We start from the raw sequence: 57,495 nt of genomic DNA, 5'->3' as shown, positions 1-57,495 counted from the left end.
AGAATGCTTTGTTGATTATAAATTGAGCCAAAACCGCGGGATACCGCAAGTAAAGCTGGGCGAGGCGAGATGCAGGAACCTCTGCCGGGAGCTGGTGCTGTCCTCCTGTGACGGAAGCGAGCGGTTTTGACGGCATTTTTGTAAAAGCATTAAGCTTTGACAGCATTTTAAAGGAAAAAGCTGATTCCCATTAAGACGGTTGATAACAGCATGGAAATAATCATCAGCATGACGATGAATTTTCTTCCTTTTTGAGGCACATGATCACCCTCCTTATTTCACTACTACATATTTTAACGGGAAATGCCGATATGGACAAGAACCTTTAAGGAAAAAGGTGATAAGTGAAAAAAATACGAAAATTTCGTATAATGGCAGAAGGGAGAATTTGCCCATAGCGTTTGTTAATATTTGGGAGGGGATTCAGATGGAAAGTAGCAAGCCCGAACATCCAAAACTCGAAGAATGGCAACAGAAGACCGAAAAAGCAATGGAACGTTTTCCGGAACGGAAAGAGAGGTTTGCCACCTCCTCGGATATTGAAATCGACCGTCTCTATTTGCCCGAACAGTTAGACGAATCATACATGGGGAAGCTTGGCTTTCCTGGTGAGTATCCATTTACGCGCGGCATCCAGCCAACCATGTACAGGGCCCGCTACTGGACAATGCGTCAATATGCGGGCTTCGGATCGGCGGAGGAAACAAATAAGCGTTTCCGTTATTTACTTGAACAGGGCCAGACGGGATTATCAGTTGCATTCGATCTTCCGACACAGATCGGATACGATTCCAATGATCCGATGGCAAGAGGGGAAGTAGGAAAAGTCGGCGTCGCCATTGACTCACTTGAAGACATGGAAGCCCTCTTGGACGGTATTCCACTTGATAAAGTCAGTACCTCGATGACGATCAATGCCCCTGCTGCCGTTTTGCTGGCAATGTATATTGCCGTCGCTGAAAAACAGGGTGTAACGGCAGACAAGCTGTCAGGCACCATTCAAAATGATATTTTAAAAGAGTATATCGCGCGAGGTACATATATTTTTCCGCCTAAGCCTTCCATGCGTCTGATCACCGATATATTCTCGTACTGTGCAGAATATGTTCCGCGCTGGAACACGATCAGCATATCAGGCTATCATATAAGGGAAGCCGGCGCCACAGCCTCCCAGGAGCTGGCATTCACCATCGCAAACGGCATGGCTTATGTTGAAGCTGCACTCGATGCGGGGCTTGAAGTGGATAAGTTCGCACCGAGGCTCGCCTTCTTCTTCAATGCGCACAACCAGTTTTTTGAAGAGATTGCAAAATTCCGGGCAGCGAGAAGAATCTGGGCAAAAATCATGAAGGAAAAATACGGTGCGAAGAACCCGAAGAGCTGGCAATTGCGCTTCCATACCCAGACAGGCGGTTCGACTTTGACAGCCCAGCAGCCTGACAACAACATTGTCAGGGTTGCGATGCAGGCGCTTTCAGCTGTGCTTGGCGGAACACAGAGCCTTCATACCAATTCGCGTGATGAAGCGCTTGCGCTGCCAACCGAAGAATCTGCCAGGATTGCACTTCGCACACAGCAGATCATCGCAAATGAAAGCGGTGCCGCGGATACGGTCGATCCGCTGGGCGGTTCTTATTACGTAGAGGCACTGACGGATGAGATGGAGGAAGAAGTGCAAAAGTATCTGGACAGGATAGAAGATCTCGGTGGTGCAGTGGCAGCGGTCGAACAGGGATACATGCAGCGTGAGATCCACCACGCCGCTTACGAGGCCCAGCGTGCCATCGAAAAAAATGAAGAAATCGTCGTCGGAGTGAATAAGTACAAACTGGACGATGAACCGCGGCCTGAACTGCTCCGGGTTGACCCGGCGCTTGGAGACCGGCAAATCAAAAAGCTCGAAAGGCTGAAAGAAAAACGGAATGCCGGCACAGCGGAGGAGCGCCTGGCCGCATTGCGCGAGGGGGCCCGCTCAGACAGCAACTTGATGGAACTGATTGTAGACTGTGTCCGCGATTACTGCACGATTGGTGAAATTTGCGGCGTCCTGCGGGAAGAATTCGGAGAATACAGCGGGATCTAATGATACAGAACATAAGAGGGAGGTCGTAACATGGAGAAAAAAATACGGGTATTGGTGGCGAAACCGGGACTTGACGGTCATGACCGCGGAGCCCTGGTAATCTCTCAGGCACTTCGGGACCAGGGGATGGAAGTTGTGTATACAGGCTTGCGGCAGACACCTGAACAAATCGTAGCTGCAGCAATACAGGAAGATGTCAATGCAATCGGCCTGTCCTGCCTCTCGGGTGCACATAATGAGCTCTTCCCGGAAGTTGTCAGGCTCCTCAAGGAGAAAGGAAGCGATGATATCGAAGTCATTGCAGGCGGTGTCATTCCGTGGGAGGACATTCCCTATCTGGAGGAACAGGGAATCAAAAAGGTATTTACACCGGGCAGCACAACTGCGGATATCGGCACTTATATCAGAGAGCTTCTCGGCGCAGAAAAAGGGAAGTTCGATCCTCCAAAAAAAATAGACCATATCGGAATCGCCGTCCAATCCATTGAAGAAGCGCTGCCTTTTTACGCCGGTTCACTCAGCCTGAAACTTGAAAAAATAGAGGAAGTGGAATCTGAAAAAGTGAAGGTCGCTTTTCTGACCATCGGCGAAACGAGACTTGAGCTGCTTGAGCCTACCGCTGGTGACAGCCCGATCGCAGGATTCCTGGAAAAAAAGGGGCCTGGTATCCACCATATCGCACTTGCAGTGGACAACATAGATGAGCGTATCGAAGAAATGAAAACCAAGGGAATTAAAATGATAAATGAGACTGCCAAACAGGGCGCGGATGATGCAAGGATTGCCTTCATACACCCTAAATCCAGCGCGGGAGTACTGTATGAATTGACTGAAAAGGCAGTGAAAGAGGGGGGCGACTGATGGACATCTTTGATAAAATAAACGAACTCTACGACAAAAGGCGCACGGTCGAACTCGGCGGCGGGGACGATCGGATTGACAAACAGCATGAAAAAGGGAAACTGACTGCCCGGGAACGAATTGAGGTGCTGCTTGATGACGGGACGTTCGTCGAACTGAATCCGTTCATGGAACACCGAAACAGCGACTTTGGGCTCGCCGGCAAAGAAGCTCCCGGTGAAGGGGTTGTCACCGGTTACGGTAAAATCAATGGGCGTGCTGTCTATTTGTTTGCCCAGGACTTCACAGTTTTTGGCGGTGCCCTTGGCGAGATGCATGCCAAAAAGATTGCAAACGTCATGGACCTTGCCGCAAAAAATGGGGCGCCGTTTATCGGACTGAATGATTCCGGCGGAGCGAGGATCCAGGAAGGGGTCCTGTCCCTTGATGGCTATGGCCATGTGTTTTACCGGAACTCCATCTATTCGGGTGTGATTCCGCAGCTGTCCGTCATTATGGGGCCATGTGCCGGCGGTGCCGTTTATTCACCGGCAATCACCGACTTCGTCTTTATGGTTGAAAAAACCTCGCAGATGTTCATAACCGGCCCGAAAGTTATCGAGACGGTTACCGGTGAGCAAATTTCATCCGAAAACCTTGGGGGTGCGAGGGTACATAATACGAAAAGCGGGAATGCCCACTTTGGAGCGGCTTCGGAAACGGAGGCGCTTCAGCAAGTGCGGCAGCTGCTGAGCTACCTCCCGCAAAACAGCGATGAAAAGCCGCCGCTCACTGAATATGACAAGAATGACGACTACCGTCCGGACATCACGGAGGTTGTCTCATTTGATGCAATCAGGCCTTACGATGTCCGCAAAGTGATTGAGCAGATTTCCGATGAGGGGTCATTTATGGAAGTCCATAAAGACTTTGCCAAAAATATCGTGGTTGGCTTTGCCCGCATCCGCGGAGAAGCAATCGGCATTGTCGCCAACCAGCCGAAATTCATGGCCGGCGGGCTGGATATCGATTCATCCGATAAGGCGTCACGATTCATCAGGTTCTGTGACTCATTCAATATCCCGCTCGTCACATTCGAAGATGTCACCGGCTTTTTCCCGGGAATCAAGCAGGAGCACGGCGGCATCATCCGCCACGGAGCGAAAATCCTTTATGCCTATTCGGAAGCGACTGTGCCGAAAATCACAGTTATTCTCCGCAAGGCGTTCGGCGGGGCATATGTTGCGTTGAACAGTAAATCGATCGGTGCCGATCTTGTCTTTGCTTGGCCGAATGCAGAGGTAGCGGTCATGGGTCCAGAAGGAGCAGCCAATATTATCTTCGCAAAGGAAATTCAGAACAGCGAAAATCCGGAAGAAACGCGGGCAAAAAAAATAGAGGAATACAGAGAAAAGTTTGCCAATCCTTATGTCGCCGCTTCGATGGGTATGATCGATGATGTCATTGACCCTCGTGAAACGAGAATCAAGCTTATCCAATCGTTGGATATGCTGCGCAATAAAAAAGAAGAGCGGCCGAAGAAAAAACACGGCAATATTCCGCTTTGAGTTAAAGCCATTTCCCGTTTGAGCGGAAATGGCTTTACCGTTTGCCCCTGAAGAACGGGATTCAACTCCTTGCAGGGAAGGGTATAATGAGAGAAGATAGATACAGAATCTATAAATGGGAGGTACATCATACATATGATAAAAGAAGAACGGCTCGTCAATGAATTCCTGGAATTGATACAAGTGGATTCAGAAACAAAAAATGAAGCGGAAATCGCCAAACTTCTAAAAAAGAAATTCACTGAACTTGGCGTTGAAGTATTCGAGGATGATACGACAGGCGAAACAGGCCACGGCGCCGGCAATCTGATTTGTACCCTGCAAGGGACAAAAGGCGGTGTCGACACGATTTATTTTACTTCGCACATGGACACCGTTGTACCGGGGAACGGCATAAATCCTTCCCGGGAGGACGGATATATTGTCACCGACGGAACCACCATCCTCGGTGCTGATGATAAAGCAGGTCTTGCTGCCATGCTTGAAGCGATTAAAGTACTGCAGGAAGAGAATATCAAGCACGGCGACATCCAGTTCATCATTACGGTAGGGGAAGAGTCCGGCCTTGTCGGTGCAAAGGCGCTGGACCCGGCGCGCCTGAAAGCGAAATACGGCTACGCCCTTGACAGTGACGGAAAGGTCGGAAATATTATTGTGGCTGCACCCACACAGGCTAAAATCCAGGCGGTTGTCCATGGGAAAACGGCTCATGCCGGAGTTGCGCCTGAAAAGGGTGTTTCCGCCATCACCCTTGCCGCAAAAGCGATTTCCAGGATGCCGCTTGGCCGGATAGATGACGAAACGACCGCCAATATCGGGCGTTTTGAAGGCGGCAAGCAGACAAACATTGTCACCGACAGGGTGGATATCCTCGCAGAAGCCCGCTCCCTGGTACAGGAAAAAATGGAGCATCAGGTCGAGAAAATGAGAGAAGCGTTTGAGACAGCAGCAGATGATATGGGAGGTTCCGTCGATTTCCATTTCGAAGTGATGTACCCGGGCTTCAAACATGCAGACGGAGACCATGTGGTTGAAATCGCCAAAAATGCAGTCCGGAATATCGGCAGGGAACCGCAGCTGTTGACGAGCGGCGGCGGCAGTGACGCCAACATCATTGCCGGACACGGCATTCCGACCGTCAACCTTGGTGTAGGCTATGAAGAAATCCATACGACAAATGAAAGAATGCCTATTGAAGAACTTACAAAAACCGCAGAATTGGTCGTCTCCATCATCCAGGAGACTGCAAAATAAAAGGGAACCTCTCTGAATATCCATTCGGTTGGAAGGGCGAAAGTCAAGAAGCAGACCGTTTCACATTGTAAACGGTGTGCTTCTTTGTGTCTGCACTTCTTTTGGCAGGAAGACGTCCGTGATAAAATGAAAGCAGAATGTTTTACAGGAAGTGTCATTATGAACGAAATGTATCCGAAAAAAGGCCGTGTTATCCTGCATGTCGATATGAACAGTTTTTATGCTTCTGTCGAAATGGCCCACGATCCGTCATTGAAGGGAAAGCCGCTCGCCATCGCGGGTAATGCCGAAGAGAGGAAAGGCATTATTGTGACAAGCAGTTATGAAGCGAGGGCAAAGGGAGTGAAGACGACGATGCCGCTCTGGGAGGCGAAAAAGTTATGCCCGCAGTTGATTGTGAAGCGGCCAAACTTCAACCGTTATCGGGAAGCTTCCCTCCGCATGTTCGAGATCCTGGCAAAGTATGCCGCACTTGTTCAGCCTGTTTCCATCGATGAAGGCTATCTTGATATATCAGGCAGCAGCCATCTCGGCTCTCCGCTTGAGATTGCCAATCACATCCAGGCGGAAATAAAAGAGACACTGGATCTTCCCTGCAGTATCGGCATAGCTCCCAATAAGTTCCTCGCGAAAATGGCCTCCGATATGAAAAAACCGATGGGGATTACCGTGCTCAGGAAACGGGATGTCCCGGAAGTTCTCTGGCCGCTGAAAGTGGAAGAAATGTATGGAATCGGGAGCCGGACTGCGGTAAAACTGAACGGCATCGGCATCCGCCTTATTGGTGACCTGGCTAAAGCTGACGAATACCAACTGAAGCAATTGCTCGGCATTAACGGCGAAAGGTTAAAGTCCCGGGCCAACGGCATTGACCATTCTGCTGTTGATCCCGATGCGGTCGCGGAGTTCAAGAGCATCGGAAATTCAACTACGCTGCCGGAGGACACAACAAATCCCACCGTAATTTATAAAACGATCCGTGAACTGAGCACCTCCGTCGCAAGACGGATGGCTAGAAAGCAGGTTGTCTCATCAAATATCCAGGTCATGATCCGCTACCATGACCGGAAAACTGTGACGAGAAGCCGAAAACTTGATACGACGGTCATGAAGGAAGAAGAAATAGCTGAACAGGCGATTCGGCTGTTTGATGAACATTGGAACGAAAAACCGATCAGGCTCCTCGGCGTAACCGCGCAGGATCTTTCCGAAAAGGCAGAAGCATATAAACAGCTTGATTTATTTTCTTACGAAAAAGAAGCGAAAGATGAGCCGCTCTACAGCGCGATGAGCAAACTTCAAGATAAATACGGGAAACCCGTTGTCCGGCGGGGTCTCGACCCGTCAGCTGCCCGAAAACCGGCCGAGGAAGAAAATCCGCATAAGGGGACAAGCTTCAATAAGGATTTTCTGCGGGATCAAAGGTTCGGAAGTAAAAGAGAAGAGTAAACCGCCAGCCCGGTGCCTAACGGATTCGGTTTTCAAGTACAAAATGAATCTATGCACCAAACAAATTCGTCCCCCTTTTGGCAAAATGACAGAAGTTAGCCATGCTGAGAATTCATATGTTTAAACGGGTTTTGCGCCCGTGGTAAAAGCCAATACCTGCAGCTGGTCAATAACGGTCATGGGAAAATAGGCTGAATGAAGGGAAAAGCAATTCCGAAAGCCGGCTATCCCGCCGATGATAAGAGGATAATTGGAATGGCATAATGGATTATGTATAATGAATGGCAGAATGGACAGACAGAGAGGAATATGAAAAATGGAATTGGTGTTTTTAGGCACTGGTGCCGGAGTCCCGTCGAAACAGCGGAATGTGTCGGCAGCCGCTCTGCATTTATTGGCCGAGCGGGGGACGACATGGCTCTTTGACTGCGGGGAAGCGACTCAGCACCGGATATTATATACGAATGTAAAACCCGGTAAAGTGGATAAAATATTTATTACTCATATGCACGGAGACCATATATTCGGCCTGCCCGGTTTTCTCGGCAGCCGCTCCTTCCAGGGCGGTACAGAACCGCTGACAATTTACGGTCCTCCCGGAATAAGGGAATATGTGCTGGCATCACTGCGTCTCAGCAAGACCCATTTACGGTATAAACTTGAAATTGCTGAAATTGAAGAAGGCATCATCTTTGAAGATGAGCAATTCACCGTTGAGGCCCGCAAACTTGAACACGGTATCCCAAGCTACGGTTACCGTATTACTGAAAAAGAAAAGCCGGGAAAACTTGATGTTGAGAAGTTAAAAGCAGAAGGTGTAAAGCCGGGGCCGGTTTATCAGAAGATAAAGGCAGGCGAACAGGTTAAGCTTGAAAATGGGAAGATCCTGTACGGAAAAGATTTCATCGGAGAGCCAAAAACGGGCCGGAAAGTCGCTGTTCTCGGGGATACGAGAGCGACACCGGCTGTACTTGACCTTGCCCGTGACGCTGACTTGCTCGTCCATGAAGCCACTTTTTCGAAAGACGAAGCAGGCCTTGCCTTCCAGTACTTCCATTCAACCGCCGAGCAGGCTGCTGAAAGCGCCAGGCAGGCCGGGGTGAGGACACTTGTCCTGTCACATATCAGTTCACGCTACCAAAATGAATCAGCCACCCGGCTCCGTGATGAAGCCGCCCGGATATTTCCGGATGTATATGTCGCAGAAGACTTATGGTCAATCGAAATACCTGCACATTAGAAAAGAAAACCGGCTCCACAGGGGAAGCCGCTCAATAAAAGATGTTTCCGGTACATATATGTAAATTCCCATTTCACCAAAAAACAGGCACCCGCGCAGTAAGAAGCTCGGTTGCAGAGTGGAGGAATTTCATTAGCAATGTGGTTAACCGGTAAAACATCACATGTTTCATTGGTTAATTGCACTAGAGACGCAGGGGGATGAACCTCCTGTGTTTATTTATGCTGAACCATTAAAGCCTCCCCGGCAAGGTTAAGAGCTCTCCCCGGGCCTTTAGGCTATACTTGTTGGAAAACTAACATTGAGGTTGGGACATAACTAAATAAGTCATGCTTAGAGACGAACAATATCTATTCAACGTAATACTGTTTACTAATAATCAGTTAAGCTGAAAAAACAAGTTCGTTCCATTGCGCTGCAGACACTCGCTTTCCACGGGGAGGAAGCTGAGCCTCCTCGGCTTCGCCTGCGGGGTCTCAGCCTTTCCTCTATTTCCCGTTGGAGTCGAGTGTCTTCCGCTCCATTCCACTGGTTTTTAAAAATAGTATGCAACATTAAAAGATTTATTGAAGAGAGTAATTAAAGACCCGAACGGTTAGGTGAAAGATTCATTGAAATCTTTCTTAATCGTTCGGGTTTATCATTAGCTGAAATACTTATGTCCCAGCCTCATTCGGGCGGATGATCAAAATGCTGCAAAGGAAACTTGCCTTCCGTACCTATCCACAGGCAACCGTTTTTTGGTATGTGTAAAGTTGAGCGGTTGTTATTTCCAACCGCGTTCATATTGCACAGGTGGTGTGAATTCAGTTTGGAGTTCGCGCGCGGCCCTGAGCGGCCAGTATGGGTCGTCCAGCAGCGCTCTGCCGATAAAAATCAGATCAGCCCGCTCATTCTGGAGAATTTCTTCAGCCTGCAGTCCGGAGGTGATCATCCCGACTGCTCCGGAGGCGATTCCCGCTTCCTTTTTGATTGTTTCCGCAAATTTCACCTGATATCCGGGATAGACATTAATCTGAGCCGGCACGACAGCTCCTGAACTGCAGTCGATCAAGCCGGCTCCTTCATCCTTCATCCAAGCGGCCATTACTGCATAATCGCTGATATCATTTCCTTCTTCATGATAATCGCTCGCTGAAATCCGCACCATGAGCGGACCATTCCATACTTCTTTTACGGCCCGCATGATGTCGCGTAAAAATCGGAAACGGTTTTCCATGCTGCCTCCGTATTCGTCTTCCCGCCTGTTTGAAAGGGGTGAAAGAAATTCATTGATCAGGTAGCCGTGGGCGGCATGGAGCTCTATGATGTCAAAGCCTGCTTCTTTCGTTCTTCGTGCACCTTCCTTGAAGGCGCGGATCGTCTCAGAAATATCTTCCTTCGTCATTTCTTCCGGTGTTTTCATCTTTTCGTTGTAAGGAATTGCGGAAGGGGCGATGATTGGTCCATCCACGGTCGCCTTTCTGCCGGCATGAGCCAGCTGGATGGTGGCGTGTGCCCCCTGTTCGTGGATCTGGCTTACAAGGTCCGACAGACCTGAAATATGGTCATCACTCCAGATTCCGAGATCACGGGAGGATATGCGGCCCTGCGCCGTTACAGCGGTCGCTTCAAGCATGATCAGTCCGGTTCCTCCAACTGCCCGTGACACATAGTGGGTCCTGTGCCAGTTTTCCACCATCCCATCTTCATTATGACTTGAGTACATGCACATCGGAGACATGACGATCCGGTTTTTCAATTCGATGTTTCCTATTTTGTACGGGGAAAATAATGCGGTCATTACAGGGTCATCTCCTATCTAGTAAGTTGCATTTTTCTTACATTATATCATTTTGTCCGCTGATTACTTTGATTTGAGCACAACGGCTTTGTGGGGCATATCCGTAATGATCGCCGGCACATTCAATCTGAAGCATTTCCGCATGGCAAAGACGGAATTGACGGTGTATGTTCTGAGCGTGACCCCGGATTTACCACAATGTTTGATGAGCCTGCGATTGATCAGCCGGTAATTCAGGTGGATGCTGTCAGCCCCGATGCTTTCTGCAAATTCGCACGGCTTAGCGAGCCGTTTGGAAGAAAGCGGGGCAAAACTCATATCCGGGTGGATTTCCCGGACGGCTTTCAGGCTTTCGTAATGAAAGGCAGAGATGACAGATCGTTCTGTCAATCCGTATTTTTTGAGAATGTCGAGAACTTTTTGTTCTATGCCCTCATATCTGACTTTGTTCGTTTTCAATTCGACATTTATGTTCAATGATGTTTCCGCCGCCCAACCGGCAAATTCCTCAAGTGTCGGAATCGTTGTGTGCCAGTAGGCGGGGGAAAACCATTTTCCTGCATCAAGCTTTTTCAGCTCTGCAACAGTATGGTCCTTCACCATTCCTGAACCGGTGGTAGTCCGCTCCAGCGTCTCATCATGGATGACGACAGGAACGCCGTCTTTTGAGAGCTGAACATCGAGTTCGATGCCGTCAGCCTTATATTCGAGCGCCTTTTTAAAAGCTGGCATCGTATTTTCAGGCGCAAGCGAGCTAACGCCTCGGTGTGCAAAAATTTGTGTCTTCATTTTAGGCCACCTGCTTTCTGAAATGAATGAAAATTGGATTTTTTTCGATGCTTTCTATAATATTATAGTATTGAGTCAGATATAAAGACTTTCAAATAGACAACAGCAGCTGGGAGGAATGGCGATGAGGTGGCAAACGAAAGATTCACTTAAGGAACTGCTCGTCAACCTTGTGGAATACCAGAGCATCACCGGGTCCGAAGATGAAGTGGCCGTTGCCGAATATATTCATAGAAATTTATCCTTCTTGCCGTATTTTAAACATAACACGGATATGGTGAAACTTCATCCGCTTACAGACGGGAGGTCATTTGTGACTGCCCTCGTCAAAAAGCCGGGTGTAAAAAGAACCGTCATTTTGCTCAGCCACTTTGATGTCGTGCCGGTAGAGGATTATGGGCCATGGAAGCAGCTTGCTTTTCGTGCGGATGCCCTTACTGCTGAATTTTATAAATACCGCAGCCGTCTTCCTGACGATGTGCAGCGGGACCTAGATGAAGGCGAATGGTTATTCGGCCGCGGGGCGATGGATATGAAAGCCGGGGCCGCCCTCCATATGTCGATGATAGAGAAAGCTGCCGCCGGTGAATTTGAAGGGAATGTGCTGATGCTTTCTGTCCCTGACGAAGAAGTCAATTCCGCCGGCATGATTGAAGCTGTCCCTGTCCTTATTGAAATGGCTAAACAGTACGGCCTTGAATATGCGGTATGCCTGAATTCGGAACCGATGTTTTCCAGATATCCGGGCGATCATGCGAAATATGTGTATACCGGATCAGTCGGCAAGCTGCTGCCCGGCTTTTTCTGTTACGGGAAAGAGACACACGTCGGTGAGCCGTTTTCCGGGTTGAATTCAAATTATATGGCATCGGAAATCAGCAGGATCCTTGAACTGAACGCTGCGTTTTGCGAACGGGTCGGGGATGAAGCGACCCCGCCGCCTGTGAACTTGATGCAAAAAGATTTAAAAGAAGAGTATTCTGTGCAAATCCCGCATGCATCAGTGGCCTTATTCAATGTCATGAATATGAAAAGATCGGGGGAGGATATTACGAGTCTGCTCATGCAAGTGGCCCGCGCGGCTGCCCGTAATATCGAAGACAATTTTCTCCGCCGCGCCCGCCAGTTTGCCGGCTTTCAATCTTATTCACCCAAACCGGTCAAAGTACAGGTCTTTACGTATGAAACGCTGAAACAAAAAGCGATCGCCCTTTATGGGGAAGAGGAAATCCACAGGCGCCAAAATTACCTCATCGCCAACAGGCACGATGCTGGTGACCGTGATTTTACAACAATCCTGGTCCATGACCTGGCTGCACTTTGCAATAAGGAAGCCCCGATGATCATACTGTTTTACAGTCCGCCGTTTTATCCGGCGGTATCTTCCGCCGATAATCCGTGGATCATGGATACAGTGAATGATTTAATCGCATACAGCAAGAAAACGTATAACGTTGACTTTAAGCACCAGTACTATTTTGCCGGCCTTTCTGATTTGAGTTTTGTCCAGCTGAAAGAAACGGAAGAGGGGCTCAGTCCGCTGACGGAGAACATGCCTTTGTTCCAGAATGGGTATAATCTACCCATTGAAGCTCTGAAAGCGCTGAACGTCCCGGTCTTGAATCTCGGTCCGCTCGGACGCGATGCCCACCAGTGGACGGAGCGGCTTGAGTTGTCATTCTCTTTCGGCACTTTGCATGAATTGCTTTCCAGGACAGTTGGCCGCCTTCTTGAAAATACACCGTAACCGTAATGCTGGAGCCCTCGCTGTCAAATTGCGGCCGGGCTCCTCATTTTGTAGACATTCCATTTTTTCGCTATAATGTTTTGTGTGGATTGTAAGATATGGAGGTAATGAATGGACATGTTGAAAACCGAAAAAATTCACCGGCTTGTGCTTCCGACTCCTTTTCCCGTCGGTGATGTGAATATTTATCTCGTCGAGGGCGAGGCCCTTACACTCGTGGATACAGGGGCGAAAACGGAGGAAGCCTGGGAAGCCTTTAAACTGCAGCTGAAAGAACTGGGGCGTGTGCCCGATGATATAGAACAGGTCATTTTGACGCACCATCATCCCGATCATGCCGGCCTGCTTGATTATTTGCCAGAATCCATTCCTGTTATCGGCCACTGGAAAAATGATCCGTGGATAAGCCGAGACGAAACATTTTTCCGGAATTATGAGGAGTTCTTACTCGATCTTTTCCAAAAGAGCGGCATCGATTCATACTTTTTGAAATTCGTCAGCAAAATGAACAGGTCGATGAAATATTCTTGCAGCCGAAAGCTTACCGGCACAATTGCAGAAGGAGACGAGGCCCCCGGGTTGCCTGGCTGGTCGGTGTACGAAGTCCCGGGTCATGCCGGCAGCCACATCATGCTTCACAACAGGGAGACAGGGATTGCGATCGGCGGCGATGTGCTGCTGCAGCACATTTCCTCAAATCCGTTGATTGAGCCTCCTTATCCGGGAGAAGAAGAACGGGCCCGGCCGCAGCTGCTTTACAATGAGTCGCTGAAAAAGGTGGCGGCGCTTCATCCGGAAATTGTGCTGCCGGGTCATGGCCGCAGTGTTGAAAAGGCGGCTGCCCTCGTGGAAAACAGGCTGAAGAAGCAGCACGAGCGTGCCCTCACAATTCATGGCTGGCTTAATGAGCAGCCGATGACCGCTTTTCAAATTTGCAAAAAATTGTTTCCGACCATATTTCAGAAAGAGCTTGGCCTGACAATGTCAGAAACGATCGGCCAGCTTGATTATCTCGAGGATGAAGGCCTTATCTATGTTGATCGGACATGTGCCGCCTGGTGTTATTATGCGGCAGACTGACCAAAACAGAGGTGTCATATGAGAAATCAATATTTGAAAGGAAAAGTAATCGCCATTACGGGAGCTTCCAGCGGAATCGGCGAGCAGACCGCATACAAAGCTGCTGAAATGGGGGCATTGACCGTGCTCCTTGCCCGGTCGGAAGACAGGCTGGCTGCAGCTGCCAGCCGGATTGAAAAGACAACCGGTTTGCGGCCTTTATATTTTGCGCTTGATGTCAGCGATCCCGGGCAGGTCGAACAGGTATTCAAAACCATCTACGAACAGGCCGGCAGGATTGACATACTCGTCAATAACGCCGGCTTCGGGATTTTTGAAGAATTTGAAAAAGCCCCGCTGGATGAAGTGAAGAGGATGTTCGACGTCAACGTTTTCGGAGTGATTGCCTGTACCGGGATGGTGCTTCCTCATATGAAGGAACAAAAAAGCGGGCATATCATCAATGTCGCTTCTCAGGCAGGAAAACTCGCCACCCCGAAATCGAGCGCCTACTCTGCGACGAAACATGCCGTGCTCGGCCTGACCAACAGTTTGCGCATGGAGACGGTTCAATACGGAATCCATGTGACGGCAGTGAACCCCGGCCCGATCAAAACGAACTTTTTTGAAACAGCCGACAAATCGGGGAGCTATGTCAAAAATGTGGAAAAATTCATGCTGCCCGCTGCAGAGGTGGCAGAAAAAATCACCGGGGCCATGGTCAAGCCGCGGCGGGAAATTAACCTGCCGCGCTGGATGAACGCAGGGAGCGTATTATACCAGCTGTTCCCGGGGATTGTGGAAAAAGTCGCCGGAAATGCTTTTCGGAAGAAGTGAAAAGTGGGGGAAGAACGTGAAAATTTCCAGACCCGGGAACTCAGGCTGCGCTGGCGTGCCGTCGTATTGAGGTGCGGATCAGCTGCGGCGTGAAAAATGGAGTTTTGGCGTGAAAGCCGGGCTGAACGGCGCGAAACAGCTGCTTTGGCGTGAAAGTTGGACGCTTCGGCATGAAATGTGGGAAATTGCGCGTGAAACAGTTGCAGTTTGGCGTGAAAGAAACGGGACGCCGCGCGAAAGTGCATCCACCTGATTGCGGTTGTTCGTGTACGGCGTGAAAAACCGGGGATATGGCATGAATGAACAGTCATCCGGCGTGAAATACAAAGAAAATGAATTGTTTTTTTAAAAAATGAGACAAATCCGCCAGGTCACCAGCCAAAAATCGGCCGAGTGATACCGCATTTGAGTAAACAGCCTGTTTCGGCCGCAGGCTTGTGTGAATCGAGGGGAAAGAACGTGGTAATTTCCATGCCCAGGGGAACTCAGGCTGTGCTGGCGTGCCGTCGTATTGAGGTGCGGATCAGCTGCGGCGTGAAAAAATGGAGTTACGGCGTGAAAGCCGGGCTGAACGGCGCGAAACAGCTCCTTTGGCGTGAAAGTTGGACGCTTCGGCATGAAATGTGGGAGATTGCGCGTGAAACAGCTGCAGTTTGGCGTGAAAGAAACGGGATGCCGCGCGAAAGTGCATCCCCCTGATTGCGGTTGTTCGTGTACGGCGTGAAAAACCGGGGATATGGCATGAATGAACAGTCATCCGGCGTGAAATACAAAGAAAATGAATTGTTTTTTTAAAAAATGAGACAAATCCGCCAGGTCACCAGCCAAAAATCGGCCGAGTGATACCGCATTTGAGTAAACAGCCCGTTTCGGCCGCAGGCTTGTGTGAATCGAGGGGAAAGAACGTGGTAATTTCCATGCCGCGTGATCTCACCCGTCCCACTGCTCCCGCTGGATATTGAACAAGTCTTCACGGACAGACGAAAATATGCGGTGCATTTCCGAGGAGGCGAGCCTGTCCGCACCAATCAATTGGTGTGGATAGGCTCCGCTTATGCGTAACCGCTAAGCGGGCGCCTTAGACTTTTCTTATTCTCATCCTGTCACATACTCATACGCAACATCTTCAACGATATCCCCAACATCTGCTTCACTGCCTGGTTCTGCCAGTATGTTCAGTGCTTTATCCACGAGTTTTTCCATTTCATCAGCAGGCAGGCGGGTGTTTTCCTGCCCATATTGTGCCAGCCGGCGCCGAATCATCCCTGCAAGTAAATTTCTGTCCATATGCCGATCTCCTTTTTTCGAAGTTCCTGTATTTCTATTATAAACGTGCGGGCATCAAACGAAATAGTCTCGCCTGCTTTTTAGGCAATAGAAAGGTTTCACTGCCCTAATATTTTTTCCAGTCGCATCACATGACTGGTTCAGATCTTCAAAGCCTCAAAGCCTCAAACCCTCAAATCACAGTACAATTTGGACCCCGGCACTTCAAATATGCCGCTGGCCGGGAACTTTTCGTTTTCGTTTCACAAAAACTTCCATTGAAAACAAAACATATATTCTTTTATAATAAAAACAGAATGAATAGGAACGTGCGTTCGGTGGTAAGGATATATAGAGAAAGATACAGGAGGGAGACCTTATGGTTGAATATACAGAACTGCCGGACCAGAAAATCCTTTGTATTGATATGAAAAGTTTTTATGCGAGCTGCTCTGCGGTAATGCGGGGGCTTGACCCGCTCGATTGCCACCTGGCCGTTGTCGGGAATACCGAGCGGCAGGGGAGTGTCGTGCTTGCTGCTTCGCCCCGCCTTAAAAAGGATTTCGGCATCAGGACAGGCAGCCGGCTGTTTGAAATTCCCGCCGATTCCCGCATCATTACAGTTAATGCGGAAATGTCCCTGTATTTGCGGGTGTCGATGGAGATCACCCGGCTGTTCAACCGTTTTGTGCCGAAAGAAGCCATCCACACATACAGCGTGGATGAAAGTTTTTTGAAGGTGGATGGCAGTGAAGGGACATGGGGCGGGGCATGGAGTGTCGCGGAAAAAATAAAGGATGAAATCGATAAGGAATTCCAGCTTCCGTGTGCAATCGGCATCGGGCCCAATATGCTGCTGGCCAAACTGGCGCTCGATCTGGAAGCGAAACATAAGGGGATTGCCGAATGGCGCTATGAAGATGTACCGGAAAAGCTGTGGCCGCTGGCGCCGCTCAGTAAAATGTGGGGCATCGGCACCAGGGTGGAACGGACACTGAACCGCATGGGGATATTTAACGTCGGCCAATTGGCAGCTTTTCCGCTTGAGCGGCTTGAGAAAAAATTCGGGATCATGGGAAATCAGCTTTATTATCACGCCAATGGCATCGATCTTTCTGAACTCGGCGCCCCGATCATGCAGGGACAGATCAGCTTCGGCAAAAGCCAAATCCTGCTCAGGGACTATAAGGACCCGGAGGATGTGAAACATGTCATTCTTGAAATGTGCGAGGAAGTGGCGCGCCGGGCCAGGACACACAAAAAGGCGGGCCGGACGGTGAGCCTCGGCATTGGATACAGCAAGGATGAGGGCGGAGGAGGCTTTCACCGCTCCCGCACAGTCAGCCAGCCGACAAACGTGACCATGGATCTTTATGAGGTATGTCTTGAGCTTTTTCATGAGCACTATAATGGCGGAACCGTTCGTAAAATATCAATCGCGCTTTCGAGCATTACCGGTGATGAAAATGTCCAGCTCAGTCTATTTGACCCCCGCAAGCCTCACCGGCGCCGGCTCGGTTATACGATGGACGCCATCCGCCGTGAACACGGGAGCGGAAAGCTGCTGCGGGCGGTCTCGTTTACAGAAGCAGGAACGGAAAGGCACCGGAGCGGGCTGATTGGCGGTCATAAAAAATAGATGGAGGGAGAAAGATGTTAAAAGACAGAGGCAATATCAAGTGGACATCCCTCATGCTTCCGGAGCATGTAGGCAAGCTGCGCCGCTGGGAAAAAGAAGATCAGCGCCCGCAAAAGCCGGAATTGGATGAGCAGGAGCTTGAGCTTCTCGATGAAATGATCACAGAGGCGCTAAGCCTGCAAAAGCCGCTTACCTTCACCGTTTTTGAAAAGAGCGGCCTTTACCAGGCAACCGGACGGATTACACGGATTGATCAGATAGGCGGGCTCCTTCATCTTACCGGAGCCGAAGGAAGCAAACGGCAGACGATACAGCTTGGGGACATCCTAAAGGCAGAGTGGCCGGTATTGTAAAATCTCCCAGAAGCCGGCGGCCTAAAAAAACCAAGTGCAGGGGACTCTGACCGGGTAAAAATGTTATCCGGTTAACAGCGGGCTGTACGCGGTATATAAGAAATAGAAAACGAATAGGCAGATAAGAAAAAGGAGCTGCTCAGATGAAGCGCAAGATTTATTTACTGCTGGGGGCTGCGGGCGTCCTGGCAGTGCTGGCTATAATAAACCGGTATGCTTTCGCGGCGGACCCGGAGGTATTGAGAAAGTGGATACTCTCGTTCGGCATATTTTCTTCCGCCGTATATATCGTGATTCTGGCAGTTCGGCCGCTGACCCTTTTCCCTGCCTCGGTTGTGACAGTTATGGGCGGCCTGGCATTCGGTCCGGTCAAAGGTTTTTTTTATACGCTCGCAGGGGCGTTGCTGGGCGCCGCCATGTCGTATCTGGTTGTGGAAAAATTCAACTGGAAATTGAATGTCACTTCATCTTCATCCAGGCTGGCAAGCCTTAAAGAACGGGTGGAGAAGCGCGGCTTTTATTATCTATTGATGCTGAGGATATTGCCGGTATTGAATTTTGACCTTGTCAGCTACGGTTCGGCAGCAGCCCACATCCCGTTCCGGCGGTATATGGCTGCAACGTTCCTCGGCATCATCCCGGGAACGGTTGCATATACATTTCTCGGCAGCAGCATCATCACAGGGGATGTTGAGCTGCTCGTGATAGCTGCATTGATTCTTGCCTTACTCAGCCTTTTCGCCCGTTTCCTCGCCAAAAAAAGAAAAGGCATTCCGGAATGACACGAGCGGAGTTACGGACAGGCAGTCCGGGAATACTTACTGAAAAAACTTTGTAAAACGTAATTGCTGATTTGAAACGATGTCGATTCAACAGCCCTGCCTGTTTAACAGAGCTATTTAAAAAGGATCCTGTAACGGATCCCGCTTTAAAATCAACCGGTTTAAAAAGGCTCCTGATGATGAGGAGCCTTTTTCTTTGTTGAGGAAATTATAAAATGTAAGCGTTGCGGATAAAAAGCCAGAAGGGAATCGTCCAGCTCCAGGCGCCAGCGGCTATCGTCATAAGCGGTGATCCCCTCCGGGAGGAAAGAGCACCTCCCTGCGGGTACCCCCGCTTATGCGTACGCCGCTAAGCGGGCGCCTTGCACATTTGTTTATAAGTCCTACTCCTGTTCGGCCCGGACCTTTGAATCGAATTGGCCGCGGTGTGCGCCGTCGCAAAACGGCTTGTTCCCGGATAAACCGCAGCGGCAAAGCGAGACCGAGTTTTTGGTTTCAAATGCATTCCCTTCCACATCGACAACTTCAAAATCACCATTGACAAGAAGAGGACCGTTATCCATTACTTTAAGTTTAACATCACTCATTAGCATCGCCTCCTTTGTATTATCATCTATATCGTAAACAGAAAATTAAGAATATACAACAGGAAGCACTTGCCGCCTGCTAAAAGAAGCGGAACAAATTCTTCATCCGGCTCTTAAATTACGGCACGGTTCACTGTATAATAAGGTAAAAAGAAACAAGGCCGATAAATTGATGCCGTTATGCTTTGGAGTGCCCAGGCCTGCTGACAAAACGTCCGGCGGCAGGGTATGAACTCACCCGGAGTTTTAAATAGATAAATCGATTTTGACGGCTCAATATACTCAGGATGAAACATGTCAAAAAGTATAAAGGTCTTCTCAAGGTGTCGATGTTCCAGCTCATTTCCAGGGAGGAGGCAGCAGTTTGATACATACAAGCCGCAGCGGTCATCCCACAGATCTTGAAGAAACGGAAAGGCAGGAAGAATTCCATTATCCGGCCGGGCGGAAAGTGCCAGGTGAAGAAATAGGGGAACGTGTGACGGCTGAATACGGCCGCTGCAATATGAAAAATTGGATTGGATGGTGTGATGGGGACTACTCAGAACATGACAGAACAGGATGGAGATGATGCAGCCTCATGAAGATTACAGTGTCGGAATGTGCAGCTGAGAGGCTCGCTGGCGTTGCCGGCAGTTCCGGAGACAGCTATTTCAAGCTTATCTATGATACGGAAGGCTGCGGGTGCGGTGTCGATGGAACGGCCGCCCTCACCCTTACCAGGGAAAAAGAGGGACTCGATGAAGTGTTCCCGGCAGGCCCTTTTACATTTTTGGTCGCCAGGCATGACATGATTTATTTTGATGAGCGATTGACGATCGACTGCCGGGCAGGCGGCCATAGCCTTCTATTGAAAAGCCCTGAGCGTATCATCACCCCCAACTTGAACTTGCGGCTCCAGGAAAAGGACGAATGAGTGGAAAGGAGGCGTTATGGTGCAGAAGCGAAAAAACAGCCGAACGAGAGAGAAGGAACAGGAAAAAGGGTTATTAAAAGATCATCTGCAAGGTGATATCCTGACGAAATTGCAGGAAAAGAAAAAAGAGTTGAAGGCAAAGGAAGAAGATGAGCGCCGGCAGCAGCTGGAACAACGCCGCCGCGAGCGGGAAGAACGGGAAAAGAACAAGTCGTTTGAGGAACTGCTGGACGAAAGCGGTCTTGACTGGAAAGAATTCAAATAAAAGGATAAAAAGCATGCCAGCCGGTTTTGATGTGCAAGGAAGTACATCGGAGCAGCGGGCAATTTGAATATGGATAAGGGCAGCTGCACCTCTGTCTTCGTCTAATAAAAGGTAAGTGGGTCAAACCTAAGTAGTTCCGTTTTTCTGGAGAAACATGCGGAATAGCATACTAATTAGCAGACCGAATCGCATATGATTTGGTCTCTTCTTTTTCCTTGTTGTAGCAACGATAATAAGTTGATAGAGTATAAACTACCACGTGAATTCTGATAGGACTTTACTTGGAGAGGTGGGTATGATAGGGCTCGTTTGCCTGATGAAACAACTGGTTCAGCCTTTCAAGACAAATCGTAACCACAGAGGACCAAGTCAAGTCCTTAAACGTTTATTCTATGGATACATATAAACAGTGATAAAAGGTGCATCACTTCAACGTTTTTTTGCTGATGCTGTATATAGAGAAGAGATAGTTCAATAAGTAAAAAGTGTTTAAACGTACTGTTAGGGATTAGAAATTTAAGGAGAGAAAGCTGTTGGAGATGCACCTCATAAATTTGTTGGCGGCATTAGGTGATTATGCATTTGTATTAAGTGTTATATTGAATATTATTATTAGTGTTCTCGGTGTTGTACCAAGCTTTTTCATTACTGCCGCCAATATACAGTTCTTTGGTTTTGAAAATGGATTGATATTATCCATTTTAGGGGAAGCACTTGGAGCAATCGTTAGTTTTTATCTATATCGCAAAGGCATAAAAAAACTATTGGATACAAAAAGAATAAAAAACAAATACATGACTGAATTAACGAAATCAAATGGTATAAAAGCATTTTTTTTGATTGTTGCCCTTAGAATATTTCCATTTATTCCATCGGGTATCGTGACGTTAGCGGGTGCAATAAGTAAAATTGGTATTATCAATTTTTCCTTTGCCAGCACAATAGGAAAAATACCTTCACTTGTGATAGAAGCATATTCTATTCATCAGGTCTTGATATGGAATTGGGAAGGAAAAGTAATCTTAGGTTTGTTTTCATTAGTAACAATATGGTTTATATATAGGAAAAGCAGAATAAAGCAAATCAGCAATTAACATTAGTAACCTCTTTTGAAAGAAAAATAGCTTCTTAAACATAAGGGGACACACATGAACAAAACAGAACGCTTCCAGGCGTTTTTGTTTGCTATGTGTTACTGCTATTCATGATGCTGAGTTTTAGATGTTATTCCAACTGTTTTTTTACATTTTCCCTCATATACCGGAACTATTTACGTCAAAACCTCTGGCCTTTTATTTGTAAAACCCGCAGCCGCTAACAAGAAAAACCTCCGCAAACCGGCATCCCCAAAAATCATATCCTCAAAAACCGGCCGCCCCGAATGTGCTCTCCAAAAATCCCGGATGCTGAAAACTTCATCCCGAACCATGACCTTCTCTGCCTGCATGCTCCGCTATTCTTTCCACATGAACCGTCTTTTGGTAAAATAAAAAGACAGAAAAATCAGACAGAAAAAAGAGAGGAGGGGGCAGAGATGGCAGACCGTGAAAAAATCTCGGCATTATTCATCAATTTCATATCAGCTGCGGGATGGATAGTCATCATTAATGCAGCAGCCGGTTTTTCCCGGCCGGAAAACATATTGATCTACTTGATCCTGTTACTGTTCATAGGCATAACCGAGAGCTATCCGATCAGCCTTATAAAAGGGCAGAGCTCGCTCGGCTTTCCAATTATCTACACGTTCAGCTTCCTGTTCGACCAGCCGGCTGTCATCGCCGGTTTCGCCGCTGTCATTACGCTGGTGAATATAAAGGCAAAGCGGCCATGGCGGGTTGTGTTTTTTAATCCCGCTTTGCTGTCAATCAGCCTGCTGGCTGCTTACAGCATTGCGCCGGCTGCTGTGGAGGCCGCAGAAGCCGCAGGAATGGAGCAGTTTTTTGTTCTGATTGTCCATCTTGGGGCATTTACGCTTTCCTACTATGGGATTAACAACCTGCTGGTAGACCTTGTCCTGTTCATGCGTCCACAGCAGTATACGCGGCGGCAATGGGTACAGAAAACATTATCCGAAACAATCATCATGGCATTATCTTTTCTGTATGGTGTTTTGATGTTCAATCTTGGGAGTGAAGATCGCGGGCCTTTTGATGTTTTTGCATTCTTTTTCTTCTTTTCGCCGCTTGTCGGCTTTTCGCTTTTGAGCGCAACTGCGGCAAGGCTGCGTATACAGAGAAACAAACTGAAACAGCTGTATGATGTCAGCATGGTTCTTAACAAAGGAATTGCGTCTGGAAAATGGATGGAAGATTTCCGGGGACCGCTTGAGGGCCTGCTGGAAGCGGATGCTGTTCTTTTCATCACGAAAGACGGGGACCGCTGGAAAAAGATGATTGCCGCTGGCAGGGTTGAAGATAAGAAGCTTGAGGGCCGTGCTACCGAACATATTCAGCATGTATCTTCCACTGTCATTTACCCGAACCGCAAAAAGGATGGCGGGCCGCTGTCCGACTTCTTTTCGCCGGCGGTTAAGTCGCTCCTGTATGCGCCGGTTACATTGGACGACAAGACAATAGGAATCCTGCTGGCCGGGCGCAGCAGGACCCACAGCTTTTCGACTGATGATATCCGTTCCATCACTTCCCTGGCAAACCAACTCGCAGTCATATGGCGGTCAAAGGCGCTCATTGCCGAGCAGGAGAAGCATAAAATCTTGGAGGAACGAAATCGGATTGCAAGGGAAATTCATGATGGCCTTGCGCAGTCGCTGGCAGGGGCGGTCATGAATCTTGATACGGCGGTGAAACAGCAGGATGCCTCGCCGGAACACGCGAAAAAACTGATTGAGGAAGCGGCATCAAGGCTTCGGTCCAGTATGCAGGAACTGAGGAACTCAATTCATGCTCTCCGTCCTTATCCGACTGAAAGAGTCGGATTGAAGCAGGCGATAGAGGCGAAGGCGGCCGCCGCCGACAGCCAGACGCCGATAAAGGTGAATTTCCAGCAAAGGGGAACGGAATATGAGCTTGATTCGGACATTGAAAAAATCATGTTTGATATTTTTCAGGAAAGCATGGCGAATGCCATTAAACACAGCAGAGCTCAAACGATCGATGTATTGCTCAGCTATCAAAAGAACCAGACACTGCTTCAGATATCAGATGACGGGAAAGGGTTTTCTTTGCTCGATGCGATGCTGAAAGCAAAAAACGGCAGCCATTTCGGGATTCTAAATATGAATGAACAGGCGGAAAACCTGGATGCTGCCTTGCAAATTGACAGTAAAAAAGGGGAAGGGACGGTAATCCAGTTTATCGTTCCGAAAGAAAAGGAGCGTGTGGAACTTGATCAGCGTCGTATTGGTAGATGACCATGCAGTACTGCGAGACGGTCTTAAAAATATTTTTGCCCTTGAAGAGGATATCAACGTAGTCGGGGAAGCTGTGAAAGGGGAAGACGCCCTCCGTACGATCAGGGCTGCCGCTCCGGATGTCGTCATCATGGACATCAACCTGCCGGGAATGAACGGCCTGGAAGTGACACGGATTGTAAAAAAAGAGTTTCCTGAAATCCGAATCCTTGTCCTGACAATGTACAGTGATGATGAATATTTAATGGCTGCTCTCCGTGAGGGAAGCGACGGCTATTTGCTGAAGGATTCACCATCCGAACAGGTAGTGGAGGCCGTCCGCACGGTCGCACTCGGTGAATCGATCATCCATCCGAGTATGACAAAGAAATTGATCGACTATCATAACCGTAAAAAGGAAGACAAAGAAACCCGCCTGACCGAGCGGGAACGGGAAGTGCTGATTTGCCTTGTGGAAGGGCTAAGCAACAAGGAAATCGCAGAAAAGCTTTTCATCAGTGACAAGACGGTTAAAATCCACGTCAGCAAAATTTATAAAAAGCTTGATGTGAAAAGCCGGTCGCAGGCCGTGATTCATGCTGTACAGCATCATCTTGTGCCTCTTCCGTAAGTGTATATTTAACAGAATGGCATCACTGCAGGAAAACCCGGAGAACGCTCCGGGTTTTTTCCGTATCGGAAAGTATAACTTGTCAGCAGGAAGTATTTCGGCACAGCAGCCAATTAATGAATATAGACAAAGGGCAGCTGCGTCTTTGTTTTCACCTGAAAGCTCGCCAATCGGCGAGTTTTTTTGCGTTTCGGGCCGTATGCCGAAAAAGCATACTACTAAGGGGTTATCCAGCGTTAGGACTTTCCCAGCGATTTTACTACTAATGCGTAATAGTAACCAAAAAGTAAACAAGAGATAATGAAATTGACATAATTTTTAAAAAACCAAAGGGGTGATCGTGTGGGAATGAAGCAAAAGTGGGTGCGCGGCAGTTTAGCGTATTTGCTGATCGGATTAATGATGGTTTCTTTGTTCATTTCTCCGCTTCAGGGTAAGAAAGCACAGGCGGAGGAAGCGGCTGGAAAGATAAGCAGCGAACTGGCGGAAAAACTGGATACGTTAAGCGGAAGCCTGGGGGTAATTGTGACATTCAACAAGACAGAAGGTCCCGGAGCAGAAGAAAAGAAGGTGCTTGAAAACATCGGAATAACAAACGGGATCATGATGGAATCACTGCCGATGGCAGGTGTAACAGCCGACGTCAGCCAGATTAAAGCTCTTGCGTCGTCCCCGGCGGTAAGGTCCATCCATGAAAACAAAAAACTGAAGTATTTAAACGCCGATGCGACAGAACTGACCGGAGTCGATAAAGTCCGTACCGACAAATCGATGCAGAAAGCAAATGGCGGCATGCCGTTTACTGGTAAAGGAGTCGGTGTGGTGGTCAATGACAGCGGGGTCGATGGTACGCATAAAGATCATGAATTGGGTGAAAACCTCGTCCAAAATGTTATGGGGTCCACGAATCTTAACGCAATCAGCGGCATCTTGCCGATCAGCTACACTGAAAATGTGCCGAATACGGATACAAATTCGGGACACGGCACTCATGTCGCAGGGACAGTCGGCGGCACCGGGGCAATGTCCGGCGGTAAATATGAAGGGGCTGCACCAGGTGCGGATATGATTGGTTACGGTTCGGGCGCTGCGCTTTTTGTCCTTGACGGCATTGGCGGATTTGACTATGCCCTGACCCACCAGGCAAAGTATAACATCCGCATCATTACAAATTCATGGGGTTCATCGGGAGGGTTTGACCCTAACGATCCAATCAACATTGCGAGTAAGATGGCATATGACCGCGGGATCACGGTGTTATTTGCAGCAGGAAACGAAGGTCCCGGCGAAAACACTCACAATCCTTACGCCAAAGCACCATGGGTGATCTCGGTCGCTGCAGGTGAAAAAGACGGGACGCTCGCCGATTTCTCTTCCCGCGGTACAAAGGGTGCCGGCGGAACATTCACCATTGACGGGGAAGAATGGACATGGGAGGACCGTCCGACGGTAACGGCACCGGGTGTTGACATTATTTCGACAAGGGTCATTGCTCCGGTTTCTTCACTGGCAGCGACCGATGATATCGAAGGCATTGACCCGGCTCATCTGCCTTATTATACGACGATGAGCGGAACCTCAATGGCAACGCCTCATGCAGCAGGGGTGGCGGCGTTGATGCTTGAAGCGAATCCGTCCCTTTCGCCCGGTGAGATCAAAGAAATATTCCAGGAAACGGCTACAAATATGCCAGGCTATGAAACATGGGAAGCGGGGGCCGGTTACTTGAATGCATACGCTGCCGTAGACACCGCGCTGAACGGGACGGAGTATGGTGCAACAGTCAATTCCTATACTGAGTTCAATAGTACTGTTGAAACACAAGCGGAACATGGGGAGTTTACGGTTGACTATAATCCGCTGACATATGTTTCGGATAATGCATATGAATTTGAAGTTCCAGAAGGTATAGCAGGCCTGTCTGCCAAAGTATTTGCCCGCGGTTTGCTTGAAGAAACAGGAAACCCTCTGAACCTTGTGCTCATTTCACCAGACGGAACGGAATACAGCTCGGGCATAAGCCTCCTGTTTTCCCTTTACCCTGACAGGACGGTTTCGGTCAGTTCTCCAGTACCGGGTCCGTGGAAGGCTGAAATCCGCGGGCTGCGCGGAACGGAAGAAGACCCGCTGGCAATGGGACTGCCTGAAACCGTGAAAGGCACGCTGACCATGACGGCGGTAGATGGATTTGCAGGGCTTGAAGACATCGAAGGCCATCCGGCCGAGTCCGCCATCAAACTTGGCATCGGCGAACGATTATTTGATGGGAAGGAAAGCGGAGTATTTGAACCTGACAGCAGTCTTACCAGGATGGAACTGGCAAAATATCTTACCGCAGGTGCAGGAATTCGCCAGACCGTCTCCCCTCAAAGCTTTACCGATGTAGATGGCGGGGAAGCCGCATTTTCCGGTGCAGTGACTGCACAAGGTGCGGCCCTGAAACCTTCATCATACGTACAGAACGGTGTTATGCTGGCTGAAAATGGGCAGTTCAATCCTGATGGAGAGGTTTCAAGGGCTGAACTTGCCTATTCCCTCATTCAGAGTCTCGGCTTGGAAAATGAAGCAGAAGCAAAAGCCGGAGATACGCTTACTGTCCAATATGGTGAAGAGCGGCTGGAGATCGAGGATTCCCCCCAGGTGCCGGATGAGTACAGGGGCTATGTCCAGCTGGCCCTTGACCTTAATGTCCTGAATGCTTATTTTCAAACGGAGCAGGGCCCATATGACCTGGAACCCGTCATAAAAGCATCATTCAAACCGGAAAGCACTGTAAATCGCGGAGATTTTGCAGTTGCGATGACGCGGTTTTACCATGCGTTTTTAAAATGATGTCAAAAACACCCGAAGCTTTATACTGACCGGGTTCTGTTTTCGACTATAAGCAGAAAAAATACACTAAACAGCAGTCCAATCAGCAATAAAATTGGGCTGCTTATTTTTATGGATATAAATGGATCCATAAATAACCCAATTAAGATAGAAATTCACACTTGCTTTTAGAAAGGTGACACAACTTATTGGCACCTGTTGAATTTGTAAATTTAAACGCGTATTAATTGCATTCATAATTTTTTTGAGCAGGTTTGGTTTTATGGATATGAACATTTAAGAAGAACGTTATTCAACTAGGGAAGGGTTATGGAGGAAGGAAGGGCTTGGTTCTAACACTTTAGAACGGGAAGTTGATTGCCGCTGCAGGGGCTCGTTTTTTGCGGGCGTCCCGGGAACATCTTCGGCTCAGTGCCTATAAACAGCTGCATAATCAAACTATAGGCATGGAAACCCGCTTTCCGTGCCTATAGTTAAGAAAAGGCCAACAATACAGGAACTGGACCACAATCCAGTGCCATGCATCCCGCCTGCCGCCACTTTCCTTCGCTCCCCCAGGATTTTTCTGGCTTCCTCTTTAATCTGCTTTTTTATTTCTGGCTATTTTGACACCCAAAGGTTTTACTGGTGTTTATCATACGTGATCGCCCGGGTGAGGGACTGCAGCTTTCGGAATGTTTCATCATCAATCGATCCCCGGGAAACAGCCTGCACATTTTCTTGCAGCTGCAGGGAGGAACTGGCCCCCGGTATGACAGCAGCGACCGCAGGGTGATGGAGGGGGTAACGGAGTGCTAGAGATTCTTCCATAAAACGGCTGTCCGCTGTTTCGCCAAGGCGTCTGCCGATAGCATAGAGATCTTCATACGTATAGCCAAGATGGCCGCCATCCTTGAATTTTTCGGCCTTTTCGGCAAACCGGCCTGTCAGCAGACCTTTGGCAAGCGGTCCCCTCGCTATAGCGCTGATCTCTTTTTCCTCAAGCAGTCCGAGCACTTCTTCTTCGGGCCTTCTGTCAAGAATACTGTATTGGGTCATGACGCTCACAATATTGGACCGGCGTGCATACTCTCTTATCACATTGGGGCGGATCGAGGAGATGCCGTATTCCCTGATGATCCCTTCTCTTTTAAGTTCTTCGAATGCTTCGATCGTTTCGTCTATCGGGTCATCAATTGTGCCGCCATGAAGCTGGTAAAGATCGATATAATCAGTCTGCAGCCGCAGCAGGCTGTTCTTTACCGCTTCTTTTATGTAGGCTTTGGACGGGTCCCAGTACCAGCCGTCCCTATCGTTTTCCCAGTGATTTCCACCTTTGGTGGCGATGATGATATCGTCTCGTCTTCCTTTCACCGCTTTCCCGACAAATTCCTCATTCAGGCCAAAATCGTATAGGTCGGCAGTATCGAGATAATTGATGCCGAGTTCAAGTGCTTCGCTGATGATGGAGACCGCTTTGTGTTCATCGGTCCCGAGTGACATGCAGCCGAGTCCGATTTCAGAAACGTACAAATCGGACAGGCCCAGCCTGTTTTTTTGCATTTCAACGCCTCCAATCGAGTCAGTTTCCTTCATTGTAACGCACGAAGGTAGACGGGAAAAGAAAGAGAGCCGAAGAGGAGATGGTGCAGGAACAGCAAATTCCCAAAAAAGATGTGTTAATTTCCATTATTGAATGAACTAAAAACGCGCTGCAGAGAAAAAATCCAGTATAGACCACTAAGGCTGCGCAGGTCTCTCAAATCGTACAGATATTCATAAAAAGATAAAGCCGTTAGGAAATTTCAGGCAGCAAAAAAAGGCCTGCGCTCTGGCGGCCTTTACTGTCTGGCTATGGAGGTCCATTGCTTGATGGTGTCAAACTGTTTGCTGTATTCTTTCAAAGCCCGGCGGATCTCCCAGCTTTTGCCGACGAGTGTGATTCCATTTTCAGTGACGTAAATTTTCACCAGGGTTCCTCCTTCATGGTACAAGCGTTTTTCATGTATGATAGACTTTATGTAGAAATGCCATTTGCTAGAACAGGGAGATGAAATGGTTGAAACATTTAATTGAAAAAACAATGGCTGAACAAGTGATATATGAAGGCAAGATCATTGATTTGAAGTTGCAGGAAGTCCGATTGCCGAACGGGAAAACGAGCAAACGGGAAATTGTGAAACATCCCGGAGCGGTTGCGGTCATTGCCTGTACAGATGAAGGCAGGCTGATTCTTGTCAGACAATACCGAAAACCGATGGACCGGGTAATGGTTGAAATCCCGGCCGGTAAACTGGAACCGGGTGAAGAACCTCTTGTGACTGCAAAGCGGGAGCTTGAGGAAGAAACCGGTTATATCGCTGATAGTTTGGAAAAAATCATATCATTTTATACGTCGCCCGGCTTTGCGGATGAACTTGTCCACCTTTACGAAGCGAAAGGCCTGAAAAAAGGGGATGGGACAGCTGTCCTTGATGCCGATGAGTTTGTCGACGTGATGGAAGTCACTCTCCAGGAGGCAGGGCAGCTGATTGAAAATCATGAAATATACGATGCAAAAACCGCATATGCCGTCCAATATTTACAGTTGAAAGAAGCGGCTGAACGAAAATGAACAGTTACTTCGCCGACTTCCATATCCATATCGGCAGGACAAAAAGCGGGCGGCCGGTGAAAATCACTGCGTCTCCAAAAATGGATCTTGTAAACGTGCTCGAAACGGCGGCTGTAGTCAAAGGGCTTGACATGATAGGCATAATTGATGCCCACGTACCTGAAATCCAACATGAGCTCACCGGCCTTTTACGTGCCGGGACTCTCTCTGAGCAGGAAAATACCCTTTATTATAAAAAAACAGCCGTAATACCCGGCGTGGAGGTTGAACTGCTGTCTCCGGCAACAAACGCGCCGGTGCATGTCCTTTGCTATATGCCTGGTCTGACCGAAATGAAGGAGTTTTCAACATGGCTGAACACCAGTATGAAAAACCCGTCACTAAGCACACAGAGGGTTGTGCTCGACCCTGTGCTCCTTCAGGAAAAAGTTAAGGAGCATTCCGGCATATTCATTCCTGCCCATGTGTTCACTCCATTTAAGAGTACCTATGGGAAGGGGGTCCGCCGTTCGCTGTCGGAAATATTCCGGCCGGATTTGATTGATGCCGTTGAACTTGGACTGAGTCAGGATACCGTGACTGCGGATACAGTCGCTGAATTGCGGAACTATCCATTCCTCTCAAACTCTGATGCGCACTCCGCTGAGAAAATAGCGCGTGAATATCAAAAGATGGCGATGGAACGGCCTTCATTCCAGGAGTGGAAGCTGGCGTTGAGGGAGCAGGATGGAAGGGGGATTACCGCAAACTTCGGCCTGAATCCGAAACTTGGAAAATATTATCGGACAGTCTGCAGGGAATGCGGCAGAAGGGAAGACCCGGTCCGGATTAGATGTGTTGACTGCGGGGGGAATATAGTGAAAGGCGTATATGAACGGACGTTGGAACTGGCTCACATATCACGCTCCAAAGAGCAAAGGAGCCGCCCTCCTTACATTTATCAAGTGCCGCTTGATATGATACCGGGTATCGGGCCTGCATCACTCCGCAAGCTCAGAGAGCGGATCGGTCCGGATATGGAAGTGCTTCACCATGCTTCGTACGAACAGCTTCAGGAAGCTGTGAATTCAGCAGCAGCGAAAAAAATTGTGGCTGTCAGAAATGGGATAGCTGAAATAATGGAAGGTGGAGGCGGAACTTACGGCAAGCTCCGGTAGACAGGCAATTGCTATATTGTTGCTGATAGGTTTAATAGAAATCGGCATGCGCCTGTCATAGATTCTCCTGTTCCCAAATAGAATGAACTAAGGAACAGGGGGGACCGGCATGAGAAAGAACTGGAAATATGCATTGCAATCACATCTGCGTGATTCATTTTCGCTTTATTTATTTATTTTTGTCCTTTTTTTGATGGGCATCATTTTCGGCGCAGTCACAGTGAACAGTTTAAGCGATATCCAAAAGAACGACTTATTCCAGTATTTGAGCCTGTTTTTCGGACAAGTACAGAATGGATCGATTGCTGAGCAGGGGGTCATGTTCAAGCAAAGCTTTCTCCATCATGCCAGATTCGTTGGCCTTATGTGGATTCTGGGCCTGTCCATCATCGGCTTGCCTATTATCCTTGTATTGATTTTTTTGAAAGGGGTAGTCGTCGGGTTCACGGTCGGTTTCCTGGTGAATCAGCTCGGCTGGCATGGCTTTTTACTCTCATTTGTCTCGGTAATCCCGCAAAATCTGCTTCTTATTCCCGCTTTTATCATCTTCGGGACCGCGGCACTGTCATTTTCTTTGAAGCTCATGCGTCAGCTGTTCATAAAAAAGACAACTGCGGATGCTTTATTTCCTGCGTTTATGAGGTATACTATGTTAATGATAATCATTATTATTGCGGTCGGGGCAGCATCCTCTTTTGAGGCATTTCTTTCTCCTGTCTTAATGAAGGCTGTGATTAAGGTTATCTATTAATGAAATTGCAGGATTTTAAAATGATTCTTTTTTTCTTATTAAAATCATTTTAATTTGACACTATTTTTCTCAGTTATTATAATAGTAATGTGAAGTTGCGGAGCCGCGGGAGGGATTGCAAAATGGAAAGCAGAATTGACCGCATTAAAAAACAGCTACATTCGAAAAGTTACAAGTTGACACCGCAGCGGGAAGCGACTGTAAGAGTTCTGCTGGAAAATGAGGAAGATCATTTGAGCGCTGAAGATGTCTACCTTCTCGTGAAAGATAAAGCTCCTGAAATTGGACTTGCAACTGTATACCGTACACTTGAATTGTTAACCGAGTTGAAAATCGTTGATAAAATTAACTTTGGTGATGGCGTATCCCGATATGACCTTCGTAAAGAAGGAGCAGCCCATTTCCATCATCATCTCGTCTGCATAGAGTGCGGTACGGTGGATGAAATTCAGGATGATTTGCTTGGAGATGTTGAGCGGATCGTAGAACGTGACTTTGATTTTAAAATTAAAGATCATCGCTTGACGTTTCACGGCATTTGCCGAACTTGTCAGGCGAAAGAAAAAGAAGAGAAATGACCTTTTCCGTTTGGGGAAAAGGTTTTTTGCTGTTCTTGGAAAGCTCTTTTATAGAGATAGTTTTTTTACCGTTTAGGAAAGCGGGAATTTTCAACAAGGAAGTGTTTCGACGCAGAGACAGATGTTATGAATAGAGATAAGGGGAAACTGCTCCTCTGTCTCCAGCTTAAGGTCTGTCAGTAGGTGAGTTTTCTTTACATATAGGAAAGCATAAATTATCAGCAAGGGAGTATTTCGCACACCGGTCAATTTTAAGATGGAGATAAGGGCAACTATGCCTCTGTCTTCGCCTAAAGGCTCGGAATCGGTCAGGTTGCTTCATAATCATATGGAGGCAAGAACTCCGGTTTTGCAGGTTGATTGGAGCCATAGGTGCGAGGCCCGCGGGGCAGCGGAACAGGTGGGCTCCCGCAGTAGCAGCTGACAATTGAGTCTCACTGCCTGCTCCAAGCAAAGAAGACAATGTGAATGGGATCGAATGCAAAGTGAGAACGGATTAGCACTTGTCCCCCTGGTGAAACGTTCGTCGTCAGCGGAAAGCAATAGCAGTGTTTAAAAAGGAATCTGAACAAATTTCTGCCCGAAACAGCAGACGGTTGTCAGCATTTCGACAATTTCCCGAAAAAAGGTCAGACCTATTTACAAACAGAGGGAAATCCGGTAACGTTACAAATGAAAAGGCTTTATTCATCCGGGAAATGCCCTGGAATTGCCCCATTGATGCAGAAAAAAAGATCTTCAAATAATCTATTGGTACAAAATAGGCGGCAAAGTTTGCCGTCTATGTATATTCAGGTCCCGAACAGGCATAACTTTTATGTATAAGTGTGCATGGACGGGAGGATGAATGATGGGGTCTTTTGTGAAGCTGATATGGGACATGCTGAAGATTTTTTTGTTTTTCACCGGCTGTACGCTGCTTTTTTACTATGGGCTTCTGCTGGTGAATAAAGAATACGAGAGCTACCACCGATATGACGAGCCGGAAGGCAAAGCTGTAAAGGCTGCCAGAATGGTGGAAGAGCTTGATACGGATTGGTATAACCGCTTGATTTACTATTTCCATTCAGGAGAGTAGGGGATAGATATGAAAGATCATGTAGAGGACTTTATCCACTTCCTTATTGTGGAAAGGGCCCTGGCGGATAATACAGTCCAGTCTTACCGCAGGGATCTCGGACAATATGTCCTTTATCTGGATAAAGTTGAGCAGCTTTCTTCAGTGAATGATGTGAAGCGTGCGCATATCATCAATTACATACATCACATGAAGGAACAGGGAAGAGCCCAGACAACCATTGCCAGAAACCTTGCTTCAATCCGCTCGTTCCATCATTTTTTGCTGAGGGAGAAAGCATCCGAAAGCGACCCCACTCTTCATATTGAAACACCCAAGCTGGAAAGGAAACTGCCGCGTGTCTTATCGATGGAAGAGGTGGAGGCGCTGCTGGCAACTCCGGAAAGCAGTACGGCTCTTGGAAAAAGGGACCTGGCCATGCTTGAGGTTTTATATGCAACAGGGATCCGTGTATCTGAGCTCGTCCAGCTTAATATAAGCGATGTGCATCTGACAATGGGGTTTGTCCGCTGCCTCGGAAAAGGGAATAAGGAAAGGATCATTCCACTCGGCAAAATGGCGCAGACTTCGGTTGCCGAATACCTTGACAGGGGTAGGCCGGAACTTTTGAAAAAGAAGCAGAGTGACGCCCTGTTTCTTAATCACCATGGGAATCGGCTGTCACGGCAGGGGTTCTGGAAGATTCTAAACAAGCTCTCGAGGAAAGCAAATATCCAAAAAGAGCTGACTCCGCATACGCTGCGGCATTCATTTGCGACACATCTGCTTGAAAACGGCGCGGATTTACGGGCAGTCCAGGAAATGCTTGGCCATGCCGACATTTCCACAACTCAGATCTATACGCACGTCACTAACAAACGCCTTAAAGATATTTATGCGTCGTATCATCCAAGAGCATAAGCTCCTGGTTTGCGTAAAGAGGTCTGACTTCAGACAACACCTGTCCTTATGTTAAAAACGGGGGTTGGTTGGGAATAACAGTAATGGTATACAGCTATGTACGAAACTATATTTTTCTTCAGGAGGTAAACGATGGAATACAAACGTTTCAAACGTATTTTTTTAATCGTAATGGACTCTGTCGGAATCGGCGAAGCACCGGATGCTGAACAGTACAATGATAAAGGTGCGGATACACTCGGACATATAGCAGAACATATGGACGGACTCAAAATGCCGAATCTCGGTAAACTTGGCATCAGCAACATCCGTGAAATAAAAGGGATCGAAAAAGCAAGCAGTCCGCTTGCGTATTTCACAAAAATGGAGGAAGCGTCAAACGGCAAAGATACAATGACCGGGCACTGGGAAATCATGGGCCTTCATATCGACCAGCCGTTCCGGACATTTCCTGACGGGTTTCCGGATGAATTGATCAATGTACTCGAAGAAAAAACAGGCCGGAAGGTGATTGGAAACAAGCCGGCATCCGGCACAGCAATCATTGAAGAACTCGGCGAAGAACATATGAAGACAGGCGCATTGATCGTCTACACTTCCGCTGACTCGGTTCTTCAAATTGCTGCCCACGAAGATATTATTCCGATTGAAGAACAATACCGTATTTGTGAGTTTGCTCGCAAGTTGACGCTTGACGAAAAATATATGGTCGGACGTGTAATCGCCCGTCCGTTCATTGGTGAACCCGGATCGTTTGAACGTACATCGAACCGCCATGATTATGCTTTGAAGCCTTTCGGCCGCACAGTCATGAATGAGATGAAAGACAGCGGTTACGATGTTATCGCCATCGGAAAGATTTCTGACATTTATGATGGCGAGGGTGTAACGGAATCCCTCCGCACAACTTCAAACATGGATGGTATGGATAAGCTGAATCAGACATTCGGTATGGATTTCACTGGAATTTCGTTCGTCAATCTCGTTGATTTTGATGCGAAATTCGGCCATCGCCGTGATCCTGAAGGGTACGGGAAAGCACTTGAGGAATTCGACGAACGCCTCCCGGAAGTGCTTGATAACCTGCAGGAAGAAGACTTGCTCATCATTACAGCTGACCACGGCAACGACCCTGTCCACCACGGGACTGACCATACACGTGAATATGTGCCGCTGCTCGCTTACCATAAAGGAGATGAGAGCGGAAAAGAGCTTGAAATCCGGAAAACATTTGCAGATATTGGGGCGACGATTGCCGATAATTTCACAGTGAAGCTGCCTGAACACGGCATCTCATTTCTTGATAAAATTACAAAATAGACTTGCTGGAGGGGTAGAAAATGAATAAAGAGCTGATCATGAAAGCTGCTGATCACATACGCAGCAAAATCGGGGAATCTCCGCAAATCGGTTTGATTCTCGGTTCAGGACTCGGTGTACTGGCTGATGAAATCGAAAAACCGGTTGTCATTCCTTATGAAAATATCCCCGAGTTTCCTGTTTCGACGGTGGCCGGCCATGCCGGCGAGCTTGTTTATGGGACTTTGCAGGGAAAAACGGTCATCGCTATGAAGGGGCGCTTCCATTATTATGAAGGATATGAAATGGCAAAAGTGACATTTCCGGTCCGCGTCATGAAGGAAATCGGTGTGGATAAGCTGATCGTCACCAATGCGGCCGGCGGCATTAATCCGGAATTTGAACCGGGAGATTTGATGATCATAACCGATCATATCAACAATATGGGTGAAAATCCGCTGATCGGGCCGAATGACTCCGAACTTGGAGTCAGGTTCCCGGATATGTCTGAAGCATACAACAAGGAACTGCGCACTCTCGCTTCCAGCGCAGCCGACCAGGCTGGAATCCAGGTAAAGGAAGGGGTGTATGTGGGAAACACAGGACCTTCCTACGAGACGCCGGCAGAAGTCAGGATGCTGCGCGGCTTTGGCGGGGATGCAGTTGGGATGTCCACAGTTCCTGAAGTGATCGTTGCCAGGCATGCGGGACTGAATGTTCTGGGCATTTCATGCATTTCCAACATGGCAGCAGGCATGCTTGACCAGCCTTTGAATCATGAAGAAGTAATCGAAACAACGGAAAAAGTGAAAGAAGGCTTCCTTAAACTCGTGAAGCAAATCATTCAGACGATCTAAGGTGCCTCAAGTTAAACAGGGGTTCAGCACACTGGAAAAACGGCTGCTGCTTCCTGAATAGTGATTGAATTTCATTTCCTTATAAAGGGTGAGACGAATGAGAATGGTTGATATTATTGAAAAAAAGCGTGATGGCGGGGAGCTGTCCAAAGAAGAAATCGATTTTTTGATAAAGGGATATACAGACGGCGAAATTCCGGATTATCAAATGAGCGCATTTGCGATGGCTGTCTTTTTCCGGGACATGTCGCCAGCCGAAAGAGCCAATTTGACAATGGCAATGGTGGAATCAGGTGACCAGATCGATCTTTCGGAAATTGAAGGAATCAAAGTGGACAAACACTCTACCGGAGGAGTCGGCGATACGACAACCCTCGTTCTGGCACCACTCGTGGCATCCGTCGGCGTGCCGGTCGCTAAAATGAGCGGGCGCGGACTCGGACATACCGGCGGAACCATCGATAAGCTTGAATCGGTGGAAGGTTTCCATGTTGAAATTGACAGTAAGCAATTCATTGATCTAGTCAACAAAAACAAGATTGCGGTCATCGGCCAGAGCGGAAATCTAACACCAGCCGATAAGAAGCTCTATTCTCTGCGTGATGTGACAGCTACTGTCAATTCTATTCCGATGATTGCGAGCTCGATCATGAGCAAAAAGATTGCTGCCGGTGCTGATGCAATCGTTTTGGATGTGAAAACAGGCGCAGGTGCATTCATGAAAGAACTTGATGATGCCAGGGACCTTGCCGGAGCAATGGTTGAAATCGGCAATAAGGTCGGCCGGAGAACAATGGCAGTCATATCCGACATGAGCCAGCCTCTTGGATTTGCTGTCGGTAATGCGCTTGAAGTGAAGGAAGCCATTGATACGCTTAAGGGGCAGGGACCTCAGGACCTTCAGGAATTATGCCTTACGCTCGGAAGCCATATGGTGTATCTTGCTGAAAAAGCGGATACCCTTGAAGAAGCGCGGAATATGCTGGAAGAAGCCATGAAAAATGGTTCAGCACTTGATAAGTTCAAAACATTCCTTGAAGCCCAGGGCGGAAATCCGGCAATTGTGGATGATCCGTCACGCCTTCCTCAGGCCAAACATAAAGTTGAAGTTCCGGCTAAAGTAAGCGGTTATGTAAGTGACATTGTGGCGGATGAAATAGGTACGGCGGCAATGCTGCTTGGAGCCGGCCGTGCGACAAAGGATTCAGTTATTGACCTGGCAGTGGGGTTGTACTTGAATAAGAAAGTCGGAGAGAAAGTGGAAGCCGGCGAATCACTCGTCACCATATACAGTAACAATGAGGATGTTGAAGAAGTAAAAGAAATCATCTATCAAAATGTTTCAATCTCTGCTGAAAGAGTGGATAGGCCAACCCTGGTTTATGATGTAATTCAATAAAGCGTGAAAAAGTGCCTTTGATAAAAAGGCGCTTTTTTTTTTTGTTAAGGAAATTAAAAATTTTTGCGTTGTGATAAAAAGCGAGAAGGTAGTTATCCAGCTCCAGGCGCCAGCTGCTATCGTCATAAGCGGGGGTACCCTCTGGGAGGATAGAGCACCTCCCTGCGGGTACCTCCGCTTATGCCTATGCCGCTAAGCGGGCGCCTTACGCATTTGTTCTGGCTTTTGATTAATATCTGTGGAAAGAAAGCCCATTTTTAGACAGCAGGCCTGAAGCAGCAAAACAGATACTATCCAAAACTCCCTTAACAGACTCTCTTTGCTTAAGGGAACTCACTGCAGCACGAAAGATACAGCACGATTTCTGTAAATACGTGTATATAAAATTAAATTATGGAAAAAATGGTCGTATTAGGATTGGAGGGATTAGATAGCATGAAGCGCGTACTTTTTTCGCTTGTTTCTATACTTGTAATTTTAACTGCACTATTGCCCGCAGCTGTATCGGCCGAGGAAAATAAAAGTCTTGACCTCGCTGACAATGCGGAGTCTGCTGTTTTGATGGAACGGGACAGCGGAAAGATCATGTTTGAAAAAAATGCCGACAAAGAACTGCCTCCTGCCAGTATGACGAAAATCATGACCATGCTGCTTGTCATGGAAGCCATGGAAAATGGTGAGCTTAAAATGGATGAGACAGTAAGGACAAGTGATTATGCAGCATCTATGGGCGGATCCCAGATTTTTTTGGAACCCGGCGAGGAAATGACTGTCCGGGACCTGCTGAAAGGAGTTGCCATCGCATCAGGTAATGATGCTTCGGTGGCCCTGGCTGAAAGGGTTGCCGGATCTGAAGACGCATTTGTAGAACAGATGAATAAGAGGGCGAAAGAGCTGGGTCTGAAAAACTCAGCATTTAAAAACGTCACCGGCCTGCCGGCTGAGGGACATTACAGTTCTGCAAACGATATGGCTGTCATTGCAAAAGAATTGCTTAAATATGATAAGGTCATCGAATTCACCGGTACTTACGAAGATTACTTGCGCGAGGATACCGATAAGAAATTCTGGCTTGTAAACACGAACCGTCTTGTGAAATTTTACCCCGGCGTCGATGGGTTGAAGACGGGCTATACAAATGAAGCCAAGTATTGCCTTACCGCTACGGCAAAACGGGATGGCATGAGGGTGATTGCGGTTGTGATGGGAGCACCGACTCCAAAGGAGCGGAACAGGCAGGTTTCCAAAATGCTTGACTATGCATTCAACCGTTATGAAACCCATCAGCTTTATGAACAAGGGAAGAAAATTGGTGAGGTCCCGATTATAAAAGGAGACAGGAGATACGCTGACCTGGTGACAGCCGAACCGATTTCCCTGCTCACAAAAAAAGGCGAAAAAACAGATGACATCAAAACGGAAGTGAAGGTGCCGCAAGGACTGCAGGCGCCGCTCGAAAAAGGCAGTAAAGCGGGAAAACTTATCTTCACAAAAAATGGAGAAGTAGTTCTTGAAAAAGACCTGGTCGTCAAAGAAGAAATCAAGACTGCTTCCTGGCTTGACCTTTTCAAGCGCAATATGTCATGGTTTGGCGGCCAAAAATAAAAAAGCTTCTAATATTGTTGAAAAGGCACTAGTTTTGTTTGCATGAAGGAAAATGTTTCAAGGACAGCGAAAGACTCTCTTAACCCATAAAAGGAGGAAGCTTAGGATGAGTCTTTCAATAAACCTTGAAGTGAAACAAGATGTTCTTTTAATAAGACTCGCCGGGGAACTTGATCACCATACGGCGGAAGAGCTGCGTCAGAAAGTAAATAAAGTCATGGATGAATATCCTGTTCATCATATCGTATTAAATCTTGAACAGCTGCAATTTATGGACAGCTCCGGTCTCGGGGTCATCCTCGGCCGCTATAAACAAGTGAAGCAAGGCGACGGTGAGATGGTGGTATGTGCTATATCGCCTGCTGTCAAACGCCTCTTTGATATGTCTGGGCTGTTCAAAATCATCCGAATGGAACCGAGTGAAGAAAATGCCCTCCACCGCCTGGGGGTGGCATAAGATGAAAAATGAGATGAAACTTCAATTTTCGGCATTGAGCCAAAATGAATCGTTTGCCAGAGTGACAGTTGCCGCTTTCATCGCTCAGCTCGATCCGACAATGGACACACTGACGGAAATCAAAACGGTCGTCTCTGAAGCAGTAACGAATGCGATCATTCACGGATATGACAATAACCCGGAAGGTATTGTCTATGTTTCGGTCACGCTCGAGGATGAGACAGCACATCTTGAAATACGTGATGAAGGCATCGGCATATCCAATCTGGAAGAAGCACGCCAGCCGCTTTATACAACCAAGCCAGAACTCGAACGGTCCGGAATGGGATTTACCATTATGGAAAATTTTATGGACAAGGTGGAAATCACAACCGGGGAATCGTCCGGAACCACAGTTCGTCTGACAAAGTATTTGTCAAAGAGCAATGCTTATTGCAATTAAGGAGTTCTGCCTATGGATACGGAGATCAAAAATGAAAAGGCCCCCCATTTGAAAGATGAAGAGGTCAAAAAGCTGATCAAGCTGAGCCAGCAAGGGGACAAGGCTGCAAGGGATATGATTATCCAGCGGAATATGCGCCTTGTCTGGTCTGTTGTCCAGCGTTTTTTGAATAGAGGCTATGAACCCGATGATTTATTTCAAATAGGCTGTATCGGTCTTCTTAAATCAGTTGATAAATTTGACCTTTCCTACGAGGTGAAGTTCTCTACGTATGCTGTCCCCATGATCATTGGGGAAATCCAGCGTTTCATCCGGGATGACGGCACGGTCAAAGTGAGCCGCTCCTTGAAAGAAACAGGAAATAAGATCAGGAAAACGAAAGAGGAACTCACGAAAACGTTTGGCAGGGCGCCGACCGTAGCGGAAATTGCCGAAGCGCTTGGCATCACTGCTGAAGATGTGGTCCTTGCCCAGGAAGCAAGCCGGTCACCCGCATCAATCCATGAAACTGTATATGAAAATGACGGGGATCCCATAACACTCCTTGACCAGATAGCTGACGATACTGAAACGAAATGGTTTGATAAAATTGCATTAAAGGAAGCGATAAACGGATTGGATGACAGGGAACGCCTCATTGTATTCCTTCGCTATTTTAAAGACAAGACCCAGTCGGAGGTGGCGGAAAGACTCGGCATTTCACAAGTGCAGGTCTCGCGGCTTGAAAAGAAAATACTTCTTGAAATGAAAGACCAGATGAACCGATAGTTCATCCGGTCTTTTTTTGCCGTCCAGGGCGTGTAAATTGTCAGCGAGGAAGTATTTCGAGCCAGTGGCCAATTTTAAGAATTCAGATAAGGGCAGCTTCGCAGCTGTCTTCGTTTAAGGCTCGCCAATCGGCGAGTTTTTTTAAAATAGGCAAGAAAGGAAAAAACGCCTTTCCTGGTGCGGCCCTGCTTATACGTACGCCGCTAAGCGGGCGCCTTGCGCTTTTCTTCATGTGCAGAACTTCCACATATTGGAGAACAAGCAGCAGAATGTTTCATGCGATGGATAGCATACTACATTGTAAAGCATTGTAAATAACAGGGGGGAATCCATGTGGCTGACACAATATATGTAAAAATGCGTCACCGGATTCAAGTCAAACCCAATCATATGATCCGCCTTAAAGATATTGCCCAGTTATTGGGGAAAGAAGACACCTTAGTCAAACGTTTGAATGAGAAAGTGATCTATCATGTGAACATGAGCGACAAGAATATCGTAGTCATTGACGTGATGCAGGTGATGCAGTTTTTATTGAAAGCGGAACCTGGCCTTGACATTCAAACGGTCGGTCCATCCCAGGCGATCATCCAGGTTGATTACGGAAGGAAAAAAACACTCCCGCTGTATATTGCTGCCGTCTGTTTTCTGCTGTTTGTCGGTGCAGCGCTGGCTATTATGAATTTCCATGAGGATGTAAGTATGCAGGAAGTCCATCAAAAAATCTATACATTGATCACAGGTAAAGAAAGCGAACAGCCGCTCCTTTTTCAAATCCCTTATTCAATAGGACTTGGGGCAGGTATGATTCTTTTCTTTAATCATTTGTTTCAGAAACGGATCAACGAAGAGCCAAGCCCTCTTGAAGTCGAGATGTTCAATTATCAGCAGGATCTTGACCAATATGTCATCATGAACGAAAACCGGGAGAGCCTGAAACCAGTTGACAGTGATTAGCGCCCTGCTTGTCATGTTAATAGGGCTTGGCGGCGGGCTGGCTGTCGGATCCGGCTTTGTGGCGTTTATTACTGTTTTTGGCATTTTGCCCCGACTTGCTCAGCTCACAAAAAGCCAGGCGTTCATTCTCTTTTATGAATGGGCGATTGTGGCAGGGGCTCTGGCAGGTGCCTGGTTCAGCCTGGATGACATATTTTTCACTCTCTCAGATTATCTGCTTATTCCGCTCGGTCTGGCAGCAGGCATGTTTATCGGCATGATTGCTGCGGCGTTGACAGAAGTATTGAATGTGCTGCCGATTCTTGCCAAAAGGATAGGGGTCGGTGAAGAAATTCTGCAGATTCTGACAGCAATCGTACTCGGCAAGATTTTCGGATCACTTTTCCACTGGATCTTTTTTGTCAAATTATGAGGGGGTATGACCATGTCTCAAAACATTACTCAGGAAAATTACAAAAATGATGTTAAATCTTATCAGCCAAAGCCTCCATATATCGCAAACTGTATAAAAGCATTCCTTGTTGGCGGCTTGATTTGCATGATCGGTCAGGGCATCCAGAATTTTTACATGTCCGTATTCGATTTCTCTGAAAAATCAGCCGGAAATCCAACAGTTGCAACGTTGATTTTGATTTCAGCCCTTTTAACCGGATTTGGCGTATACGATAAACTGGGACAGTTTGCTGGTGCAGGCTCGGCTGTTCCGGTGACGGGTTTTGCGAATTCAATTACAAGCGCAGCACTTGAGCATAAAAGTGAAGGGCTGGTTCTCGGAGTAGCCTCGAATATGTTCAAGCTGGCAGGCTCGGTAATCGTCTTCGGAGCAGTGTCGGCTTACATTGTCGGAATGATTCGATACCTATTTCAAATGATCTTATAAGAAGGTGAAAATATGAGGTTGACCGGAAAGCAAACTTGGTCTTTTGAAAATGAATTATATATATCAGCCGCCGGCACCGCTGCAGGTCCTAAAGAGTCTGAAGGTCCGCTCCGGGATTTTATCGACAGGCAGTTTGACGACCTGTACTGCGGGGAGAAAAACTGGGAGCTTGCAGAGCGTAAACTGCTGGAAGAATCCATTGACAGTACACTTGAAAAAGCTGAGCTCACATTTGGAGACATCGATTTTTTCCTTGCCGGCGACTTACTGAACCAAAATGTAACCGCCAACTATGCGGCACGGAAAAACGAAATTCCGTTTCTGTGCATGTTCGGTGCGTGTTCAACGTCTATGGAAACACTTGCGGTAGCTTCAGCACTCGTTGATGGAGGGTTTGCCAATCGTGTGCTTGCTTCGACGAGCAGCCATAACGCGACAGCCGAAAGGCAATTCCGTTATCCGACCGAATACGGCGGCCAGAAACCAGATACCGCCACGTATACTGTTTCAGGAGCCGGGACTGCGCTTGTCTCAAAAGAACCTTCACCCGTAAAGATAACAGCTGCAACGATAGGAAAAGTGAAAGATTATGGAATTGATGACCCGTTTGATATGGGATCGGCTATGGCTCCGGCTGCGGCTGACACCATTTTTCAGCACTTACAGGATCTCGGCCGTACACCTGATGACTATGACCTGATCGTTACAGGTGATCTTTCTGCAGTCGGAAGCCCTATTCTTGTGCAAATGCTCAAAGAAAAAGGAATCGACCTGTCAGGAAAGCATAACGATGCCGGGCTGATGATTTTCCGGCCGGATCAAAACGTTTTTGCTGGCGGAAGCGGCTGTGCCTGTTCAGCTGTCGTAACGTATGGTTATTTGCTTGAAGAATTGAAAAAGCGCCGGCTGAAACGGGTCCTGGTCGCAGCAACTGGGGCATTGCTTAGTCCGACTATGATGCAGCAAAAAGAAACCATTCCGACAATTGCCCATGGTGTCGTCCTTGAATCTGCTTTGGAAGGGGGGCAGGCATAATGGAATATTTTCTTGCCTTTGTTTTTGGAGGGGCAATTTGTGTGGTGGGCCAGCTGCTCCTGGATATGTTCAAGCTCACCCCTGCCCATGTAATGAGTTCGTTTGTCGTGGCAGGGGCCGTGCTTGATGGATTCGGCATCTATGATAAATTTATAAAATTTGCCGGCGCCGGTGCGACAGTTCCGATCACAAGCTTTGGTCACTCCCTATTGCACGGAGCGATGAAAGAATCAGAAGATCACGGTTTCATTGGCATTGCAATGGGGATATTCCAGCTGACATCAGCAGGTATTTCCTCTGCTATATTGTTCGGCTTTCTTGTTGCCGTCATTTTCAAACCCCGGGGATGAGGTGATTGGATGAAGAAAGTCATTCTTGTCACAGATGGGGATGAATATGCGAAAAAGACGATTGAATATGCGGCAGCAGTTGTGGGTGGCCGCTGTATTTCAAGGTCCCACGGCAATCCAACGGAATTAGCCGGGGAAGAGATGGTACAGCTGATAATGGAAGCCCGGGATGAGCCGGTTTTCGTCATGTTTGATGACTGCGGTTACTATGGCGAAGGGCCAGGTGAAAAAGCGATGAAGGAAGTGGCGGGACATCCGGGCATCGATGTTCTCGGTGTGATTGCAGTCGCTTCCAGGCCGCGGTACACCGAGTGGACAAGAGTGGACGTGAGTATTGACAAATATGGAAACCCCACCGCAAATGGAATCGATAAAAGCGGCATTCCCGAAATGGAAGAAGGACGGATCAACGGTGATACTGTTGATTGTGTAGACGGCCTTGATGCAGGTGTTGTAGTGGGGATCGGGGATATAGGTAAAATGGGAGGACATGATGATGTCAAATTTGGCGCCCCTGTCACAATGGCAGCGGTCAGAATGATCTTGGAACGGAGTGGATTTGATGGCAATAAAAACGAACAGTAAAACTCCGCTCTCAAAAGAAGTGGCTAAGAATGAAGAGTTTTTGAAAAAGCGCATTGGTGTCGGAACGAGCTTCGACCTTGGTGTGAGAAAATTCACCGTGAACCACCGTGAAATCCAGCTCTACTATTTGAACGGGTTGTGTGAGACCCAATTTATCATTGAATTGATGAAAGAGCTTGTCAACCTTAATGAAAGCCACCGGACAACATCCCGGCAGCTGAAAGAGCTCATCCACAACCGGCTGGTCCATCAGCAAGTCGAGGAAGTCACGACAATTGATGAAATTGTCGACCAGCTCTTGTCTGGCTTGGTCATCATCCTTATCGACGGGGAAGAGTCAGCATTTGTTATCGATGTCAGAAGCTACCCGGGAAGGACACCGGAGGAACCGGACACTGAGAAAGTGGTTCGCGGGGCAAGGGACGGCTATACGGAGAATATCATTGAGAACACGGCATTGACCCGCCGCAGGATACGGGACGAACGGCTGCGCCACGAAATCATGCAAATCGGCGAAAGGTCGAAGACTGATGTCTGTGTTGCATACTTACAGGATGTGGCAGACCCAGCACTGGTGAACGTTATAAAAAAGGAACTGAAAGAAATAGATATTGACGGAATTCCGATGTCTGATAAAACGGTGGAAGAATTCCTGGTCAAGCAGGGCTTTAATCCATACCCGCTTGTCAGATATACCGAGCGTCCGGATGTTGCTGCAACACATTTGCTTGAAGGGCATGTACTGATTTTGGTTGATACGTCACCAAGTGTCATCATTACGCCCACCACCTTTTTTCATCATGTTCAGCATGCGGAGGAATACAGACAGACACCTGCAATCGGTGCGTTTTTGCGGTGGGTGCGTTTTCTTGGCATGGCAGCTTCCATCTGGCTGACCCCGCTCTGGTTTTTGTATGTCCTGGAACCAGCGCTTCTCCCTGAGGGACTCGATTTTATCGGACCGAATGAGGCGGATTCGAATATCCCCATCATCCTCCAGCTCCTGCTTGCTGATTTCGGGATAGATTTGCTCAGGATGGCGGCAATCCATACACCGACGCCGCTATCGACGGCGATGGGACTTATTGCAGCAGTATTAATCGGCCAAATCGCTATCGATGTCGGTCTGTTTGTGCCGGAAGTCATATTATATGTGGCTGTATCGGCAATCGGATCTTTTGCCACTCCGAGCTATGAATTAAGCATAGCGAACAAATTGATGCGCGTAGCGCTGATCCTCCTTGTTTTCATGTTTCAAGTTCCGGGCTTCATTGTGGGAACATTATTAATCATTTTGTTCCTTGTAAGCATTCGCTCGCTTGAAACACCGTATTTGTGGCCGTTCATCCCCTTTAATCCGAAAGCGTTTATGCAGGTGCTCATCAGGGTTTCTGTTCCTTTATCCAAGACACGCCCAAGCATTGTCCGTCCGCAAAACCGCAAAAAGCAGGCGCAAAAATAGGACGATGATTGCATGCTGATGATCTATATGTTAAAGTTTTTTTAATCAATCAGCGTGTTAAAGTCCCGGTGTTCGGTTACTTGCATGACCGGCTTTGTTTTTATGTGCGGGACCGCGCAACGGAAAAAGGAGAGGGAAGTCTTGTTGTCAGGTACGAGCAGAATTAACGGGCATGGTGTTCTTGAAATCGGTGGAGTAAGTGCAGAGGAACTGGCAAACCGATATGGAACTCCTTTATATGTATATGACGTTGCTTTAGTAAAACATAAGGCACGGTCATTTTTAAATTCATTCAAACGTTTGGGTGTGAAAGCTCAGGTTGCCTATGCTAGCAAGGCCTTCTCATCAATAGCAATCATCCAGGTGATGGCTGAAGAGGGCCTGAGTCTTGATGTAGTTTCAGGGGGAGAGCTTCATACCGCGGTCACAGCCGGCTTTCCAGTTGAACGAATTCACTTTCACGGAAACAACAAAAGCTATGACGAATTGAAAATGGCAGCCAGGGCAGGAATAGGCTGTTTTGTCGCCGATAATTTTTATGAACTTGACTTGATTGAGGGAATTGGCAGGGAAATGGGAAAGAAACTTCCTGTTATGCTGCGCCTGACTCCTGGAGTGGAGGCGCATACCCATGAATATATTATAACCGGCCAGGAGGATTCCAAGTTCGGTTTCGATCTCCAGAGCGGTCAGGCTGACGTTGCTATCCGGCGTGCGCTGGACAGTGAAGCGTTCCATTTGCTTGGCATCCATTCCCATATCGGATCACAAATTTTTGAAACGACCGGCTTTGTCATGGCAATCGATAAGCTTTACCAGGCGATTGAAAGATGGCAGGAAGAAATTGGATACGTTCCCGAAGTCCTGAATGTCGGCGGCGGGTTTGGGATAAAGTATACAAGAGAAGATGATCCAATAACGCCGGAACAGTATATAGAGGAAATCGTCGGGGCCATCAGGGAACATTCCGGGCGTCTTGGGCTCAATCTTCCAGAAATATGGATTGAACCGGGGCGGGCCATTGTCGGTGAAGCGGGAACAACCCTTTATAAAGCCGGATCCCAGAAGGAAGTACCCGGTACCCGAAGATATATAGCCGTTGACGGCGGAATGAGTGATAATTTAAGGCCTGCACTTTATGAAGCGAAATACGAAGCGATTGTTGCCAATCGTGCCGCGGAAGAAAACAAAGAACTCGTATCAATCGCAGGTAAATGCTGTGAGAGCGGTGATATGCTCATTTGGGATGTCGAGCTGCCTGAAGTGAAGCCCGGCGATTTGATCGCTGTCTTTTCAACTGGAGCTTATGGCTACTCGATGGCGAACAATTATAACCGGCTGCCGCGGCCGGCAGTTGTATTCGCAGAGGATGGGGAAAGCCAGCTCGCGGTGAAACGGGAAACGTATGAGGACATTGTGAAGCTTGATGTTCCACTGCGGAAAAAGGCAGCAAATCGTTGAACTTAACGGCCGTATACAAAGAGAGCACCCGGCCGGGTGCTCTCTTTTATATAACTCCTTATCGGAACAATGCTGAAAGGGCATCAATGACATTGCTGAAAAACCGTTTCAGCTTTTCAAGAATTGACTGTCCCTCTTCTGATTCCATGAAGTTCTTAAAATTTTCTTTTGCTTTTTCGAGTTGGGCAGAGACCTGATTCCAATCGATGTCGAGTTCTTTCATTTTATTGAACAGGTCAACAAGGCTGTCAAGCTCCGCATCGCTCAGCGTAATACCAAGTTCTTTTGCGGCATTTTCAATCAGTGTTCTCATTTCAGCGTCTGTTTCCGGTTTGTTTTCAGCAATTTTTTCTTTGATGTTAGTCATCAGCTCAGCCGCTTTGTCGGCACCGACTTTATCTCCAAGTTCAGCTGTTGTGACCATTTCTTCATTTGCAACCTGTTTTTGCTGTTCGGTGATTGTGACATCCGCTGATATTTCATATGCTTTGATGATCCCTGTCAGGGCAGCTGTCCCGGAAACTTCAAACGGTGCAGTGATATATATATCAGCATCCTTAACTCCGGCGGTTGTCAGTGCATTTGCGTACATTTCTTTTGTGACCCAATTGATGTTGCGGGTCTCAATGATAAGGCCCGACCCCTGCTTCCCGACAGTTATTTTAGATGAAGAAAGCGCCCGAGAGCCGATCTGTGCTTTAGAGATATAATTTCCAAGATACTGGTGTTCTTCTTCATTGGTAACGGTAACGATCTCCGGCTTATCCGGTGCTTCCATTTCGTTAAGAATTTCCTCGCGCTGTTGTTCTGAAAGGTCCTCACCAAGTGTGATGATGACATCGCCTTCAGCCGCATCGGCATGCGCAAAAGATACCGGGCTGACTGTGGCCGCAGCAAGGAGTACCAAGAACGACAATGCCAAACGATATAGAGGTTTCAACGTTTTCGCTCCTTTTGCCTGTAAATTTGCTCTTAAGTGGCAGAGATATTATTATAGCACATAGAGTACTGAAAGAGTTATTCGTGTTCAGTTAATAATTTGGGAGGGATACGGAACAAATGAAGTCGAAAAACATGACGCTGCTTTTATTGCTGCTCCTGTTTGCACTCGTGTGGGGAATTATTTATTGGAGGTTTATCGCACCGAATCTCAATTTATCATAAACCGTTTCATTTTTTTCAAAAAGGGTATAAAGGCCTGGTTGGGTAGGAGTGCTGCTGCTGCCCAATGATACAAGAGATGCCATTCCTGAAAAACAATTGAGAAACGTTGCATTTTTTTCATTTGTTCTTTTATAATATGTTAAAATACATCAATCGTGGAAAAGATGGAGTGGTATTTATGGATCCCGGTAAAAAACAGGAAAAAGTGCTGCTTGCGGTGACGGTCATCGTTGCGGTAATTATGCTCCTGGCACTTGCCGGCCGTCTTTTTTCATAAATACGGTTATAATGAGGGGTAATCATGCTTATTCGATATAAAAAAAGTTATGAAAAGATAGCGATGGGATTGCTGTCGTTCATGCCAACCGAAAAAGATTTGAAAAAACTCCAGGAAACGATTAAGAATTATGAAGAAGATGAAGACTGGCAGCTTTTTTTGTGGAAAGAAGAAGATATAATCGGCATAACCGGTATTGAAGAGAAAGATAACGGTGAAGTGGAGCTGAAGCACGTTTGTGTGAATCCATCGCACCGCGGCCAGGGAATCGCAACCAAGATGATTGAGTCCTTACTTGATTTCCTTGACGATGACCAGGAATTAAAAGCAAATAAACATACAGCAGGATTTCTGCAGCGCTTTGAGGAAAGTGCCGGCAGGAGTGAAGGCTGACCTCACTGTATACGTATCGGAATGGTTCACTGTTTCCGTGCATCAGCAAGCCGAGCAACTGAAAGTGAAAGAGACGGGAAGATTATGCCGGAAGCGGCAGCATATTCTCGCCTTGCAGGCAAAACCCGCCATATGTGCGGGTTTTTTACCGTATGAAGGTATAAATCGTCAGATACTACTAAGCGAATTCCCTTCATCCGCTGCGAACCGAGAACCCGCAGCGGGCAATGGGCGATTACCCGTATAAAATGCGCGTTAAATCGGACTAGACAAGCCCTGCAGATCTTGTACGTGGCGGCAGGCTTGACTGGAAGTCTGCGGATAGGGAGCTGACTACCCTGTAACCGGATAATTCATCCGAAAAAATCAGGCCAAAACTCACCCATATGATTTTACATAGACATCATGCTCCAGAAGGTGGTTTTGACCGTATCTTCATATTAATCTTATAAATGCACTGTTACCTTGACTGTTGTTTTAATTATGAACCGGCTGCTTAGCCAGTACGCTCAGTCGCTTTGCCGGTTGTCTTTTTTCAGTTCAAGCTGCCGTTCCCGTTCAGAGATGACTTCCTGCCTGTCCCTAAGTGCGTGGCGGTGTATGAGCATTCTGTCTGCAAGGTCGCTTTGTCCGCACCACGTAAAGCCCTGGCGCTCGCACAAGTTTTTACACCGCTCGATGAGCCGTTCATCTGTCAGGGGAAGGTTCATGCTTTCATACGGAACGTCATGCTCAATTTCACTGAGCCGTTTATCCATCATCCGGATGAGCTCCTTCTGGTCGATTCCGAGTTGCCGGAGCTCATCGGGTTGCCCTCTGAGCAGTTTGATTGCCTTTTTCATCAGCCGCTCGGCTCCGCTGAAATTTCTCCGCCTTTGATGATAAAGGCTGACCGCAATCTTTATGAGGCCTTCCCATACGTTTTGCCATTCGGGGCGCGGCTCCTTTTTCCATTCCTCTTCTAAAATTTCATGGCATTCAAAATAATCCCTCGTGCCATGAAACTCCAACAGAAACTGTAGATAAGGCTCAGCATAAAGCTTCAAAAAAATCCCCTCCTTTGTCTGATCGGGTATTTGTATCAGTTTATCATATTCCTATGTCTTGTTTTTATTGTTTTTGAAATGAAGCCCATCAAGTGAGCATAGGATAGGATGACAGAAAAAAAGGAGGCGTCAGCCATATGAGATTTTCACCTGAAGCTGCGGCACTGTTATTCATCAATCGGTACTTCCCGGAATGTGCAGCCGCCTTTTTGGCAGGAAGCACTGTCAGGGGAGATCACACCTCTGCATCGGATCTGGATATTGTCATAATTGGTGCGGAGGAACCCGTGGATCGGCGCCGGTGTTTTATAAAATATGAATGGCCAATAGAAGTTTTCTTATACAGCAAAGATTCATTCCAGGTCTTTTTCGACAGCGATTGCATGCTTGGCATCCCGTATTTGCCCAGAATGTGTGCTGAGGGGATCATTTTGAAAGATATGGACGGAACCGCCAGAAAAATAAAAGTAGAGGCAAAACAGCGTTTGGCCGAAGGGCCTCCGCCATGGACACAGAGTCAGACAGATAATGCCCGGTACTTGATAACCGAACTTCTTGATGATCTCGAAGGGTCTGAGGACGTGGCAGAAAATCTGTTTACAGCCGGACAGCTTGCGGACATCCTGCACGAATTCATATTGCGGACGAACAGGCAGTGGACCGGTTTTGGAAAGTGGACCATTCGATCACTGCGCCGCTTTGATGAGAAAACGGCAGCAGAATTCACTGAGGCATTTCAGCACTTTTACCAGTCCGGCAAAAAAGAAAAACTTACATCCTTTACAGAAAGTATCATTGAACCATGGGGAGGAAAGCTTTTTGAAGGGTACAAAAGCTGAACCTATAAATGGCTGGCCATTTCACCTGTAATAGCTGGATTCATGAACAGACAGCCAGTCTGTTTTTTTGTTGTTGGCTCTGTTAAACGCTAGTGTTGATTTCCGTTGCAGGTACTCGCTTTCACCCAAGGGCACAAATGCGACATCTGTTCCTGCTTCCCTCCGGTCGCACTCACAGTGTCTTCTTTGCCGCGGGGCGGGCGGTGAGCTTCATCAAATCAGATGCTCATACAAGGTTTCGCAGGCCGCTGTTCTTGCCGGAGGAGTGTGTCTTCATCTGTAATCAAGATTGTTACAAATCAACAATGCGCTATACTGCAGCCCTGTTTTTAAATACAGGATAGCCCGGTTTGCCTTTCTCTGGTAAAGTAAAATAAGTGAATGGATTTCCTGGGTTGAATACTTTTGACTATTTTGGTGGGATGAACGTGAAATACAGTGTCAAAATTGATGCATTTGAAGGTCCGCTGGATCTGCTTCTGCATTTGATCAACCGGTTTGAAATCGATATATATGATATCCCGGTTGCTGAAATAACAGATCAATATATGGGCTATATCCATGCAATGCAGGAACTGGAACTCGACATTGCCAGTGAGTATCTGGTAATGGCTGCAACACTTCTGGCGATGAAAAGCCGCATGCTGCTGCCGAAACAGGAACCGGCAGAGCTGGATGAGGAATTTTATGAAGAAGAGGGAGACCCGCGTGATGAGCTGATTAACCGGCTGGTGGAATACAGGAAATTCAAAGAAGCTGCGGGAGTGCTGAAAAAACGGGAAGCAGAACGCAGTCTCGTTTACACGAAAGAACATGCCGATTTCCAGGAGTTCGCTCAAGAGGACGCCGCCCCTTCATCACTTGATGTCAATCTCTATGACATGATCGGGGCGCTGCAAAAAATGCTGAAGCGGAAGCAGGCCAAAAAGCCGCCGCAGACGAAAATCAACCGTCAGGAAATTCCGATCGAGGCAAGGATGGATGAAATTGTTTCGGATCTGAAAAATTGGAAAGGGAGAAAGTCGTTCACCGATCTTTTCCCTCATGATGACCGTGAACAAATCGTTGTGACATTTCTTGCTGTTCTCGAACTTTTGAAAATGAAAAAAATCCATTGTGAACAGGATAAAAACTTTTCTGAAATCTGGGTATACGGCAGCAGAGATGAAGGGAAGAGTACAAATGAATGACCAGGAACGAAAATCTATCATTGAAGGACTGTTATATGTGTCCGGTAATGAAGGCATTCAGCTGAAAGAAATTGCCGGCGTACTTGAAATGCCTGAAAGTGAAGCGGCAGATCTAATTGAAGACCTGAAAAAAGAGTATGAGAGCGGACGCGGCTTGATGATCACTGAAGTGGCAGACGTATACCAGTTCACGACGAAGCCTGAACATGCTGACTACTATCGCCGGCTTGTCCAGTCGCCGTCTTCTGCAGGCCTATCACAGGCGGCGATGGAGACGCTTGCCATCATCGCTTACAGACAGCCGATCACCCGAGCCGAAATCGAAGACGTCCGCGGTGTGAAGACAGAAAGGCCGCTTCAGACGCTGATGTCCAAGACACTGATCAAACAGGCAGGGAGAGCGGAAGGTACCGGCAGGGCAATTCTTTATGCCACTACGAGGGAGTTTCTTGAATATTTCGGCTTGAAATCGATTGATGAGCTCCCGCCGCTTCCCGAGTGTGTCGACGAACAGGAAGTGGAGCAGGAAGCGGATCTTTTCTTTGAAAAATTCAAAGAAACTGTCGTTGAAAAAGAGGAAGAGCAGGCTGAATAGCCAAATTAAAGTATAAGGATCCTATTCTGGATGCTGTCATTTTTTAACTAGTGGGGGGAAGAACGGTGATAATTAGAGAATGCCAGGGATATGAACTGGAGAAAGCAAAGCCGAATACTTCTGAAGATATGTTCAACAGATCCGAAGTGACATTCATGGATGGAGGAGAAGAGAAAACGTTCCATCTCTTGTATGTGCGCTTTTTCGATGAACATTTCGGCGATTTTACGCCGTACGGAACAAATCCGCTATTCAAGGCTGGAGACAGGGAAGTGTTTTTAAAAGATGTGGCCGGACTCGCCGCTTTGATTTCCAATCCGGCGAACAGGCATAAGAAACGCATCTACATAAATAATGAAAAAGAATATGCAAAACTGTTTAAAAACATCGATTTCCAACTTGTTGAAGAACTTTTCAAAACGCTGGCTGCGAAAGGGGAATACGAACTGCAATCTCCAATGGCCGCTCTGAAACAGCCGTAATTAGTGAAGTCAGCAGCAGCAAGAGCCAAAAGAGAATGGAGGAAACGAAATGGGAAACAGTATGGTGCAATCACAGAGTGAACAGGCAAGGTCCTTTTTGGAACGCGTTTCAACAAAAATGGAAAACTATTTAAATGGAATTACCCTCCAGCAGCTGATTGAGGAAAATCCTTCCGGCGACCCGGATTATTATCGGGGATTATTGAGCAGCATCAGAAGGCTGCACGTGTTTGCGGAAGAAGGTCTTGATGCATGTACCGTCGTATTGAAGGACGAGTCATTTCGGAAAGCGGCAGCCGAAAAAACTCTTTACTGGATTTACCATACGGTCATCGAGGAGTTTTTCTCCCCGCGTTCCGATCTTTGGTCTGAAAACAGCAGGGCTGCTTATACAGGAAAAAATTCCATTTCCTTTGCGGAACAGGCCCCTGAATCGCTGAAAAAGCTGATGGCAGACCTTGAAGGGGATTTCCAGGAGATGCGCGAGGAACTTGAGTATTATGAAACAGATTATAAAACGAAAGTGCTCCAGGCCAGGCGCCAGGAAAACTCCCTTTAACCGAGGGGATTTCGGTGCTGTGAGAATACCGGATAATATTTGACTGGCAAATCAGCCAGTCCAGTCAGAAGACGGTAAAAAATGTCCGGATTTCTCACTAACGGTTTTGTTTTCAAGTATAAAACAGAAAATTGCCCGGTAAACAGCAGTCCAATGAGCAATAAAATTGGGCTGCTTATTTTTATCCAAACCACCTGGATAAATAAAATATAAGCCGGACATCGTGCTATTTGTAATTTTGCACTTCATAACCGAATCCGTCAGGCTATCACATGGACGTACTTTTTATAAATCTTACTTACATGAAAATTTCCGAATAAGTCAATACGGAGTATAATATTGCACGCTGCCGAACCTTGTCCGTTTTTATAATACTTTTAGTCATTCGACTTCCTGGATAGGAAATCCGGTGAGCCCGCTGCGCCGCTTCCCGTGCCAGCTGCAGGCACCAGCGGCTATCGACATGAGCGGTGAATCCCTCCGGAAGGAAAACGTCTTCCTGGGGGTGCCCCCCTTATGCATACGCCGCTAAACGGACTTCTTGCACTTTTCTTTATTATCATATAACGCCTGTCCCCGCATAAACTTGTATCAATAGTCCAAGGATTAAGGCGGGGGTTGAATGCGTATCTTGAGAAAAGGAATTCCGTTTTTGCTGGCGGCGGTCTTAGGACTTGCTGTTATGGTGGACCCGGCCCGGACAGCAGCTGCGCCTTCTGTATCAGCGGCTTCATCTGTGCTGATGGAACAGTCCAGCGGCCGGGTGATCTTTGCGAAAAATGCCCATGAAAAAATGAGGATTGCAAGCATCACGAAGATAATGACGGCAATTCTAGCAATCGAATCGGGGAAACTTGATGAGAAATCGAAAGTATCAAAACGTGCTGTATATACGGAAGGGTCTTCCATCTATTTGCAGGAAGGTGAAAAAATTAAACTGGAAGACCTAGTATACGGACTTATGCTCCGCTCCGGAAATGACGCAGCGGTGGCGATTGCTGAAATGGTCGGCGGCAGTGTCGAAGGATTTGCGCACCTGATGAATGAAAAAGCGGCTCAAATCGGGATGACGAACACCGTTTTTTCCAACCCGCACGGCCTTGATGACCATGAAGAACATTATTCGACTGCATATGATATGGCGCTGTTGACAAAGTATGCAATGCAAAATGAAACATACCGGAAAATTTCCGGCACGGTTAGGCACACCGCCCCAAATCCGAACGAAGAATGGGACAGGAAATGGAAAAACAAAAATAAGCTTGTCACCGGCATGTACGAGTTTTCGACAGGAGGGAAGACAGGATACACGAAGCGGGCGCGCAGGACACTCGTCTCCACTGCAACAAAGGGGGGCAGCGATATGATTTGCGTAACGCTTGATGCCCCGGACGATTGGCAGGATCATATGAATCTTTTCAATTGGGGATTTAAGGAGTATAAGATTTACAGGATTGCGGAGAAAGGCGGACTGGAGGATATCGACAATCCTTTTTATAAAGGGCATGTCCTGATAAAACGGGATGTTACATATCCCCTGACGGATGAAGAAAAACAAAAATTGAGGGTCTCGGTCAGCCTCCGCTCTGATTATGATAAGAGCTGGGAAAAGTCCAGACAGCAAATCAAGGCCGGGAAACTGACTGTTTTCCTTGAGGATGGGGAGATTCTATCCGTGCCGGTATATTACACGGCTGAGGAAGTAAAACGAACCTGGTGGGAATCGTTCACAAAATCACTGTTTTCCTTGAACGGAGCCGGATACCATGGTTAATATCATATGGGTGGCCATGACGGTATTCGGCATCATGTTCGCCATGGTTTCCGGTACGCTGGAAGAAGTGAATAAGGCCGTCTTCACCGGTGCAAAAGAAGCGGTCACCATATGCATCGGCTTGATCAGCGTACTTGTGTTCTGGCTTGGCTTGATGAAAATTGCAGAGGAAGCTGGACTGCTTTCAAAGCTGGCCGCCTTGTTCAAGCCATTGGTGATGAGGCTGTTCCCGGACATTCCGGCCGACCATCCGGCAGCGGGATATATTTTGTCAAACATGATTGCGAACATGTTCGGCCTCGGGAATGCCGCAACACCAGTCGGCATAAAGGCAATGGAGCAGATGAAACAGTTGAACGGCGGAAAAGATGAAGCATCTCGGTCCATGATCACCTTTCTTGCTATCAATACATCAAGCCTGACACTAGTGCCGACAACTGTAATTGCCATCAGGCTGAACTACAGCTCGGCCGCCCCTGCCGAAATCGTCGGGACAACAGTAATTGCTACTGCTTGCTCCACAATGGGAGCCATTCTGGTGGACCGTTACTTTTATCACAGGCGGACGAAAAGAGGGGAGGGATAGGATTGAATGTCATCTCAGGCCTGTCCCTCTGGCTGATTCCTGTCATTATCGGGTTTATTTTGCTTTACGGGACATGGAAGCGGGTCCCGGTTTATGAAGTTTTTGCGGAAGGCGGGAAAGAAGGATTGAAAATTGCTTTTTCAATCATTCCCTTTCTTGTCGGCATGCTTGTGTCGATTTCCATCCTGCGTGCATCAGGGGCGCTGGATTTTTTGATCAATATGGTCCAGCCGTTTCTTCTGGCCGCCGGGATTCCGGCTGAAATCGTGCCCCTGGCTGTTCTGCGGCCAATATCAGGGACGGCTGCCCTCGGTTTGACGAGTGATCTTATCGCCACTTACGGCCCTGATTCCCTCATTGGCAGAATGGCTTCGACCATGCAGGGAAGCACCGATACGACTCTTTATATTTTGACTGTTTATTTTGGGGCGGTCGGCATTAAGAAAATGGGGGATTCACTGAAAGTGGGTCTGATATCAGATTTGATAGGACTCATTGCGGCCGTTACGGTTGTTCTGATTGTTTTCTCATAAATACAGGGACGGATATAAGGATGCAGCCGGTTTTTCACCGTAAAGTAAACATAAATTGTTCACAGCAAGGAAGTGGTCTACCGCAAAGGCCAATTTTAAGAATACAGATAAAGTGCAATTGCACCACTGTTTTCGCTTGAAGGCTCGCCAATCGGCGAGTCTTTTTTTTAGGTG

At 47.5% G+C, this 57,495-nt stretch carries 61 protein-coding genes; 51 read left to right on the top strand and 10 right to left on the bottom strand.

The features are described from left to right. Window positions 1-167 precede the first annotated feature (167 nt). Window positions 168-260 (bottom strand): stressosome-associated protein Prli42, encoded by a 93-nt coding sequence (prli42, locus tag A4U59_RS21470; RefSeq protein ID WP_157888221.1) that lies wholly within the window; start codon window positions 258-260, stop codon window positions 168-170. A 230-nt stretch (window positions 261-490) separates the two neighbouring features. On the opposite strand from prli42, the gene A4U59_RS18100 reads away from it, so the two are divergent. The 6 genes from A4U59_RS18100 to rnz all read left to right on the top strand — a co-directional run bounded on the left by A4U59_RS18100 (window position 491) and on the right by rnz (window position 8,434). After that, window positions 491-2,083 (top strand): acyl-CoA mutase large subunit family protein, encoded by a 1,593-nt coding sequence (locus A4U59_RS18100; protein ID WP_425388924.1) that lies wholly within the window; start codon window positions 491-493, stop codon window positions 2,081-2,083. 30 nt (window positions 2,084-2,113) lie between these two features. After that, window positions 2,114-2,944 (top strand): methylmalonyl-CoA epimerase, encoded by an 831-nt coding sequence (mce, locus tag A4U59_RS18095; RefSeq protein WP_070121621.1) that lies wholly within the window; start codon window positions 2,114-2,116, stop codon window positions 2,942-2,944. Further along, window positions 2,944-4,491 (top strand): acyl-CoA carboxylase subunit beta, encoded by a 1,548-nt coding sequence (locus A4U59_RS18090; protein WP_070121620.1) that lies wholly within the window; start codon window positions 2,944-2,946, stop codon window positions 4,489-4,491. The genes mce and A4U59_RS18090 overlap by 1 nt, the downstream gene beginning before the upstream one ends. Window positions 4,492-4,626: 135 nt before the next feature. After that, on the top strand, window positions 4,627-5,745 hold the full coding sequence (locus A4U59_RS18085) for a M20/M25/M40 family metallo-hydrolase (RefSeq protein ID WP_070121619.1): 1,119 nt from the start codon (window positions 4,627-4,629) through the stop codon (window positions 5,743-5,745). A gap of 159 nt (window positions 5,746-5,904) precedes the next feature. Continuing rightward, window positions 5,905-7,194 (top strand): DNA polymerase IV, encoded by a 1,290-nt coding sequence (locus tag A4U59_RS18080; RefSeq protein ID WP_070121618.1) that lies wholly within the window; start codon window positions 5,905-5,907, stop codon window positions 7,192-7,194. A gap of 316 nt (window positions 7,195-7,510) precedes the next feature. After that, window positions 7,511-8,434, top strand: coding sequence for a ribonuclease Z (rnz, locus tag A4U59_RS18075; protein ID WP_070121617.1), 924 nt, complete (start codon window positions 7,511-7,513; stop codon window positions 8,432-8,434). 766 nt (window positions 8,435-9,200) lie between these two features. Here the strand turns inward: rnz and namA are convergent. Together namA and A4U59_RS18065 are read right to left on the bottom strand one after the other, a co-directional pair. After that, window positions 9,201-10,217 carry an NADPH dehydrogenase NamA gene (gene namA, locus A4U59_RS18070; protein WP_070121616.1) on the bottom strand — a complete coding sequence of 339 codons (1,017 nt, stop codon included), beginning with the start codon at window positions 10,215-10,217 and terminating at the stop codon, window positions 9,201-9,203. A 63-nt stretch (window positions 10,218-10,280) separates the two neighbouring features. Beyond that, entirely contained in the window at window positions 10,281-11,006 is a 726-nt protein-coding gene (locus tag A4U59_RS18065) for a glycerophosphodiester phosphodiesterase (protein WP_070121615.1), read from the bottom strand. A 124-nt stretch (window positions 11,007-11,130) separates the two neighbouring features. Here A4U59_RS18065 and A4U59_RS18060 point away from each other — a divergent pair, with 124 nt between their 5' ends. From A4U59_RS18060 to A4U59_RS18045, 5 genes are all read left to right on the top strand, one after another. Then, window positions 11,131-12,753 carry a M20/M25/M40 family metallo-hydrolase gene (locus tag A4U59_RS18060; protein ID WP_070121614.1) on the top strand — a complete coding sequence of 541 codons (1,623 nt, stop codon included), beginning with the start codon at window positions 11,131-11,133 and terminating at the stop codon, window positions 12,751-12,753. Window positions 12,754-12,864: 111 nt separating this feature from the next. Beyond that, complete coding sequence (locus tag A4U59_RS18055; RefSeq protein WP_245680589.1) at window positions 12,865-13,833, top strand: MBL fold metallo-hydrolase; 969 nt, start codon at window positions 12,865-12,867, stop codon at window positions 13,831-13,833. Between the two features lie 18 nt (window positions 13,834-13,851). After that, window positions 13,852-14,649, top strand: coding sequence for an SDR family NAD(P)-dependent oxidoreductase (locus A4U59_RS18050; protein ID WP_070121613.1), 798 nt, complete (start codon window positions 13,852-13,854; stop codon window positions 14,647-14,649). Between the two features lie 109 nt (window positions 14,650-14,758). Beyond that, window positions 14,759-14,902: a hypothetical protein gene (locus A4U59_RS21465; protein ID WP_157888220.1), complete on the top strand. Its 144-nt coding sequence runs from the start codon at window positions 14,759-14,761 to the stop codon at window positions 14,900-14,902. A gap of 239 nt (window positions 14,903-15,141) precedes the next feature. After that, a complete protein-coding gene (locus A4U59_RS18045) occupies window positions 15,142-15,348 on the top strand; it encodes a hypothetical protein (RefSeq protein WP_157888219.1) in 207 nt (68 codons plus the stop codon). 396 nt (window positions 15,349-15,744) lie between these two features. On the opposite strand, the gene A4U59_RS18040 is transcribed toward A4U59_RS18045, so the two are convergent. Then, window positions 15,745-15,936 (bottom strand): YqzH family protein, encoded by a 192-nt coding sequence (locus tag A4U59_RS18040; RefSeq protein WP_070121611.1) that lies wholly within the window; start codon window positions 15,934-15,936, stop codon window positions 15,745-15,747. Between the two features lie 358 nt (window positions 15,937-16,294). Here A4U59_RS18040 and A4U59_RS18035 point away from each other — a divergent pair, with 358 nt between their 5' ends. From A4U59_RS18035 to A4U59_RS18025, 3 genes are all read left to right on the top strand, one after another. Next, entirely contained in the window at window positions 16,295-17,554 is a 1,260-nt protein-coding gene (locus A4U59_RS18035; RefSeq protein ID WP_070121610.1) for a Y-family DNA polymerase, read from the top strand. Between the two features lie 14 nt (window positions 17,555-17,568). Beyond that, window positions 17,569-17,907, top strand: coding sequence for a YolD-like family protein (locus A4U59_RS18030; protein ID WP_070121609.1), 339 nt, complete (start codon window positions 17,569-17,571; stop codon window positions 17,905-17,907). Window positions 17,908-18,050: 143 nt separating this feature from the next. Continuing rightward, entirely contained in the window at window positions 18,051-18,689 is a 639-nt protein-coding gene (locus A4U59_RS18025) for a TVP38/TMEM64 family protein (RefSeq protein ID WP_070121608.1), read from the top strand. 383 nt (window positions 18,690-19,072) lie between these two features. On the opposite strand, the gene A4U59_RS18020 is transcribed toward A4U59_RS18025, so the two are convergent. Next, the gene (locus A4U59_RS18020; RefSeq protein WP_070121607.1) at window positions 19,073-19,276 is read right to left on the bottom strand and encodes a CDGSH iron-sulfur domain-containing protein; all 204 of its coding nucleotides are present in this window, start codon (window positions 19,274-19,276) and stop codon (window positions 19,073-19,075) included. Window positions 19,277-19,640: 364 nt separating this feature from the next. Between A4U59_RS18020 and A4U59_RS18015 the strand changes: the two genes are divergently transcribed. The 7 genes from A4U59_RS18015 to A4U59_RS17985 all read left to right on the top strand — a co-directional run bounded on the left by A4U59_RS18015 (window position 19,641) and on the right by A4U59_RS17985 (window position 27,269). Further along, a complete protein-coding gene (locus tag A4U59_RS18015; RefSeq protein ID WP_070121606.1) occupies window positions 19,641-19,847 on the top strand; it encodes a hypothetical protein in 207 nt (68 codons plus the stop codon). A gap of 9 nt (window positions 19,848-19,856) precedes the next feature. Then, complete coding sequence (locus A4U59_RS18010; RefSeq protein ID WP_070121605.1) at window positions 19,857-20,192, top strand: iron-sulfur cluster biosynthesis family protein; 336 nt, start codon at window positions 19,857-19,859, stop codon at window positions 20,190-20,192. A 19-nt stretch (window positions 20,193-20,211) separates the two neighbouring features. Then, complete coding sequence (locus tag A4U59_RS18005; protein ID WP_245680588.1) at window positions 20,212-20,457, top strand: DUF3886 domain-containing protein; 246 nt, start codon at window positions 20,212-20,214, stop codon at window positions 20,455-20,457. Between the two features lie 557 nt (window positions 20,458-21,014). Continuing rightward, window positions 21,015-21,551, top strand: coding sequence for a TVP38/TMEM64 family protein (locus tag A4U59_RS18000; protein WP_245680587.1), 537 nt, complete (start codon window positions 21,015-21,017; stop codon window positions 21,549-21,551). Between the two features lie 440 nt (window positions 21,552-21,991). Beyond that, entirely contained in the window at window positions 21,992-23,827 is a 1,836-nt protein-coding gene (locus A4U59_RS17995; protein WP_070121603.1) for a sensor histidine kinase, read from the top strand. Further along, the gene (locus A4U59_RS17990) at window positions 23,802-24,437 is read left to right on the top strand and encodes a response regulator (RefSeq protein WP_070121602.1); all 636 of its coding nucleotides are present in this window, start codon (window positions 23,802-23,804) and stop codon (window positions 24,435-24,437) included. The genes A4U59_RS17995 and A4U59_RS17990 overlap by 26 nt, the downstream gene beginning before the upstream one ends. A 348-nt stretch (window positions 24,438-24,785) precedes the next feature. After that, complete coding sequence (locus A4U59_RS17985; protein ID WP_070121629.1) at window positions 24,786-27,269, top strand: S8 family peptidase; 2,484 nt, start codon at window positions 24,786-24,788, stop codon at window positions 27,267-27,269. 621 nt (window positions 27,270-27,890) lie between these two features. Here A4U59_RS17985 and A4U59_RS17980 read toward each other — a convergent pair. Continuing rightward, window positions 27,891-28,811 (bottom strand): aldo/keto reductase, encoded by a 921-nt coding sequence (locus A4U59_RS17980; protein ID WP_070121601.1) that lies wholly within the window; start codon window positions 28,809-28,811, stop codon window positions 27,891-27,893. Between the two features lie 278 nt (window positions 28,812-29,089). Then, window positions 29,090-29,218: a Z-ring formation inhibitor MciZ gene (mciZ, locus tag A4U59_RS17975; RefSeq protein WP_070121600.1), complete on the bottom strand. Its 129-nt coding sequence runs from the start codon at window positions 29,216-29,218 to the stop codon at window positions 29,090-29,092. Window positions 29,219-29,307: 89 nt separating this feature from the next. Between mciZ and A4U59_RS17970 the strand changes: the two genes are divergently transcribed. The 21 genes from A4U59_RS17970 to lysA all read left to right on the top strand — a co-directional run bounded on the left by A4U59_RS17970 (window position 29,308) and on the right by lysA (window position 47,883). After that, on the top strand, window positions 29,308-29,862 hold the full coding sequence (locus A4U59_RS17970) for an NUDIX domain-containing protein (RefSeq protein ID WP_070121599.1): 555 nt from the start codon (window positions 29,308-29,310) through the stop codon (window positions 29,860-29,862). Then, window positions 29,859-31,019 carry an endonuclease Q family protein gene (locus A4U59_RS17965; RefSeq protein WP_070121598.1) on the top strand — a complete coding sequence of 387 codons (1,161 nt, stop codon included), beginning with the start codon at window positions 29,859-29,861 and terminating at the stop codon, window positions 31,017-31,019. The genes A4U59_RS17970 and A4U59_RS17965 overlap by 4 nt, the downstream gene beginning before the upstream one ends. A gap of 109 nt (window positions 31,020-31,128) precedes the next feature. Next, entirely contained in the window at window positions 31,129-31,770 is a 642-nt protein-coding gene (spoIIM, locus tag A4U59_RS17960; RefSeq protein ID WP_070121597.1) for a stage II sporulation protein M, read from the top strand. 122 nt (window positions 31,771-31,892) lie between these two features. After that, window positions 31,893-32,348: a ferric iron uptake transcriptional regulator gene (gene fur, locus A4U59_RS17955; protein ID WP_070121596.1), complete on the top strand. Its 456-nt coding sequence runs from the start codon at window positions 31,893-31,895 to the stop codon at window positions 32,346-32,348. 850 nt (window positions 32,349-33,198) lie between these two features. Beyond that, window positions 33,199-33,426 (top strand): YqzK family protein, encoded by a 228-nt coding sequence (locus A4U59_RS17950; RefSeq protein ID WP_070121595.1) that lies wholly within the window; start codon window positions 33,199-33,201, stop codon window positions 33,424-33,426. 9 nt (window positions 33,427-33,435) lie between these two features. Beyond that, a complete protein-coding gene (gene xerD, locus A4U59_RS17945; protein ID WP_070121594.1) occupies window positions 33,436-34,326 on the top strand; it encodes a site-specific tyrosine recombinase XerD in 891 nt (296 codons plus the stop codon). A 132-nt stretch (window positions 34,327-34,458) separates the two neighbouring features. Next, complete coding sequence (gene deoB / locus A4U59_RS17940; protein WP_070121593.1) at window positions 34,459-35,646, top strand: phosphopentomutase; 1,188 nt, start codon at window positions 34,459-34,461, stop codon at window positions 35,644-35,646. Between the two features lie 20 nt (window positions 35,647-35,666). Further along, entirely contained in the window at window positions 35,667-36,482 is an 816-nt protein-coding gene (locus A4U59_RS17935) for a purine-nucleoside phosphorylase (protein ID WP_070121592.1), read from the top strand. A 97-nt stretch (window positions 36,483-36,579) separates the two neighbouring features. Then, window positions 36,580-37,881 (top strand): pyrimidine-nucleoside phosphorylase, encoded by a 1,302-nt coding sequence (locus A4U59_RS17930; RefSeq protein ID WP_070121591.1) that lies wholly within the window; start codon window positions 36,580-36,582, stop codon window positions 37,879-37,881. 435 nt (window positions 37,882-38,316) lie between these two features. Then, a complete protein-coding gene (locus A4U59_RS17925; RefSeq protein WP_070121590.1) occupies window positions 38,317-39,486 on the top strand; it encodes a D-alanyl-D-alanine carboxypeptidase family protein in 1,170 nt (389 codons plus the stop codon). 106 nt (window positions 39,487-39,592) lie between these two features. Then, entirely contained in the window at window positions 39,593-39,943 is a 351-nt protein-coding gene (gene spoIIAA / locus A4U59_RS17920; RefSeq protein WP_070121589.1) for an anti-sigma F factor antagonist, read from the top strand. 1 nt (window position 39,944) lies between these two features. Continuing rightward, window positions 39,945-40,385 carry an anti-sigma F factor gene (spoIIAB, locus tag A4U59_RS17915; protein WP_070121588.1) on the top strand — a complete coding sequence of 147 codons (441 nt, stop codon included), beginning with the start codon at window positions 39,945-39,947 and terminating at the stop codon, window positions 40,383-40,385. Window positions 40,386-40,397: 12 nt separating this feature from the next. Further along, complete coding sequence (gene sigF / locus A4U59_RS17910) at window positions 40,398-41,153, top strand: RNA polymerase sporulation sigma factor SigF (protein WP_070121587.1); 756 nt, start codon at window positions 40,398-40,400, stop codon at window positions 41,151-41,153. Between the two features lie 333 nt (window positions 41,154-41,486). Then, on the top strand, window positions 41,487-42,110 hold the full coding sequence (locus A4U59_RS17905) for a stage V sporulation protein AA (RefSeq protein ID WP_070121586.1): 624 nt from the start codon (window positions 41,487-41,489) through the stop codon (window positions 42,108-42,110). Beyond that, a complete protein-coding gene (locus tag A4U59_RS17900; RefSeq protein WP_281183837.1) occupies window positions 42,097-42,522 on the top strand; it encodes a stage V sporulation protein AB in 426 nt (141 codons plus the stop codon). The genes A4U59_RS17905 and A4U59_RS17900 overlap by 14 nt, the downstream gene beginning before the upstream one ends. Window positions 42,523-42,534: 12 nt before the next feature. Continuing rightward, complete coding sequence (gene spoVAC, locus A4U59_RS17895; protein WP_245680586.1) at window positions 42,535-42,990, top strand: stage V sporulation protein AC; 456 nt, start codon at window positions 42,535-42,537, stop codon at window positions 42,988-42,990. Between the two features lie 12 nt (window positions 42,991-43,002). After that, entirely contained in the window at window positions 43,003-44,025 is a 1,023-nt protein-coding gene (spoVAD, locus tag A4U59_RS17890) for a stage V sporulation protein AD (protein ID WP_070121584.1), read from the top strand. Then, window positions 44,025-44,375 carry a stage V sporulation protein AE gene (spoVAE, locus tag A4U59_RS17885; protein WP_070121583.1) on the top strand — a complete coding sequence of 117 codons (351 nt, stop codon included), beginning with the start codon at window positions 44,025-44,027 and terminating at the stop codon, window positions 44,373-44,375. The genes spoVAD and spoVAE overlap by 1 nt, the downstream gene beginning before the upstream one ends. 9 nt (window positions 44,376-44,384) lie before the next feature. Then, complete coding sequence (spoVAEA, locus tag A4U59_RS17880; RefSeq protein WP_070121582.1) at window positions 44,385-44,960, top strand: stage V sporulation protein SpoVABEA; 576 nt, start codon at window positions 44,385-44,387, stop codon at window positions 44,958-44,960. After that, complete coding sequence (locus tag A4U59_RS17875) at window positions 44,938-46,422, top strand: spore germination protein (RefSeq protein WP_070121581.1); 1,485 nt, start codon at window positions 44,938-44,940, stop codon at window positions 46,420-46,422. The genes spoVAEA and A4U59_RS17875 overlap by 23 nt, the downstream gene beginning before the upstream one ends. Before the next feature lie 102 nt (window positions 46,423-46,524). Beyond that, the gene (gene lysA, locus A4U59_RS17870; protein WP_070121627.1) at window positions 46,525-47,883 is read left to right on the top strand and encodes a diaminopimelate decarboxylase; all 1,359 of its coding nucleotides are present in this window, start codon (window positions 46,525-46,527) and stop codon (window positions 47,881-47,883) included. A gap of 58 nt (window positions 47,884-47,941) precedes the next feature. On the opposite strand, the gene A4U59_RS17865 is transcribed toward lysA, so the two are convergent. Continuing rightward, window positions 47,942-48,805 carry a DUF1002 domain-containing protein gene (locus A4U59_RS17865; protein ID WP_425388923.1) on the bottom strand — a complete coding sequence of 288 codons (864 nt, stop codon included), beginning with the start codon at window positions 48,803-48,805 and terminating at the stop codon, window positions 47,942-47,944. A 543-nt stretch (window positions 48,806-49,348) separates the two neighbouring features. Here A4U59_RS17865 and A4U59_RS17860 point away from each other — a divergent pair. Then, window positions 49,349-49,717 carry a GNAT family N-acetyltransferase gene (locus A4U59_RS17860; protein WP_070121579.1) on the top strand — a complete coding sequence of 123 codons (369 nt, stop codon included), beginning with the start codon at window positions 49,349-49,351 and terminating at the stop codon, window positions 49,715-49,717. A gap of 509 nt (window positions 49,718-50,226) precedes the next feature. On the opposite strand, the gene A4U59_RS17855 is transcribed toward A4U59_RS17860, so the two are convergent. Further along, window positions 50,227-50,763, bottom strand: a complete 537-nt coding sequence (locus A4U59_RS17855; protein ID WP_070121578.1) for a DUF309 domain-containing protein — start codon at window positions 50,761-50,763, stop codon at window positions 50,227-50,229. Window positions 50,764-50,900: 137 nt separating this feature from the next. Between A4U59_RS17855 and A4U59_RS17850 the strand changes: the two genes are divergently transcribed. The 8 genes from A4U59_RS17850 to A4U59_RS17815 all read left to right on the top strand — a co-directional run bounded on the left by A4U59_RS17850 (window position 50,901) and on the right by A4U59_RS17815 (window position 57,321). After that, the gene (locus A4U59_RS17850; RefSeq protein WP_070121577.1) at window positions 50,901-51,602 is read left to right on the top strand and encodes a nucleotidyltransferase domain-containing protein; all 702 of its coding nucleotides are present in this window, start codon (window positions 50,901-50,903) and stop codon (window positions 51,600-51,602) included. A gap of 422 nt (window positions 51,603-52,024) precedes the next feature. Then, entirely contained in the window at window positions 52,025-52,792 is a 768-nt protein-coding gene (locus A4U59_RS17845; protein WP_070121626.1) for a segregation/condensation protein A, read from the top strand. Beyond that, window positions 52,785-53,387 carry an SMC-Scp complex subunit ScpB gene (gene scpB / locus A4U59_RS17840; RefSeq protein WP_070121576.1) on the top strand — a complete coding sequence of 201 codons (603 nt, stop codon included), beginning with the start codon at window positions 52,785-52,787 and terminating at the stop codon, window positions 53,385-53,387. The genes A4U59_RS17845 and scpB overlap by 8 nt, the downstream gene beginning before the upstream one ends. A gap of 65 nt (window positions 53,388-53,452) precedes the next feature. Beyond that, window positions 53,453-53,869 (top strand): hypothetical protein, encoded by a 417-nt coding sequence (locus A4U59_RS17835; RefSeq protein WP_083270932.1) that lies wholly within the window; start codon window positions 53,453-53,455, stop codon window positions 53,867-53,869. Between the two features lie 49 nt (window positions 53,870-53,918). Then, window positions 53,919-54,428 carry a DUF3907 family protein gene (locus A4U59_RS17830; RefSeq protein ID WP_070121575.1) on the top strand — a complete coding sequence of 170 codons (510 nt, stop codon included), beginning with the start codon at window positions 53,919-53,921 and terminating at the stop codon, window positions 54,426-54,428. A gap of 622 nt (window positions 54,429-55,050) precedes the next feature. Further along, window positions 55,051-56,202 (top strand): D-alanyl-D-alanine carboxypeptidase family protein, encoded by a 1,152-nt coding sequence (locus tag A4U59_RS17825; RefSeq protein WP_070121574.1) that lies wholly within the window; start codon window positions 55,051-55,053, stop codon window positions 56,200-56,202. Further along, a complete protein-coding gene (locus tag A4U59_RS17820; RefSeq protein WP_070121573.1) occupies window positions 56,195-56,788 on the top strand; it encodes a nucleoside recognition domain-containing protein in 594 nt (197 codons plus the stop codon). The genes A4U59_RS17825 and A4U59_RS17820 overlap by 8 nt, the downstream gene beginning before the upstream one ends. A gap of 2 nt (window positions 56,789-56,790) precedes the next feature. Then, complete coding sequence (locus A4U59_RS17815; RefSeq protein ID WP_070121572.1) at window positions 56,791-57,321, top strand: spore maturation protein; 531 nt, start codon at window positions 56,791-56,793, stop codon at window positions 57,319-57,321. On the opposite strand, the gene A4U59_RS22075 is transcribed toward A4U59_RS17815, so the two are convergent. Then, a partial coding sequence (locus A4U59_RS22075; protein WP_211274964.1) for a hypothetical protein occupies window positions 57,316-57,495 on the bottom strand: 180 nt, incomplete at its 5' end. The two genes, A4U59_RS17815 and A4U59_RS22075, sit on opposite strands and share 6 nt — an antisense overlap.

Origin of the sequence: Bacillus marinisedimentorum (genome assembly GCF_001644195.2) — a bacterium.
Lineage (GTDB): Bacteria > Bacillota > Bacilli > Bacillales > Bacillaceae_O > Bacillus_BL > Bacillus_BL marinisedimentorum.
Note: the sequence above shows the minus strand (reverse complement) of the source record. Positions and strands in the feature narration are given on the sequence as shown.

Excerpts from the sequence above, each read along its gene's own strand:
- A4U59_RS18100 (WP_425388924.1), top strand. The coding sequence starts at position 491 with ATGGAACGTTTTCCGGAACGGAAAGAGAGGTTTGCCACCTCCTCGGAT.
- mce (WP_070121621.1), top strand. The coding sequence starts at position 2,114 with ATGGAGAAAAAAATACGGGTATTGGTGGCGAAACCGGGACTTGACGGT.
- A4U59_RS18090 (WP_070121620.1), top strand. The coding sequence starts at position 2,944 with ATGGACATCTTTGATAAAATAAACGAACTCTACGACAAAAGGCGCACG.
- A4U59_RS18085 (WP_070121619.1), top strand. The coding sequence starts at position 4,627 with ATGATAAAAGAAGAACGGCTCGTCAATGAATTCCTGGAATTGATACAA.
- A4U59_RS18080 (WP_070121618.1), top strand. The coding sequence starts at position 5,905 with ATGAACGAAATGTATCCGAAAAAAGGCCGTGTTATCCTGCATGTCGAT.
- rnz (WP_070121617.1), top strand. The coding sequence starts at position 7,511 with ATGGAATTGGTGTTTTTAGGCACTGGTGCCGGAGTCCCGTCGAAACAG.
- namA (WP_070121616.1), bottom strand. The coding sequence starts at position 10,217 with ATGACCGCATTATTTTCCCCGTACAAAATAGGAAACATCGAATTGAAA.
- A4U59_RS18065 (WP_070121615.1), bottom strand. The coding sequence starts at position 11,006 with ATGAAGACACAAATTTTTGCACACCGAGGCGTTAGCTCGCTTGCGCCT.
- A4U59_RS18060 (WP_070121614.1), top strand. The coding sequence starts at position 11,131 with ATGAGGTGGCAAACGAAAGATTCACTTAAGGAACTGCTCGTCAACCTT.
- A4U59_RS18055 (WP_245680589.1), top strand. The coding sequence starts at position 12,865 with ATGGACATGTTGAAAACCGAAAAAATTCACCGGCTTGTGCTTCCGACT.
- A4U59_RS18050 (WP_070121613.1), top strand. The coding sequence starts at position 13,852 with ATGAGAAATCAATATTTGAAAGGAAAAGTAATCGCCATTACGGGAGCT.
- A4U59_RS18040 (WP_070121611.1), bottom strand. The coding sequence starts at position 15,936 with ATGGACAGAAATTTACTTGCAGGGATGATTCGGCGCCGGCTGGCACAA.
- A4U59_RS18035 (WP_070121610.1), top strand. The coding sequence starts at position 16,295 with ATGGTTGAATATACAGAACTGCCGGACCAGAAAATCCTTTGTATTGAT.
- A4U59_RS18030 (WP_070121609.1), top strand. The coding sequence starts at position 17,569 with ATGTTAAAAGACAGAGGCAATATCAAGTGGACATCCCTCATGCTTCCG.
- A4U59_RS18025 (WP_070121608.1), top strand. The coding sequence starts at position 18,051 with ATGAAGCGCAAGATTTATTTACTGCTGGGGGCTGCGGGCGTCCTGGCA.
- A4U59_RS18020 (WP_070121607.1), bottom strand. The coding sequence starts at position 19,276 with ATGAGTGATGTTAAACTTAAAGTAATGGATAACGGTCCTCTTCTTGTC.
- A4U59_RS18010 (WP_070121605.1), top strand. The coding sequence starts at position 19,857 with ATGAAGATTACAGTGTCGGAATGTGCAGCTGAGAGGCTCGCTGGCGTT.
- A4U59_RS17995 (WP_070121603.1), top strand. The coding sequence starts at position 21,992 with ATGGCAGACCGTGAAAAAATCTCGGCATTATTCATCAATTTCATATCA.
- A4U59_RS17985 (WP_070121629.1), top strand. The coding sequence starts at position 24,786 with ATGAAGCAAAAGTGGGTGCGCGGCAGTTTAGCGTATTTGCTGATCGGA.
- A4U59_RS17980 (WP_070121601.1), bottom strand. The coding sequence starts at position 28,811 with ATGCAAAAAAACAGGCTGGGCCTGTCCGATTTGTACGTTTCTGAAATC.
- A4U59_RS17965 (WP_070121598.1), top strand. The coding sequence starts at position 29,859 with ATGAACAGTTACTTCGCCGACTTCCATATCCATATCGGCAGGACAAAA.
- spoIIM (WP_070121597.1), top strand. The coding sequence starts at position 31,129 with ATGAGAAAGAACTGGAAATATGCATTGCAATCACATCTGCGTGATTCA.
- fur (WP_070121596.1), top strand. The coding sequence starts at position 31,893 with ATGGAAAGCAGAATTGACCGCATTAAAAAACAGCTACATTCGAAAAGT.
- A4U59_RS17950 (WP_070121595.1), top strand. The coding sequence starts at position 33,199 with ATGGGGTCTTTTGTGAAGCTGATATGGGACATGCTGAAGATTTTTTTG.
- xerD (WP_070121594.1), top strand. The coding sequence starts at position 33,436 with ATGAAAGATCATGTAGAGGACTTTATCCACTTCCTTATTGTGGAAAGG.
- deoB (WP_070121593.1), top strand. The coding sequence starts at position 34,459 with ATGGAATACAAACGTTTCAAACGTATTTTTTTAATCGTAATGGACTCT.
- A4U59_RS17935 (WP_070121592.1), top strand. The coding sequence starts at position 35,667 with ATGAATAAAGAGCTGATCATGAAAGCTGCTGATCACATACGCAGCAAA.
- A4U59_RS17930 (WP_070121591.1), top strand. The coding sequence starts at position 36,580 with ATGAGAATGGTTGATATTATTGAAAAAAAGCGTGATGGCGGGGAGCTG.
- A4U59_RS17925 (WP_070121590.1), top strand. The coding sequence starts at position 38,317 with ATGAAGCGCGTACTTTTTTCGCTTGTTTCTATACTTGTAATTTTAACT.
- spoIIAA (WP_070121589.1), top strand. The coding sequence starts at position 39,593 with ATGAGTCTTTCAATAAACCTTGAAGTGAAACAAGATGTTCTTTTAATA.
- spoIIAB (WP_070121588.1), top strand. The coding sequence starts at position 39,945 with ATGAAAAATGAGATGAAACTTCAATTTTCGGCATTGAGCCAAAATGAA.
- sigF (WP_070121587.1), top strand. The coding sequence starts at position 40,398 with ATGGATACGGAGATCAAAAATGAAAAGGCCCCCCATTTGAAAGATGAA.
- spoVAC (WP_245680586.1), top strand. The coding sequence starts at position 42,535 with ATGTCTCAAAACATTACTCAGGAAAATTACAAAAATGATGTTAAATCT.
- spoVAD (WP_070121584.1), top strand. The coding sequence starts at position 43,003 with ATGAGGTTGACCGGAAAGCAAACTTGGTCTTTTGAAAATGAATTATAT.
- spoVAE (WP_070121583.1), top strand. The coding sequence starts at position 44,025 with ATGGAATATTTTCTTGCCTTTGTTTTTGGAGGGGCAATTTGTGTGGTG.
- spoVAEA (WP_070121582.1), top strand. The coding sequence starts at position 44,385 with ATGAAGAAAGTCATTCTTGTCACAGATGGGGATGAATATGCGAAAAAG.
- A4U59_RS17875 (WP_070121581.1), top strand. The coding sequence starts at position 44,938 with ATGGCAATAAAAACGAACAGTAAAACTCCGCTCTCAAAAGAAGTGGCT.
- lysA (WP_070121627.1), top strand. The coding sequence starts at position 46,525 with ATGTGCGGGACCGCGCAACGGAAAAAGGAGAGGGAAGTCTTGTTGTCA.
- A4U59_RS17860 (WP_070121579.1), top strand. The coding sequence starts at position 49,349 with ATGCTTATTCGATATAAAAAAAGTTATGAAAAGATAGCGATGGGATTG.
- A4U59_RS17850 (WP_070121577.1), top strand. The coding sequence starts at position 50,901 with ATGAGATTTTCACCTGAAGCTGCGGCACTGTTATTCATCAATCGGTAC.
- A4U59_RS17845 (WP_070121626.1), top strand. The coding sequence starts at position 52,025 with ATGAACGTGAAATACAGTGTCAAAATTGATGCATTTGAAGGTCCGCTG.
- scpB (WP_070121576.1), top strand. The coding sequence starts at position 52,785 with ATGAATGACCAGGAACGAAAATCTATCATTGAAGGACTGTTATATGTG.
- A4U59_RS17830 (WP_070121575.1), top strand. The coding sequence starts at position 53,919 with ATGGGAAACAGTATGGTGCAATCACAGAGTGAACAGGCAAGGTCCTTT.
- A4U59_RS17825 (WP_070121574.1), top strand. The coding sequence starts at position 55,051 with ATGCGTATCTTGAGAAAAGGAATTCCGTTTTTGCTGGCGGCGGTCTTA.
- A4U59_RS17820 (WP_070121573.1), top strand. The coding sequence starts at position 56,195 with ATGGTTAATATCATATGGGTGGCCATGACGGTATTCGGCATCATGTTC.